The organism is Streptomyces sp. V4I2 (assembly GCF_030817655.1).
Classification (GTDB): Bacteria; Actinomycetota; Actinomycetes; order Streptomycetales; family Streptomycetaceae; genus Streptomyces; species Streptomyces plumbiresistens.
Genome location: NZ_JAUSZM010000003.1, coordinates 3,145,386 through 3,202,527, shown reverse-complemented (window position 1 = coordinate 3,202,527; position 57,142 = coordinate 3,145,386). Strand labels below are relative to the sequence as shown.

Sequence of the window (57,142 nt, the reverse complement as noted above, 5' to 3'; positions counted from 1 at the left end):
TGGGCCGCCTACCACGCGACCGTCATCGCACCTCGCCGCCGGATCCAGCTCGACGTCCTGCGTCGCGGACAGGAGAACGGCGAGCTGCGCGGGGACATCGACGTCGAGCTGATGAACGACATGTTCGCGGGCCCCATGCTCGTGCGCACCGTCATGCGCCCGGACGCCGATCTCCCCGCGGGCCTGTCCGAACAGATCGTCGACATGGTGCTGGAAGGGCTACGGCCCGTCAGTTCACCACCCGTCAGTTCGCCCTCCGCGTAGGGCTGTCCCGCCCGTGTGCGCGTTTCGTCACAGAGGGCGCTTTCCCCCGGCGTGACCGGAACTCGCGGCGCCGACTTGTACGTCCTCGTGCCCGTACGGCCGTCATGGGACGGCAGGAACAGCGGCGATCATCCCCTAGGGTCGTAGGACACGGGGGGCGAACGGTGTGCACGGCAGGCAGTGAGGCGACGGTATGGCGCAGCAGGCGTACATGACGGAGACGGACAACGGAGGCTCGGGACCCGAGCGCCGGGGAGCCCGATTCCGGCGCCTGACGGACCGCCTCCTGGCCGGCTGGCGCGGTGACAAGCGCATCTGGCGCCGCGGCCTCGTCGTCACGGCGCTCGCGGTGCTGATCGCCCTGATCATGTTGCTGCACGCGCAGATCCCCAACCGCTTCGGCAACCTCGGCAGCCTCATCGAGACCTTCCTGCCCTGGCTGGGTCTCGCCGTGCCAGTGCTGCTGGTTCTCGCCCTGGTACGGAAGTCCGCGACCGCCCTGGTCGCGGTGCTGCTCCTGTCGGCCGTCTGGTTCAACCTCTTCGGCAGCCTCCTCACCGACAAGGCCGCCACCGGCGGCGACCTCACCATGGCCACGCACAACGTCAACGCCGACAACCCCGACCCCGCCGGCACCGCCCGCGACGTCGCCGCGTCCGGCGCGGACGTGGTCGCCCTGGAGGAGCTGACGGAGACGGCGGTCCCGACGTACGAGAAGGCGCTGACGTCGACGTACAAGTACCACTCGGTGCAGGGCACCGTCGGTCTGTGGAGCAAGTACCCGCTCACCGGACTCAGGCCCGTGGACATCAAGCTGGGCTGGACGCGCGCCATGCGCGCCACGGTGACCACGCCCGCCGGGCAGGTCGCCGTGTACGTCGCCCATCTGCCGTCGGTGCGGGTGAAGGTGGAGGCCGGGTTCACGGCCCACCAGCGCGACAAGAGCGCCGACGCCCTCGGCGAGGCCATCGCCGACGAGAAGCTGACCAGGGTCGTACTGCTCGGTGACCTGAACGGCACCATGAACGACCGCTCGCTCAACGCCGTCACCTCCCAGATGCGTTCCACGCAGGGCGCGGCGGGCAGCGGCTTCGGGTTCAGCTGGCCGGCGTCGTTCCCGATGGCGCGGATCGACCAGATCATGGTGAAGGGCATCGAGCCGCTGAGCTCCTGGACGCTTCCGCGGACCGGGAGCGACCACCTTCCGGTGGCCGCGCGTGTGAACGTCGACACGTCATCCTGACGTCACCTGCCGGAATACCGGCCGAGGGAGTCTTTGTTCCGTACTTGAACATATGCTTCGTACGGAACTCCGCTCTCCCTCGAAAGGCAATGGTCTTTTCATGCCCCTGGCCCTGCTCGCCCTCGCCGTGGGCGCCTTCGGCATCGGTACGACCGAGTTCGTGATGATGGGCCTGCTGCCCGACGTCGCGGACGACCTGAACATCTCGCTCCCCGAGGCCGGCCATCTGGTCTCCGCGTACGCGCTGGGCGTGGTCGTCGGTGCCCCCTTGCTCGCCGCGGTCACCGCGCGCATGTCCCGCCGCACGGTCCTGATCGGCCTCATGGTCCTGTTCGTGGCCGGCAACGCGCTCTCCGCCTTCGCCCCCGACTACCACTGGCTCCTGGCGGCCCGCTTGCTCAGCGGCCTCCCGCACGGCGCCTTCTTCGGCGTGGGTGCCGTCGTCGCCACGACGATGGTGGCGCCGGAGCGCAAGGCCCGCTCGGTCTCCCTGATGTTCCTCGGCCTCACCGTCGCCAACATCGCGGGCGTGCCCGTCGCCACCCTCATGGGCCAGCAGCTGGGCTGGCGGGCGACCTTCCTCGGCGTCAGCACGATCGGCGTCGTGGCCATCGCGGCCCTGGCCAAGCTCATCGCCCACGACGACGCCCACGCCCCGCGCGTCGGCGTCCGCGGCGAACTCGCCGCGCTGCGCTCCCTCCCGGTCTGGCTCGCGCTCGGCACGACCGTCGCGGGCTTCGGCGCGCTGTTCGCCGCGTACAGCTACATCACGCCCATGCTCACCGACGCCGCCGGCTTCGCCGACTCCAGCGTGACGCTGCTGCTGGCGCTGTTCGGCGTCGGCGCGACCGCCGGCAACCTGCTGGGCGGACGCCTCGCCGACCACTCCCTGCGCGGCACGCTGTTCGGCGGACTGATCGCCCTGGTGGCCGTGTTGGCGCTGTTCCCGCTGCTCATGAGCGCGGAGTGGAGCGCGGGCCTTGCGGTCGTGCTGCTCGGCACGGCGGCGTTCGTGACCGGCTCGCCGTTGCAGCTGATGGTGATGGAGAAGGCCTCGGCCGCCCCGTCCCTGGCGTCCTCCGCGAACCAGGCGGCGTTCAACCTGGCCAACGCCGGGGGTGCGTGGATCGGGGGCGTCGCGCTGGCCGCGGGGTTCGGGGTGACGTCTCCGGCGCTGGCGGGTGCGGGCTTGGCCGTGCTGGGTCTGGCGGTCGCCGGTGCGGCGGCTGTAGTGGACCGGCGGCGGGTTGTCGCCCCTCAGGGGCGGCTGGTCGCGACCCACGTTCCGCGGGACGTCGAGGCGTTGCACCGCTGAGGTCCGAACAGCACACCCACAGCCTGCTGAATGAGAAATCATGAAGCATGCGACCGGATGACTGGCACCTCACCGAACCGGATGACTGGCACCTCACCGAAGACGTCGACGACTTCCTCGCCCGAGCCGGAGACTTCCTGCGCTCTCGACCCGGCCCGCACGTCATGCAGTTGACCTGGGCCGAGAGAGTGCGAGCGCGCGGGGCGGAGGCGTTCGGCGCCGAAGCTCCCGTCTTCGGCGTGCTGGAGCGGGCAGGCGAGGTCCACGCCACCTTCTACCGGCTCCCGCCCCGGGGTTTCGGCCTCTCCCCACTCACGCCCGAGCAGGCCGACTCCCTCGCCGCCCACCTGGCCGCCGCTGGACACTCCCTCCCCTCCGTCAGCGCGGACCACGGCACGGCCGCCGCTTTCGCCGAGGCCTGGCAGCGGCACACCGGCGCGACGCCGAGACGCCGCGACACGCGGCTCCGTCTGTACCGCCTCGGCACGCTCACCCCGCCGGAGCCGCTGCCGGCGGGCCGGGGTCGCGTCCTGGGTGAGCAGGATCTCGAGCAAGTCATGTTCTGGTGCGGCGAGTTCGCCAAGGCCGTCGGGGAAGACGTCTCGATAGACGCCCAGACGTGGGCCGACACCCGCTTCGCCGACAAGCGCTACACGCTGTGGGAAACCCCCGAGGGCACCCCCGTCTCCATCGCGGGCATGAACCCGATGATCGGCGGCCAGATCCAGGTGGACATCGTCTACACCCCGGCCCACCTGCGCGGTCGCGGCTACGCGGGCGCCGTGGCGGCGGAGGTGAGCCGGGCGGCGCTGGCCGCGGGCGCGAGGGATGTCGTCCTGTTCGCCGACCTGTCCAACCCCACCAGCAACGCCCTCTACCAGCGCCTCGGCTATCGCACGCTCACCGATTGGGCCGCGTACGACTTCGCGTATGCCGAACCGGAAGCCGGTCAGGGACGCTGAGCAGACGCTGCGGGGTCGACGGTCAACGACCGTTGACCCCGCGCGACGACTACACCGACTCCCGCCAGCCATTAGTGATCGGCAGCCGGCGGTCCTTGCCGAACCCCTTCGCCGAGATCTTCGTACCCGGCGGATACTGCCGCCGCTTGTACTCCGCCGTGTCGACCATCCGCAGCGTCTTCACGACCAGCTCCCGGTCGTACCCGGCGGCGACGATCGCGTCGGCGCCCTGGTCCCGGTCGACGTACAGTTCGAGGATCCCGTCCAGCACCGGATAGTCCGGCAGGGAGTCCGTGTCGACCTGCCCCGGCCGCAGCTCCGCGCTCGGCGGCTTGGTGATCGAGTTCTCCGGGATCGGCGGGGTTTGACCCCGCTCGGCCGCCGCCTTGTTGCGCCACTGGGCCAGGCGGAAGATCCACGTCTTGTAGACGTCCTTGATGGGCCCGTACGCGCCCACCGAGTCGCCGTACAGCGTCGAATACCCCACCGCCAGCTCCGACTTGTTGCCGGGCGCGAGGACGATGTGGCCCTCCTGGTTGGAGATCGCCATCAGCATCGTGCCGCGCAGTCGGGACTGGAGGTTCTCCTCCGCCAGCCCGGTCAGCCCCAGCGAGCCCATGTACGCGTCGAACATCGGCTCGATCGGCACCGTACGGAAGTTCAGCCCCGTCCGCCGGGCCATCTCCGCCGCGTCCCCCTTCGAGTGCTCGGAGGAGTACTTCGAGGGCATCGACACGCCGTACACGTTCTGTGCGCCCACCGCGTCGCACGCGATCGCCGCGACCAGCGCCGAGTCGATACCGCCGGACATGCCGATCAGGACCGAGCTGAAGCCGTTCTTCGCGACGTACGCCCGCAGGCCCACGACCAGCGCCGAGTAGACCTCCTCGGCGTCGTCGAGACGGTCCGCGTAGGCCCCGGTGAGTTCGGGCTGGTACGCGGGCAGCGGGTCCTCGGACAGGACGACCCGGTCGATGCGCAGACCGTCGTCGACACGTTGTCCATTAGCGACTCCGTCGCGGGCGGTCGGCGCGTCCACCGAGGCGGCCGGCAGGTCGAGGTCCAGCACCACGCAGCCCTCCGAGAACTGCGGCGCCCGCGCGACGACCTCGCCGTCCTTGTCGACGACGATCGAGTCGCCGTCGAAGACCAGCTCGTCCTGCCCGCCCATCATGGCGAGGTAGGCGGTGGTGCAGCCCGCCTCCTGGGCGCGCTTGCGGACCAGCTCCAGCCGGGTGTCGTCCTTGTCGCGCTCGTACGGCGAGGCGTTGATGGACAGCAGCAGCCCGGCCTCGGCGGAGCGCGCCGCCGGCACGCGGCCGCCGTCCTGCCACAGGTCCTCGCAGATGGCGAGGGCCACGTCGATGCCGTGCACGCGCACGACCGGCATGGTGTCGCCGGGCATGAAGTAGCGGAACTCGTCGAAGACGCCGTAGTTCGGCAGGTGGTGCTTGGCGTAGGTCAGGACCACCTCGCCGCGGTGCAGCACCGCTCCAGCGTTGCGGGGCGCGCCGGGCGGCTGGCCGAACTTCGGCTGCGCGGACTCGGACCGGTCGAGGTAGCCGACGACCACCGGAAGCTCCCCGAAGCCCTCCTCGGCGAGCCGTGCGGCGAGCTCGCGCAGGGCCGCGCGGGACGCCTCCACGAAGGACGAGCGCAGGGCGAGGTCCTCGACGGGATACCCGGTCAGCGCCATCTCCGGGAACGCCACCAGGTGCGCTCCCTGCTCGGCGGAGTGCCGGGTCCAGCGGAGGATCGTCTCGGTGTTCCCGGCGAGGTCACCGACGCGTGAGTCGATCTGGTTCAGGGCGAGACGTAGTTGAGGCACGGGCCCAGTGTAATCGTCAGTGCGACGCGATGGGGTGGTGTGAAGTGTGGGCCACTTCACGCCACCCCATCCCGTACCGCTGGATCAGAGAGATCCCGTACCGCTCACCGGATCAGCGACGCCGGTACGACTCCACATAGCCGCCCGCCGGCGTACCCACGCCGGTGACGTCGTCGTAGCCCTTCACGGCCTCGAGCGAGCTGTCCGCGCCGAGGGTGCGCACGGAGGTGAGCAGGCCCTGCGACGCGTCGTAGCTGTTGGTGTAGTCGACGCGGGCCACCGCGAGGCCGGAGCCCGTGGGGTCGTCCGTGACGTCGTGGTACGCCTTCGTCCCGTACCTGGCGTAGATCGACGGGTTGGCGAAACCGATCGCCTTGCCGCCGCGCGCCTGCTGGGCGAGGGCCTGTACGGCCGCGATGACCGGCGCGGCCAGCGAGGTGCCGCCGATGCGGTACTCGCTGTACTGCTGCGACCCGTCCGGGAAGGTCTGCGTCTGGCCGACCTTGAAGCCGGTGTTCGGGTCGGCGATCGCCGAGATGTCCGGGACCACGCGGTTGCCGGCGGCGCTGTTGGCCGTGGCGAGCGCGCCGGGGACGACACCCTGCTGGTAGAAGGGCTCGGCGACCGTCGCGCTGGTGCCGCCGCCCGCGCCCGAGGTGAACGCGCCGGGGAAGTCCGTCCAGCTCGTGCCGTCCGCGGACAGCATGGCCTTCTCGGTGCCCCAGCCGGTCTCCCACAGGTACTTGTCGCCCTTGCCGACCGCCAGCGAGGTGCCGCCGACCGCCGTCACCCACGCCGAGTTGGCCGGGGAGTCGACCTGCTTCGTCCCGGTGTTCGCGACCTCGTCGCCGTTGTCGCCGGAGGAGAAGTAGAAGCCGATGCCCTCGACCGCGCCGAACTGGAAGACCTGGTCGTAGGCGGCCTGGAGGTCGGGCGTCTGGGCGGACTCGATGCTGCCCCACGAGTTGGACACGATGTCCGCCAGGTGCCCGTCGACGACCTTGCTCAGCGAGTCGAGCAGATCGTCGTCGTAGCATGACGCGCCGCCGACGTACGTGATGTCCGCGGCGGGCGCGACCGCGTGCACGGCCTCGACGTCGAGGGTCTCCTCGCCGTACCAGCCGGCCGCCCCGCACTCGTCGGTGTGGGCGTACTTCTTGGGCAGGACCTGGCTCAGCTGTCCGCCCGTGTAGGCCGCGTCGCCGTGCTTCTTCGCGTAGGTGGCCGCGTCGTGGGCGATGGTCGGCGAGGCGTACGCGTCGGTGATGGCGACCCGCACCCCCTTGCCCGTGTAGCTGCCCGCGCCGTACGCGGCCCGCAACTGCTTGCCGGTGTAGCCCTCGACGGCGTACGGGATCTTCCCGCCGTACGCGTCCGGCAGCGTGCTCGCCACGGTGGAGCCGTAGTACGAGGAGAACGGCCCGGCGTTCTTGAACACCGCGTCCGGCGGCGGCAGCGTGTCGCTGTGGCTCGCCAGGTGCGGGGCGTTGTCCAGGCCGGTGACGGTCAGGACGGCACCGTTCAGACTGTCCGGCGCGGAGGCCGTCTTGGCGGGCGCGCGGTAGGTCTTGGCACCCTTGGCGTAGTTGTGGAGCTGGGTGCCGAAGGCCTGTTCGGCGGCGGACACGTCACCGGAGACGGACACGTAGTGCTGCGTGACGCCCGTGACCTTGAGACCGGCGGACGTCAGCCAGGACCTGACCGCCGCCACCTGGGCCTCGGTCGCGCCGTAGCGGTCCTGCGCCGCCCGTGTGCTCAGGTACGTGCCGTACGAGGCGGAGGACGGGTCGGACACGGCCTTCGCGTACGCGGCGAGGCCGGCGGCGTCCCGCCCGGCGAGATAGACGCGGGCGGACACCTTGGAACTGTCGGCGGTCGCGCCCTTGTCGGCCTTGGCCGTGGCCCACGCCGGCTTGGTCCCGGCCAGCGTGGCCCGGCCCGGGTTGTCCGCCGCGTGCGCCACGGGTATGCCGAGCGCCAGCGCGCCCGCGAGCATCGGCAGTGTCGCCGCCATGCTCACCCCGGCGCGCATCTTGGCGCGGTTGGATCTCATGGAACCCCCTGTGCGGTTCGTCGCGAGTGGATCACTCGACGGTGGCCACTCTCGCGACGAACCGTTCACGCCAGGGGAATACGCATGCCAAGAAGAGCCCAATTAACGCAATGACAAAGCCATTTGAGGGTTGCCGCGCTATGAACGGGGCTCGGCGCCCCGCTCCTTGAGCAGGTCCGTCATCAGGTCGATCTCCGACTCCTGCGCGTTGACCATGCCCTGTGCGAGCCGCTTCTCCACGCCGACCGTGCACTGGTCCACACAGCCCTCGGCCATGTGGACCCCGCCCTTGTGATGGTCCGTCATCAGCTGGAGATAGAAGACCTCGGCCTGCTTGCCGTTCAGCGTGCCCAGCTTCTTCAGCTCGGTGTTGGTCGCCATGCCCGGCATCAGTGCCCCGTCCTTGCCGGAGGCCATCCCGCCCATGCCCATCCAGGTCATCGGCGGGTCCGCCGACACCTTCGGCAGCCCCCACAGATCGAGCCAGCCCAGCATCATGCCGCGCTGGTTGGCCTGCGTCTGCGCGATGTCGTACGCGAGGCGCCGCACGTCCTCGTCGTCGGTGCGGTCACGCACGATGTACGACATCTCGACGGCCTGCTGATGGTGCACCGCCATGTCCCGCGCGAACCCGGCGTCCGCGGAGTCGGCGGCGGGCACCGTGCTCGAACCCTCGTCCTCGGCGACGGCGTAACTGATGGCGCCGGCCGCGACGAGCACGCCCGCCACGGCGACGGCCACGGACGCGGACCTCACTTCGACAGACCGCCCGTGCACGCCGCGCCCGGCTCGGGTGTCTGCTTGCCCTGCACGAACTTCTCGAAGAACTTGGCGACGTTCGGGTCGTCGGCACTCGTCACCGTGCGCTGGTTCCCCCACGCGGAGAGCATGATCGGGTCGGCCTGCTTCTCGTCCGGGCTCATCAGCGTGTACGGCGTGCTCTTCACCTTCGCCGCCAGCGCCTCCACGTCCGCCTTGGCGGCCTTGCTGGTGTACGTCACCCAGACCGCCCCGTGCTCCAGGGAGTGCACGGCGTTCATGTTGTTGATCGCCTCGGTGTACACGTCGCCGTTGCAGTTCATCCAGACCTGGTTGTGGTCACCGCCGACCGGCGGCTCCATCGGGTACTTCACTTCCTTGGTGACGTGGGTCTGGCTCAGCTTGGTGTCCCAGGTCTTCACCCCGTCCGCGCCGGTGACGAACTTCCCCGTGGTCTTCCCGTCGGCCGCCGTGCTGTCGTCGTCGGACTGCGAGTTCACCAGGACCACCCCGCCGACCACGAGGCCGGTGACGACCACCACACTGGCGGCGATGGTGAGGATCCGGTTGCGGCGGTCACGGGACTGCTCGGCGCGCCGCATCTCCTCTATCCGGGCCTTGCGGGCGGCGCTGCTGCTGTTCTTGGCGGAGCCCATGCGTGTGTGTCCTTCTGGGGAAAGGGAGCCGGTCGGGTCCGCTGATGGTAATCGGGGACGGGCGGACTCTCGTAGGGAGGGCACAGGAATGGCCGAAGATCGGGTACCCGGAGAAGATCGGATACCGGGGGTACCCGGCCCCGGGGAGGTTCCGGACCTCCCGGCATTACGTATACGGGTCCGAGCAGGCAAGATGGGCGGGAGAGCGGTACACCCGCCCTACGTGAGGCGTTCACTCCTGGGTCGGCCGGACGATCAAGGCGCGCAACGCGCACGAAATGGTGTTGTGGTGGGATGCTCGGGTGCCCGACCGCCTCCTGTGGTACGGGAGACAGGCGGCCTGACCAGCAAGGATGGGGAAGCGGAAGATGGACAAGCAGCAGGAGTTCGTGCTCCGGACGTTGGAGGAGCGTGACATCCGGTTCGTACGCCTGTGGTTCACGGACGTGCTGGGCTTCCTCAAGTCCGTGGCCGTGGCCCCGGCCGAACTGGAGCAGGCCTTCGACGAGGGCATCGGCTTCGACGGCTCCGCGATCGAGGGCTTCGCCCGGGTCTACGAGTCCGACATGATCGCCAAGCCCGACCCGTCGACCTTCCAGGTCCTGCCGTGGCGTGCGGAGGCCCCCGGCACGGCCCGCATGTTCTGCGACATCCTCATGCCGGACGGCTCCCCGTCCTTCGCGGACCCGCGGTACGTGCTCAAGCGCGCCCTGGCCCGCACCTCCGACCTGGGCTTCACCTTCTACACCCACCCGGAGATCGAGTTCTTCCTGCTGAAGGACAAGCCGCTCGACGGCACCCGGCCGACCCCGGCCGACAACTCCGGGTACTTCGACCACACCCCGCAGAACATCGGCATGGACTTCCGCCGCCAGGCGATCACCATGCTGGAGTCGATGGGCATCTCGGTCGAGTTCTCCCACCACGAGGGCGCCCCGGGCCAGCAGGAGATCGACCTGCGCTACGCCGACGCGCTCTCCACGGCGGACAACATCATGACGTTCCGCCTGGTCATGAAGCAGGTGGCGCTGGAGCAGGGCGTCCAGGCGACCTTCATGCCGAAGCCGTTCTCCGAGCACCCCGGCAGCGGGATGCACACGCACCTGTCCCTCTTCGAGGGCGACCGCAACGCCTTCTACGAGTCGGGCGCGGAGTACCAGCTCTCCAAGGTCGGCCGTTCCTTCATCGCGGGCCTGCTCAAGCACGCGGCGGAGATCGCGGCGGTCACCAACCAGTGGGTGAACTCCTACAAGCGCATCTGGGGCGGCTCGGAGCGCACGGCGGGCGCCGGCGGCGAGGCCCCCTCCTACATCTGCTGGGGCCACAACAACCGCTCGGCCCTGGTCCGCGTACCGATGTACAAGCCCGGCAAGACCGGCTCGGCCCGCATCGAGGTCCGCTCCATCGACTCCGGCGCCAACCCGTACCTGGCGTACGCGATGCTCCTGGCCGCCGGCCTCAAGGGCATCGAGGAGGGCTACGAGCTCCCGCCGGGCGCCGAGGACGACGTCTGGGCCCTCTCCGACGCCGAGCGCCGCGCGATGGGCATCGAGCCGCTCCCCCAGAACCTGGGCGAGGCGCTGACGCTGATGGAGCGCAGCGACCTGGTCGCCGAGACGCTGGGCGAGCACGTGTTCGACTTCTTCCTGCGCAACAAGCGGCAGGAGTGGGAGGAGTACCGCAGCGAGGTCACCGCGTTCGAGCTGCGGAAGAACCTGCCGGTGCTGTAGGGACTCGCCGTGGGGCGCGGGGTTGCCGCGCCCCTTGGCGGCGTTACTGTTCCGCCAGTTTCGCCAGTACCTGGTGCAGCGGCTCCGTCACCCGCCTCCGGTACTCCTGGACCGCCCAGCCGTTGCCGTCCGGGTCCTGGAAGTACATGAAGGTCGCGCCGTCGTCGGGGGCGTACTGGACCGGCTCGGAGACCTCCAGGCCGCGTTCGACCAGCTCGGGGCGTGGGCTGCCTTGATGTCGGTCACGCAGAGCTGGAGGCCCTGGTAGGAGCCGGGGGCGGGGCGTGGGCCCTGTGCCATCTCCCAGATGCTGTCGCCGAGGGCGATCGAGCAGCCGGAGCCCGGTGGGGTCAGCTGGACGATCCGCATGCCCGGCATGACCTCCTGGTCGATGTCCACGTGGAACCCGACCCGGTCCCGGTAGAAGTCCCTGGCCCGGTCGATGTCGGTCACGGGCAGCGGGATCACTTCCAGGGTGAACTCCATCACTGGTCCTCCATGTCGCCGTTGACGGGAGTGTCAGACGAACCGCCAGCGGGTCTGGCTGAACGGCTCCCCCTTACCGAAGCCGAAAACGGTGTGGGGCGCCACCGCGAAGACGACGGCGTGTCCAGGACCGTGGTGGAAATACCCCTCCTGTACCTCGAAGCGCCAGAATTCGCCGTACTTCGTCTCCCACGCGGCGGCCAGCTCGCGCAGCCTGCCGTCGTCGGACACGCGCACCGCCTCGCCCTCCACCACCAGGTCGTAGCCCTTGTCCCAGATGTTGGTGCCGGTGGTCAGCACGACGTGCGGATTGTGCGCGAGGTTCTTCGCTTTGCGTTCGTCGGGCCCGGTGCAGAAGTGCAGCGCGCCGTGCGCCCACACCGCGGGCAGCGGTGTCACATGCGGCCGCCCGTCCGGCCGTACCGTCGAGATCCAGAACAGCTCCGCCGCGGACAGCAGTGCCTCGGCGTCGGGCCAGGGGATCGCGGTGGCGGCCTCGTCGCTGTAGCGGGGGTCGAGCCGGGTCGTGGGTGCCTGCGCGGATTCGTTGTCGGTCATCAGCGGCCCTCCAGAGGTGTCTCTTCCCAGAGTGCCTCGGGGAACACCCGGGCCACAGCGGCGGTGCGGCTCGACACGCCCAGCCTGGCGAAGCTGTTCTCCAGGTGCTTGCGGACGGTGCCGGCGGAGACGACGAGCTGTTCGGCGATCTGCGGGGTGCTCAGTCCCCGGGCCACGCAGCGCAGGACGTCCAGCTCGCGGAGGGTCAGCTGTACGGGGGGCCGGCGCCGGCGGGCGGCCTCGGTGTAGATCGCGTACAGGTGCGGGGCCATCAGGCGCAGGGTGGTCATCTCGTGGTCGGTGAAGGGCTTCGGGTCCCTGCGCAGGAACTGGAAGACCCGGGTGCGGTTCGGCGCGGTGGGCAGGGCGACCGCCGCGATGCTCTTGAACGGGCGGAGGAACTCCGTGTAGATCGGCAGCTTCGTCAGCTCGCGCACCGACATGAAGTCGGTCATCTGCGTGACCTCGGGGCTCGTGTGCACCTGCGAGACCCGCAGGCACTGCAGGTGCTGGTGCCGCCAGCGCCAGTACCCGTCCATCGAGCCGCCGTCGCCCATGTCGCCCCAGTCGTCGTACGGCGTCTCCTGCTCGGCGAGATCGATCCGGGTCGGGATGTCCAGCTCCGAGAAGCAGGCGCAGTCGCAGGGGACCAGCCGCTGCAGGCCGAACAGCAGGGACTGCGGGGGCACGTCGTCCGAGCGGTCCTCCCGGGCCTCGTCCAGAATGTCCGCCATGCGCCGCAGCTGCGCCTCGGCCGTCGTCAGGGGTGGTGCCATCGCGGCCTCCCGGGGCCGGGGTTCTCGTCTGCGGCGAATCTACGCCCGGATCGCGCCCAGGGCGCCGGGGATTCGTCAAATGCCGAATGGGCTACGGCCGTTGACGCGAGCAGTGTCGACACCAGCGGCCGCCCCGGCCGCCGGACCGGACGGAGTCATCCCATGCGCTCCCACCTGCGTACCCATGACGGGCGCACCCATTCCCACCGCCCCGCGGCCCTCGCCGCGGGCGCCGCCGCCGTGGCCGCCGGACTGCTCGCCACCGGGTGCGGCGGAACGGCCCCCACCGCTTCGGCCGGAACGGACGACGACACGGTGTTCTCCACCGCGTCCTTCACGCTCGGCTCCCGCGGCGACGTCCAGCTCTCCGGCACCTCTCGTACGGCGGTCAGGCCGGCCGGGGCGTACCCGGTGACCGCCGGCCGTGCCCACGCCTTCCCCCGGCCCGCCGGGGCCCTGCTGGTGATCCTGCGGCACTGGCCGGAGGCGGTCACGGAGCGAGCCTCGCGCGGGCGGGCCCGCCTGATGCCGCCGCCCGAGGAGCCGGCGGTCGAAACGGGGTACCTCGTCGACACCGCGAACTGGGTGCGTGCCGACCTCGACGGGCACCCGTTGCAGTGGCTGCGACGGGACACGATCCGGATCGACACCACGAACGCCACCGGCGGGGACCGCGTCCGGCTCACCCTGTCCGGACCGCACGGGGGTCGGTCCGGACAGCCCACCCCGCCACCCGAGGACCGCGCGTGCGCGCGGCTCGACCGCTGGACCGACCGACGGGTGGTCCTCCCGGAGATGGTGGCGGGCACGCCCGTCGGGACCGCGCTGGCGCGGCTGCGGAAGCAGTGCCTCGACGTGCAGTACGCCTCGCTGCCCGGCGACGGCCGCGCCGGCACCGTACGACAGGTCCTGGTGCCGCTCGCCGGACCGCCGGACACCGCGGCCGTCCTGCCCCCGGACGAGGGCACGGACCGGCCGGGCGACAGCGTGCTCGTGGACCCGCGGCGACCGGCGACGCTGTCGGTGACCCGCTGAAACCTCTGAGGCGCCCCGGCGCTTCCCTCAGCTTCTCCGGTTAGGCTCGGCCCCGTACGACCTTGATCCGACAGGAGGCCGGATATGACGGCGCCGGGGCGCAGGAGCAGTACCTTCACGCGGCTGCTGCGGCACGGCTTCACCGATCCCTCCGGCGCCGAGCGGCTCCTGGACAGCGGGGAGCTCGCGCACCTGCGGGACGACCCGGTCCTGCTGGAGGCGCTGGGGGCGACCGCCGACCCGGACCTGGCCCTGCACGGTCTCGTACGGCTGCTGGAGGCGCAGCCGGCGCCCACCGCCCGCCGGGAACTGCTCGACACGGTGATAGCGGCCAAGCCGCTGCGCGACCGGCTGCTCGGGGTGCTCGGCGCCTCCGCCGCGCTCGCCGACCATCTCGCCCGGCACCCGAGCGACTGGCACGCCCTCGTCATGTACGAGCCGCGGGATCTGCATCCCGGGGTGGAGGAGTTCGAGCGGGGACTGGCCGAGGCGGCCGACCCGGTCGCCCTGCGCGTCGCCTACCGCCGCTGCCTGCTGTCCATCGCCGCCCGGGACGTGTGCGGCACCACCGACCTGGCTCAGACCGCCGCCGAACTCGCCGACCTCGCGACCGCCACCCTGCGCGCCGCCCTCGCCATCGCCCGCGCGGCGGCGCCCGACGACGCGGCGCTGTGCCGGCTCGCCGTCATCGCGATGGGCAAGTGCGGCGGGAACGAGCTGAACTACGTCTCGGACGTCGACGTCATCTTCGTCGGCGAGGCCGCCGAGGGCGCCGACGAGGGCAAGGCCGTCAGGGCCGCCACCAAGCTCGCCTCGCACCTGATGCGGATCTGCTCGGAGACCACCGTCGAGGGATCGATCTGGCCCGTGGACGCCAATCTGCGGCCCGAGGGCAGAAACGGTCCGCTGGTGCGCACGCTCTCCAGCCACCTCGCCTACTACCAGCGCTGGGCCAAGACGTGGGAGTTCCAGGCCCTGCTCAAGGCCCGCCCGGTGGCCGGCGACATCGAACTCGGCGAGGAGTACGTCGCCGCCCTCGAACCCCTCGTCTGGAAGGCCGCCGAGCGCGACAACTTCGTCGCCGACGTGCAGAAGATGCGCCGCCGCGTCGTCCAGAACATCCCGGTCGCCGAGATCGAACGCGAGCTGAAGCTCGGCCCCGGCGGCCTGAGGGACGTCGAATTCGCCGTCCAGCTCCTCCAGCTGGTGCACGGACGGGCCGACGTCTCGCTCCGCAGCGGCACCACGCTCAAGGCCCTGCAGGCCCTGGCCACCGGCGGCTATGTCGGCCGCGCGGACGCCGTCCAGCTCGACGACGCCTACCGCTTCCTGCGCTCCATGGAGCACCGCATCCAGCTGTACCGGCTGCGCCGCACCCACCTCGTCCCCGAGGACGAGGCCGACCTGCGGCGCCTGGGCCGTTCCCTCGGTCTGCGCGCCGACCCGGTCGCCGAGCTGACCCGCGAGTGGAAACGGCACACCAGTGTCGTACGGCGGCTGCACGAGAAGCTCTTCTACCGCCCCCTGCTCGACGCGGTCGCCCAACTCGCCCCCGGTGAGACCCGGTTGAGCCCCGAGGCGGCCCGCGAGCGGCTGGTCGCGCTGGGGTACGCGGACCCGGCGGCGGCGCTGCGGCACCTGGAGGCGCTGGCGTCCGGGGTCACCCGCAAGGCGGCCATCCAGCGCACGCTGCTGCCGGTCCTGCTCGGCTGGTTCGCCGACTCGGCCGACCCGGACGCCGGGCTGCTCAACTTCCGCAAGGTGTCGGACGCGCTCGGCAGGACCCCCTGGTACCTGCGGCTGCTGAGGGACGAGGGTGCCGCCGCCGAGAACCTCGCCCGGGTCCTGTCCGCCGGCCGCCTCGCCCCCGACCTGCTGATGCGCGCGCCCGAGGCGGTCGCGCTGCTCGGCGACGGCGCCGCGGGCGGCCTGGAGCCGCGCGACCGGGCGGCCCTGGAGCAGGAGATCCTCGCCGCGGTCGGCCGCGCGGACGGCGCCGTGCAGGCGGTCACCTTCGCGCGCGGTGTCCGCCGCCGCGAGCTGTTCCGGACGGCCGCCGCGGACATCGTCGGCTCCTACGGCACCGAGTCCCAGCCGGTCGAGGCCGACCAGGGCGCCCTCGTGGACCGGGTCGGCGGCGCGGTCTCCGACCTGACGGCGGCCACCCTCTCGGGGACGCTGCGCGCGGTGGTCGGGGACGGCTGGGGGGACACCCTGCCCACCCGGTTCGCCGTCATAGGCATGGGGCGCTTCGGCGGCCACGAACTCGGCTACGGCTCCGACGCCGACGTCCTCTTCGTGCACGAGCCGCGCGACGGCGTCGACGAACGCGAGGCGTCCCAGGCGGCCAACAAGGTCGTCTCCGAGATGCGCCGCCTCCTCCAGATCTCCAGCGCCGACCCGCCCCTGCTGATCGACGCCGACCTGCGACCGGAGGGCAAGTCCGGCCCGCTCGTACGGACGTTGAACTCCTACGAGGCCTACTACCGCCGCTGGTCCCTCGGCTGGGAGTCGCAGGCCCTGCTGCGGGCCGAACCGGTCGCCGGGGACGAGGAGTTGGGCAGCCGTTTCATCGAGCTGATCGATCCGCTGCGCTATCCGGCGGCCGGCCTCGGTGACGACGCCGTACGCGAGATCCGGCGCCTGAAGGCCCGGATGGAGTCCGAGCGGATGCCGCGCGGCGCCGACCCGAAGCTGCACACCAAGCTCGGGCCCGGCGGCCTGTCCGACGTCGAGTGGACGGTGCAGCTCATCCAGATGCGGCACGGCGCGCGGGTCGCGGGCCTGCGCACGACCCGCACCCGCGCCGCCCTCGCCGCCGCCCGCACGGCCGGCCTCCTCTCCGACGAGGACGCCGGCACCCTCGACGAGGCCTGGGTCCTGGCCACCCGCGTACGCAACGCCGTGATGCTCGTACGCGGCCGCGCCGGCGACACCTTCCCCTCGGACGCCCGCGAACTGGGCGCGGTGGGGCGGTACCTGGGCTACGGCCCCGGGCACGTCGGCGACATGCTCGACGACTACCGGCGTACGGCACGACGGGCGCGGGGCGTCGTGGACGAACTGTTCTACGGGGCGTAGGCCTTCGGGGCCGGGACACTCACCACTGTCCCGGCCGCCCGCCGCCCGCGGGTGAGCGCCACCCCCACCAGCACCACCGCCATCCCGGCGAGCACCCGCGGCCCCACGTTCTCGTCCAGGAGCAGCGCGCCCAGCGACACCGACACGACGGGCAGCAGATAGCCGACCGTCGCGGCCGCCGTCGGACCCTCGTCCGCGATCAGCCGGTAGTTGAGGTAGAAGGTGACGCCCGTGCCGAGGACCCCGAGTGCGGTGATCGCGAGCAGTCCGGTGAGGTCGGTGTCGAGAGGGCCCGCGGCCGGGAGGGCCAGGGCGCTCCAGGCCGTCGCCGTGAGGAGTTGGGCCGCGGAGACGGCGAGCGGATCCCGGCCGGCGGTGAGCTTGCGGGCCATGTACGCGAACGCCACGGCGTAGCTCACGGCGGCGGCCAGCAGCGCCAGGGCGCCCCAGCTCAGCAGCCCGGACCGGTGCCAGGGCGCGAAGATCAGCAGCGTCCCGGCGAACCCGAGGACCAGGCCGGTCAGACGTACGGGGCGCAGGGCCCGGTCGGTGCCGAGGAGCAGGCCGATCAGGAGTGCCCACAGCGGTGTGGTGGCGTTCAGGACGCCCGCGACACCGGAGTCGACGGTCTGCTCGCCGACGCTGAACAGGGCGAAGGGCAGCGCGTTGCAGAAGAAGGCGGCGACGACCAGGTGCTTCCAGGTGGAGCGGGACCGCGGCAGGCGCTGGCCCGCCGAGCGGGCGAGCAGGAGCAGGACCGCCGCACCGAGGGCGCACCGGGCGATGGTGATCTGGGCGGGGGACAGGCCGTGGTTCAGGGCGACTTTGATCCACAGGAAGCCGGAGCCCCACAGGAGGGCGAGCACGGCCATGCGGACGGTGGAGGAGCGCTGCATGCCCCCACGGTCCGCCAACGGGAGCGTAAGGACAAGTGAAGTATTATGCATGCACCGTTAAGCTGTCCTGCATGCTGGACGTGAGGCGTATGCAGGTGCTGCGGTCCGTCGTGGCCTGTGGATCGGTGACCGCGGCGGCCGCGCGGCTCGGCTACACGCCGTCCGCGGTCAGTCAGCAGGTCGCCGCGCTGGAGAAGGAGGCCGGGGCCGAGCTCCTCGAACGGGTCGGGCGCGGGGTGCGGCCCACGGCGGCCGGGCTGCTGCTCACGGAGTACGCGGACACGATCGGCCGGCAGGTCGCCGAGGCGGAGACCGCCCTCGCCGACCTGCTGGCGGGGCGCACCGGACGGCTGTCGGTGCGGTACTTCGCGACCGCCGGTGCCTCGCTGGTCGCCCCGGCGGTGGCGCGGCTGCGGGCCGACCACCCCGGCGTACAGGTCGAGCTGAGACTGACCGACCCCGAGGACCCGCTGCCGGACGTGCGGGAGGGGCGGGCGGACCTGGCGCTCGTGGTGGGGGAGGGGACCGGGAGCGACGGCGTACGGCTGCTGCACCTGCTGGACGACCCCTACCTCGCCGTCCTCCCCAGGGGGCACCGGCTCGCGGCGCGGCGGTCGGTGGCGCTCACCGAGCTGGCCGAGGAGCCCTGGGTCGGCAGCGAGTGGCCCGGACCGTGCCTGGACGCACAGCTCCACGCCTGCGAGGTCGCCGGGTTCCGGCCGCGGTTCGTGGTCGAGAGCGAGGACTACGTGACCGCGCAGGGCTTCGTGGCGGCGGGCCTGGGCGTCAGCCTGATCCCACGGCTGGGGCTGGGCGGCCGCCATCCCGACGTGGTCGTACGCCCGGTGCGGCGCCCGGAGCCGGTGCGCAGCATCCACGCGGCGGTACGGGAGACGGCCCCGCCGCAGCCGGCCCTGGAGGCGTTCATCGGGGCGCTGCGGGAGGCGGCGGGCTAAGAGCCTGCCCAGGCCTTCTTCGGCGGCAAGGGCCCGCCGCGGGCCGGCACCAGCTTCGGCAGCGTGTACGGCAGTGCCCCGTACCAGACCCGCGCCACCGTGAAGCCGAAGGCGAGGCACGCCATGCCGCCCACCGCGTCGAGCCAGAAGTGGTTGGCGGTGGCGACGATGACCACCAGCGTGGCCGTCGGGTAGAGCAGGCCCAGCACCCGCACCCACGGCACCGACGCCAGCGCGAAGATCGTCAGACCGCACCACAGGGACCAGCCGATGTGCATCGACGGCATCGCGGCGTACTGGTTCGACATGTTCTTCAGGTCGCCCGAGGCCATCGAGCCCCAGGTCTGGTGGACCATGACGGTGTCGACGAAGTCGCCGCCGTTCATCAGCCGCGGCGGGGCGAGCGGATACAGGTAGTAACCGACCAGGGCGACGCCGGTGGTCGCGAAGAGCACGAGACGGGTCGCCGCGTAGCGGCCGGGATGACTGCGGTAGAGCCACACGAGCACACCCAGCGTCACCACGAAGTGCAAGGTCGCGTAGTAGTAGTTCATCCCGACGATGAGCCAAGTCACCGAGTTCACGCCATGGTTGACGGACTCCTCGACGGCGATGCCGAGCTGGTGCTCGACCTTCCAGATCCAGTCGGCGTTCCGCAGCGCCTCGGACCGCTGCTCCGGGACCGCGTTGCGGACGAGTGAGTACGTCCAGTAACTCAGGGCGATCAGAAGGATCTCGAACCAGAGGCGGGGCCGGCGCGGGGCGCGCAGCCGGTGCAGGAGACCCGGCCCGGTCCCGGCCGTGACGGGCTGCGGAACGGCCTCGTCGGGCCCTTCCTGCGTCGTCACGGTCGTCTCAGTCATAGGCACAGAGTCTGCCAGAAAAGGCTTCTTCCGCCGATCATCCCCCGGTTGGGTCCGGGTCGCACGTTCTACGCCCGGAAGACCCCTGGAACCTCCTACCAGCGCACTGCGGAAAGGTCGATTTATCCACCCTGAGAACGAGCCGCGCCCCGAGCCTCACGAGCCGTGCGACCTCAGTGGCGTCCGCGTTCCCCGGGAGCCGAGGCGGTCGAGCCGCGCACCACCAGTTCCGGCATGAACACGAACTCGCTGTGGGGCGCGGGCGTCCCGCCGATCTCCTCCAACAGCGTGCGGACCGCTGCCTGTCCCATCGCCGGGACCGGCTTGCGGATCGTCGTCAGCGGCGGGTCGGTGAAGGCGATCAGGGGGGAGTCGTCGAAGCCGACGACCGAGATGTCCTTGGGGACGTCCAGGCCGCGCTGCCGGGCCGCCCGTATCGCGCCCAGCGCCATCATGTCGCTGGCGCACACCACCGCCGTACAGTCCCGCTCCATGAGCGCGGTGGCCGCGGCCTGGCCGCCCTCCAGGGTGTAGAGGGAGTGCTGGACGAACTCCGTCTCGATGGCCTCCGTACCCAGACCCAGCAGGTCCTGCATGGTGCGGACGAAGCCCTCGATCTTGCGCTGCACCGGCACGAACCGCTTGGGGCCGAGCGCGAGGCCGATCCGTGTGTGCCCCAGCGACACCAGGTGCGTGACCGCCAGGGTCATCGCCGCCCGGTCGTCGGGGGAGATGAACGGCGCCTGCACCTTCGGCGAGAAGCCGTCCACCAGCACGTACGGCACGCCCTGCGCGCGCAGCTGCTCGTAGCGCTGCATGTCGGCGGAGGTGTCCGCGTGCAGACCGGAGACGAAGATGATGCCGGCCACGCCCCGGTCGACGAGCATCTCCGTCAGCTCGTCCTCCGTGGAACCGCCCGGGGTCTGGGTCGCGAGCACCGGCGTGTAGCCCTGCCGGGTCAGTGCCTGGCCGATGACCTGGGCCAGTGCCGGGAATATCGGGTTCTCCAGCTCCGGGGTTATGAGGCCCACGAGGCCTTCGCTGCGCTGCCGCAGACGCACCGGGCGTTCGTAGCCCAGTACGTCGAGGGCGGCCAGCACGGACTGGCGGGTGGTGGCGGCGACGCCCGGCTTGCCGTTGAGGACGCGGCTGACGGTCGCTTCGCTCACCCCCGCCTGAGCAGCGATGTCGGCAAGCCGTGTGGTCACAGGGGTGGACTGTACCGGCCAGGTCTCACCTTGCACACCAATCCGGCGCCGCGTGCGACGTGTTGGCCGGCCCGGCCCGGGCTGCTGGGTCATCGCGCTCCCTCGTGAAAGTGATGGCAAGAGCTTGCAGAGTCTTGCACAACCCGTCCCATCTGCTCGACGGCCGCAAATAAGCGTCTCACGATGGTCGCTCTGGGGTCACGCACGGATAACTTCGGAGCTCTCTTGCACTTTTTTGCTGCAAGCTCTTTCGTGGCGCTTACATCGCTGTTACGTTCGGCGACGCCCGGCGGCCGCAACGGCGCAGTCGGCAAGTCGACAGGGGCGGCAGACGGGGCCGTCTTCTGTGAGCACACGGGCTTTCACCCTCAAGGAGAACTCATGCGGCGTGGCATAGCGGCCACCGCGCTGGTGGCGTCTTTCGCCCTCGCGGCGACGGCCTGCGGCGGAAGCGACGGCGGCGACTCGGCCGACGGTCCGGTCACCATCACCTGGTGGGACACCTCCAACGCCACCAACGAGGCGCCGACGTACCAGGCCCTGATCAAGGAGTTCGAGGCCGCCAACAAGGACGTCAAGGTCAAGTACGTCAACGTGCCCTTCGACCAGGCACAGAACAAGTTCGACACCGCCGCCGGTTCCAAGGGCGCCCCGGACATCCTGCGCTCCGAGGTCGGCTGGACCCCCGCCTTCGCGAAGAAGGGCTACTTCCTGCCGCTGGACGGCACCGAGGCCCTCGCGGACGAGAGCAAGTTCCAGCCCAACCTGATCGAGCAGGCCAAGTACGACGGCAAGACCTACGGCGTGCCGCTGGTCACCGACACCCTCGCGCTGGTCTACAACAAGGAGCTCTTCGCGAAGGCCGGTGTCGAGGCCCCGAAGACCTGGGACGACCTGAAGAAGGCCGCCGCCACGCTCAAGGCCAAGACCGGCGTCGACGGCTACTGGGGCTCCACCCAGGCCTACTACGCGCAGACCTTCCTCTACGGCGAGGGCACCGACACCGTCGACGCCGCCGCCAAGAAGGTCACCGTCAACTCGGCGCCCGCCAAGAAGGGCTACGAGACCTGGCTGAGCCTGTTCGACGGCAAGGGCCTGCACAAGGCCGACACCACCGCCGACGCCTACGCCCACATCCAGGAGGCGTTCGTCAGCGGCAAGGTCGCCTCGATCATCCAGGGCCCGTGGGAGATCACCAACTTCTACAAGGGCACCGCCTTCAAGGACAAGAACAACCTCGGCATCGCCACCGTCCCGGCCGGCTCCACCGGCAAGGCGGGCGCCCCGACCGGCGGCCACAACCTCTCGGTGTACGCCGGCTCGGACTCGGCCCACCAGAAGGCGGCCCTGAAGTTCGTCAACTTCATGACCTCCGCGAAGTCCCAGGCGAGCATCGCGCTGAAGAACTCCACGCTGCCGACCCGCGACGACGCCTACACCGCCGAGGTCAAGGCCGACCCGGGCATCGCCGGCTTCCAGGGCGTCCTGCCCGCCGCCCAGCCGCGCCCGGCGCTGCCCGAGTACAGCTCCCTGTGGGGCCCGCTGGACACCGAGCTGCCGCAGATCGCCGGGGGCAAGACGTCCCTCGACAAGGGCCTGGGCACCGCCGAGACCGCGATCGCCAAGCTGGTCCCGGACTTCAGCAAGTGACCCCGAGTGGCCGCCGGATCCCCCGCGAACCGGGGGAGGGATCCGGCGGCCACCGGCCTGTGACCGGGCCGTGCGGGCCGGGCAGGCCGAAGATCTTCCAGAAGGTGTCGGAGAAGGTGTCGAAGAAGGTGTCGAACCAATGACAGTCGCCATCGACCGCGCGACCGGCAAGCGCCGCGGTGACCGCGAGCCGAAGTCCGGGCTGGGCCGGCGCCTGCGGCGCGGCTATCAGAAGCACTGGTACGCGTACGCGATGATCGCCCCCGTGGTAGTCGTCCTCGGCGTCCTCGTGCTGTACCCCCTGGCGTACGGCCTGTACCTCACGCTCACCGACGCCAACAGCCTCAACACCGCCCGCACGATCGGCGTCAACCACATCGACGCCACCTACGAGTTCATCGGCCTCGACAACTACGCCGACATCCTGTGGGGCGACACGGCCTACGACCGCTTCTGGTCGCACTTCATCTGGACGATCGTCTGGACCGCGCTCTGCGTCACCCTGCACTACACGATCGGCCTGGGCCTCGCCCTGCTGCTCAACCTGAAGCTGCGCGGGCGCACCTTCTACCGGCTGGTCCTGATCCTGCCGTGGGCCGTGCCGACCTTCGTCACCGTCTTCGGCTGGCGGTTCATGCTCGCCGACGGCGGGATCATCAACTCCTTCCTGGAGACCCTCCACCTGCCGACACCGCTGTGGCTGGAGGACACCTTCTGGCAGCGGTTCTCCGCGATCATGGTCAACACCTGGTGCGGGGTGCCCTTCATGATGCTGTCGCTGCTCGGCGGCCTGCAGTCCATCGACACCTCGCTGTACGAGGCCGCCGAGATGGACGGGGCCAGCGCCTGGCAGAAGTTCCGGTACGTCACCCTGCCGGGCCTGAGGTCCGTCAGCTCCACCGTCGTCCTCCTCGGCATCATCTGGACCTTCAACCAGTTCGCGATCATCTTCCTGCTGTTCGGCAACACCGCCCCCGACGCGCAGATCCTCGTCACCTGGGCCTGGTACCTCGGCTTCGGACAGCAGCCGCGTGACTTCGCGCAGTCGGCGGCCTACGGCATCCTGCTGCTGGCCATCCTGATCGTCTTCACCTCCTTCTACCGCCGCTGGCTGAACCGCAATGACCAGCAGCTCGCGATCTGAGGCAGGAGTCCCCATGAGTACGACCACCGCCGAGACCTCCGCCGCGGCGAACAAGGAGGACTCCATGGCGCCCGCGCCGCGCAAGGCCACCAAGCGCGGCGAGAGCACCCCCGCCGTCCGCCTCGCCTCCCACGGCATCCTGATCACCGCGAGCCTCATCGCGCTCTTCCCGGTCGCCTGGCTGGTGTTCCTGTCCCTCGGCCCGGACAAGGACGACTACCTGCATCCCGGACGCATCTGGGGGAAGATGACGTTCGACAACTACACGTTCGTGCTCCAGGAGACGAAGTTCTTCGACTGGCTGCAGACCACGATGATCGTCACCCTCGGCACCACACTCATCGGTGTGGTCATCTCCGCGACCACCGGTTACGCGGTCTCGCGCATGCGCTTCCCGGGCTACCGGAAGTTCATGTGGGTGCTCCTGGTCACGCAGATGTTCCCGGTGGCCGTACTCATGGTGCCGATGTACCAGATCCTCTCGGAACTGCAGCTCATCGACAGCTACCTTGGACTCATCCTGGTGTACTGCACGACCACCGTTCCGTACTGCGCATGGCTGATGAAGGGCTATTTCGACACCATCCCGTTCGAGATCGACGAGGCGGGACGGGTCGACGGGCTGACCCCCTTCGGCACGTTCGCGCGACTGATCCTGCCGCTCGCCAAGCCGGGCCTGGCGGTCGCCGCCTTCTACAGCTTCCTCACCGCCTTCGGGGAGGTCGCGTTCGCCGCGACGTTCATGCTGTCCGACACGAAGTACACCTTCGCCGTCGGACTGCAGACCTTCGTCAGCGAACACGACGCGCAGCGCAATCTCATGGCCGCCACCGCGGTGCTGATCGCGATACCCGTCTCCGCGTTCTTCTACTTCGTGCAGAAGAACCTGGTGACCGGCCTCACCGCGGGCGGCACGAAGGGCTGACCCCTTCCGACCCGACTCCCGCGCGCCTGACCGCGCGGGTGGCGGCCGCGGTGACCATCCGACCCCGCTGTCACCGCGGCCGCCTCGTCACCCGCCCTGCCCTACGCACGTAAGCCTCCATGACCGAAACTCCTTTACGTATCAAGGACGCCATGAGCCAGCACTCCGCCGACCCGGCCGAAAACTCCGCCGTCGCCACCGTCGCCAAGCGCCGCGACTGGTGGCGGGACGCGGTGATCTACCAGGTCTATCCGCGCAGCTTCGCCGACAGCAACGGCGACGGCATGGGCGACCTGGAGGGCATCCGCTCCCGACTGCCGTACCTGCGCGACCTCGGCGTGGACGCCGTGTGGCTCAGCCCCTTCTACGCCTCCCCGCAGGCCGACGCCGGCTACGACGTCGCCGACTACCGGGCCGTGGACCCCATGTTCGGCAACCTCCTCGACGCCGACGCGCTGATCCGCTCCGCCCGCGAACTGGACCTCAGGATCATCGTCGACCTGGTCCCCAACCACTCCTCCGACCAGCACGAGTGGTTCAAGCGGGCCGTCGCGGACGGCCCCGGCTCGCCGCTGCGGGACCGCTACCACTTCCGGCCCGGCAAGGGGAAGAACGGCGCACTCCCGCCCAACGACTGGGAGTCGATCTTCGGCGGCCCGGCGTGGACCCGCGTCACCGAACCGGACGGCTCGCCCGGTGAGTGGTATCTCCACCTCTTCGCCCCCGAGCAGCCCGACTTCAACTGGGATCACCCGGCCGTCGGCGACGAGTTCCGCTCCATCCTGCGCTTCTGGCTCGACATGGGCGTCGACGGCTTCCGCATCGACGTGGCCCACGGCCTGGTGAAGGCGGAGGGCCTCCCCGACCTCGGATCCCACGAGCAACTCAAGCTGCTGGGCAACGATGTCATGCCGTTCTTCGACCAGGACGGCGTGCACGCCATCTACCGCCAGTGGCGCACGATCCTCGACGAGTACGCGGGCGAGCGGATCTTCGTCGCCGAGGCGTGGACCCCGACGGTCGAGCGCACCGCGAACTACGTCCGCCCGGACGAGCTCCACCAGGCCTTCAACTTCCAGTACCTGAGCACCGAGTGGGACGCCGAAGAACTGCGGACGGTCATCGACCGCACCCTGGAGGCGATGCGCCCGGTCGGCGCCCCCGCCACCTGGGTCCTGTCCAACCACGACGTGACCCGCCACGCCACCCGCTTCGCCAACCCGCCCGGCCTCGGCACCCAGATCCGCACGGCGGGCGACCGCGAACTCGGCCTGCGCCGGGCGCGGGCCGCGACCCTCCTCATGCTGGCGCTGCCCGGCTCGGCGTACGTCTACCAGGGCGAGGAACTCGGCCTGCCGGACGTCGTCGACCTGCCCGACGAGGTGCGCCAGGACCCGGCGTACTTCCGGGGCGCCGGCCAGGACGGCTTCCGCGACGGCTGCCGGGTGCCGATCCCGTGGACGCGCGAGGGATCGTCGTACGGCTTCGGCAGCGGCGGCAGCTGGCTCCCGCAGCCGGAGGGCTGGGGCGAACTGAGCATCGAGGCCCAGAGCGGCGTCCCCGGCTCCACCCTGGAGCTGTACCGCGCCGCCTTCGCCGCCCGCCGCGAACAGCCCGACCTCGGCGCGGGCGACTCCGTGGAGTGGCTGAAGGCTCCCGAGGGCGTCCTCGCCTTCCGCCGCGGCGAGTTCGTGTGTGTCGCCAACACCGGCGGTGAGTCGGTCACGACTCCGGCGTACGGCCGTGTGCTCCTCGCCAGCGGCGAGATCGCCGAGACGGACGGCGAGGCGAAGCTGCCGGCGGACACGACCGTGTGGTGGACGGCCAACTGACAGCGGCCGACTGACAGCGGTCAACTGACCGACCCTGCAAGAAGTTTCAGGAATCTTCGAGGCCCGCCTTCCGCTTGGGGAGGCGGGCCTCTACGCTCTGCGACACCGCACGGCTTTGCAAGCTTTCAGCAAGAACCTTCAACGGAGAAGGGGCCCTCACATGGCCAGAAGAGCCCTCGCCGGAGCATGCGCCCTCATGGCGGGCGCCGCCGCGTTCGTCGCCCCCGCCGGCACCGCACAGGCCGCGCCGCCCGGCACCAAGGACGTCACTGCCGTCCTCTTCGAGTGGAACTTCGCCTCGGTGGCGAAGGAGTGCACCAGCACCCTCGGCCCGGCCGGGTACGGCTACGTCCAGGTCTCCCCGCCCGCCGAGCACATACAGGGCTCCCAGTGGTGGACGTCGTACCAGCCGGTCAGCTACCGGATCGCCGGCCGGCTCGGTGACGCCACCGCCTTCAAGAGCATGGTCGACACGTGTCACGCGGCCGGTGTGAAGGTCGTCGTCGACGCGGTCGTCAACCACATGTCGGCGGGCAACGGCACCGGCACGGGCGGCTCGTCGTACTCGAAGTACACCTACCCCGGCCTGTACTCCTCCTACGACTTCGACGACTGCACGGCCACGATCAGCGACTACGGCAACCGCACCAACGTCCAGAACTGCGAACTCGTCGGCCTCGCCGACCTGGACACGGGCGAGAGCTACGTCCGCTCGGCGATCGCCGGCTACCTGAACTCCCTGCTCGGGTACGGCGTCGACGGCTTCCGCATCGACGCGGCCAAGCACATCCCGGCGGCCGACCTGGCGGACATCAAGTCGCGCCTCAGCAACCCGTCCGTGTACTGGAAGCAGGAGGTCATTCACGGCAGCGGAGAGGCCGTCCAGCCCACCGAGTACACCGGCAACGGCGACGTCCAGGAGTTCCGCTACGCCTACGACCTCAAGCGGGTCTTCAACAACGAGAACCTCGCCTACCTGAAGAACTACGGCGAGGGCTGGGGCTACATGAACAGCTCGGTCTCCGGTGTCTTCGTCGACAACCACGACACCGAGCGCAACGGCTCCACGCTCAGCTACAAGGACGGCGCCACCTACACGCTGGCCAACGTCTTCATGCTCGCCCACCCGTACGGCGCCCCGGACATCAACTCCGGCTACGAGTTCTCCGACGCCGACGCCGGGCCGCCCAACGGCGGCGCCGTGAACGCCTGTTGGCAGGACGGCTGGAAGTGCCAGCACGCCTGGCCGGAGCTCCGGCGCATGGTCGCCTTCCGCAACGCGGTGCGCGGCGAGTCGCTCACCAACTGGTGGGACAACGGGGGCGACGCCATCGCCTTCGGGCGGGGAGCGAAAGGCTATGTCGCCATCAACCACGAGTCGGGCAGCCTGAGCCGCACCTACCAGACCTCGCTGCCCGCGGGGACGTACTGCAACGTGCAGAACAACACGACGGTGACGGTCAGTTCGAGCGGCCAGTTCACCGCGACGCTGGGCGCCAACACGGCCCTGGCGATCTATGCGGGCAAGTCGAGCTGCTGAAAGTTCTTACCAGAAGTTTCAGGACTCTTGCTGTAAGCCTTTCCTCGGCGATACGGTCGCGCGGGGTCGGACCCAAGAGAGCCGTCATCGCAAGGAGTCCACGTCCGTGATACCGAGATGGACGGCGCCCAGGCGCCGTACTGCCCAGGCCGGCCGGGTCGCCGCGGTCACCGTGACCGCGTTGGCCGCGGCGCTCGTCCAGCCCCTGGCCGCCCGGGCGGACACCCCGCCGCCACCGCCGTCCGACGCGAAGCTCGCCGCCGAGCCCGCCCGGCACGACGCCACCCGTGAGCAGTTCTACTTCGTCCTGCCGGACCGCTTCGCCAACGGCGACACCGGCAACGACCGGGGCGGCCTGACCGGTTCCCGCCTCAGCACCGGCTACGACCCCACCGACAAGGGCTTCTACCAGGGCGGTGACCTCAAGGGCCTGACCAAGAGGCTCGACTACATCAAGGGCCTCGGCACCACCGCCCTGTGGATGGCCCCCATCTTCAAGAACCGACCCGTGCAGGGCGAGGGCGCTGGGGGAGCCTCCGCCGGCTACCACGGGTACTGGATCACCGACTTCACCCAGGTCGACCCGCACTTCGGCACCAACAAGGACCTCGAGACCCTCATCTCCAAGGCGCACGCCAAGGGCATGAAGGTCTTCTTCGACGTCATCACCAACCACACCGCCGACGTCGTCGACTACGAGGAGAAGTCCTACGACTACCTCTCCAAGGGCGCCTTCCCGTACCTGACCAAGGACGGGAAGCCCTTCGACGACGCCGACTACGCGGACGGCACCGAGGACTTCCCCCCGGTCGACGCCGACTCCTTCCCGCGCACGCCGAAGGCCACGAGCAGCGCCAAGGTCCCGTCCTGGCTCAACGACCCGACGATGTACCACAACCGCGGCGACTCCACCTTCGCCGGTGAGAGCTCCACGAACGGCGACTTCTCCGGCCTCGACGACCTGTGGACCGAGCGGCCCGAGGTCGTCAGCGGGATGGAGAAGATCTACCAGCGCTGGGTGCGGGACTTCGACATCGACGGCTTCCGCGTCGACACCGTGAAGCACGTCAACACGGAGTTCTGGACCCAGTGGGCCACCGCCCTCGACGCCTACGCCGCCAAGCAGGGCCGCGACGACTTCTTCATGTTCGGCGAGGTGTACTCCGCCGACACGTCGATCACCTCGCCGTATGTCACCGAGGGCCGCCTCGACGCCACGCTCGACTTCCCCTTCCAGGAGGCGGCCCGGCAGTACGCCTCCCAGGGCGGCAGCGCGCAAAACCTCGCCGCGGTCTTCGGCGACGACTACAAGTACACGACCGACAAGGCCAACGCGTACGAGCAGGTCACCTTCCTCGGCAACCACGACATGGGACGCATCGGGTACTTCCTGAAGCAGGACAACCCGAAGGCCACCGACGCCGAGCTGCTCGCCAAGGACAGGCTCGCCAACGAGCTGATGTTCCTCAGCCGCGGCAACCCCGTCGTCTACTACGGCGACGAACAGGGCTTCACCGGCGCGGGCGGCGACAAGGACGCCCGCCAGACGCTGTTCGCCTCGAAGACCGAGGACTACCTCGACGACGACCGGCTCGGCACCGACCGTACGCACGCGGACGACGCGTACGACACGACGGCACCGCTCTACCGGCAGCTCGCCGCCCTCTCGAAGCTTCGCAAGAACAATCCGGCGCTGGCGGACGGCGTGCAGACGGAGCGGTACGCGGCCGACGGCTCCGGTGTCTACGCCTTCTCCCGCACGGACGCGAAGACGGGCGTCGAGTACGTCGTGGCCGTCAACAACGCGGACGAGGCGAAGCAGGCGACGTTCGCGACCGGTTCGGCGGACATGGCGTTCCGCGGGATCCACGGCACCGACAGCACGGCCAGGTCGGACGCCGACAAGAAGATCACCGTCACCGTCCCGGCCGGCTCGGCGATCGTCCTCAAGGCGGCCGGCAGGCTCGCCCGGCCCGCCACCGAGCCGACGATCACCCTCAAGGCCCCCGCCACCGGCGCCACCGGCACGGTCGGGGTCACCGCCGACGACGGGGGAGGCGGTCAGCTCAACCGGGTCGTCTTCGCCGCGCAGGTCGGCAACGGGAAGTGGCAGACCCTCGGCTCCGCCGACCACGCTCCGTTCAAGGTCACGCAGACCCTCGGCAAGGACGTCCCGGCCGGAACCGCCCTGCGCTACAAGGCGGTTGTCGTCGACTCGGCCGGCCGCACGGCGAGCGCCACCGCCGCCAGCGTCACCGGCACCCCGCCCGCCGAGGAGATCCCCTCCGCCTCCTCCCGTGACTCCGCGGTCGTCCACTACAAGCGCACCGACGGCGACTACGCCGACTGGGGCCTGTACGCCTGGGGCGACCTCGCCGACGGCGAGTCGACCGACTGGCCCGACAGTCATCCCTTCATCGGCCGGGACGCGTACGGCGCCTTCGCCTACGTCAAGCTGAAGCCCGGCGCCTCGAACGTCGGCTTCCTCGTCATCGACAAGGACGGCACCAAAGACGTCTCCGCCGACCGCACGATCGACGTCACCAAGACCGGCGAGATCTGGATCGAGCAGGGCAAGGAGGCCGTACGGACCGAGCGGCCCGACTACCCGGCGCAGGACAAGACGAAGGCCGTCCTGCACTACCACCGCGCCGACGGGAACTACGACGGCTGGGGCCTGCACGTCTGGACGGGCGCCGCGAACCCCACCGACTGGTCGAACCCCCTGAAGCCGGTGAAGACCGACCCCTATGGCGCGGTCTTCGAGGTACCGCTCAACGAGGGTGCCGGCAGCCTCAGTTACATCATCCACAAGGGCGACGAGAAGGACCTGCCCACCGACCGGTCCCTCGACCTCACGGCCGACGGCCACGAGGTGTGGCTGGTGAGCGGCCAGGAGAAGTACCTGCTCCCGCAGCCGGCCGGCTCCGCCGCCGCGCTCGACCTGACCACCTCCAAGGCGGTCTGGATCGACCGGAACACGGTCGCCTGGAACGGCTCCGAGGCGGCCGCCTCCACACAGCTGCTGTACTCCCGCGACGGCTCGATCGCCGTCGACAAGGGCACGCTGACCTCGGACGCCAAGTGGCTGCGCCTCTCCAGGACCGTCCTCACCGACGCCCAGAAGACCAGGTTCCCGCACCTCAAGGACTACACCGCCTGGTCCGTCGACCCGCGCGACCGCGACCGGGTGCGCGGTGCGCTGAGCGGCCAGGTCGTCGCCTCCCAGCGGGCCGCCAACGGAGCGGTGCTCGCCGCGACGGGCGTCCAGATCGCCGGCGTACTCGACGATCTGTACCCCGCGGCGACGAAGGCGGAGCTCGGACCGACGTTCCGCAACGGCCGCCCCACACTGGCGGTCTGGGCGCCGACCGCGCACAAGGTCTCCTTGGAACTCGACGGCTCCACGGTCGCCATGAAGCGCGACGCCACCACCGGAGTCTGGTCCGTCACCGGCCCCAAGTCCTGGAAGAACAAGGCCTACCGGTACGCCGTGACCGTCTGGGCGCCCAGTGTCCGCAAGGTCGTCACCAACAAGGTCACCGACCCCTACTCCCTCGCCCTGACCACCGACTCGGAGCGCAGCCTGGTCGTCGACCTCGACGACGGCTCCCTCGCCCCCAAGGGATGGTCCTCGCCGGCCAAGCCCAAGGCCGTGCCCCTCAAGGACGCCCAGATCCAGGAGCTGCACATCCGGGACTTCTCCGTCGCGGACAGGACGGCGGCCGACCCGGGCACCTACCTCGCCTTCACCGACAAGGACAGCGACGGCTCCGAGCACCTGCGTGAGCTGGCGAAGTCGGGCACCTCGTACGTGCACCTCCTGCCCGCCTTCGACATCGCCAGCATCCCCGAGAAGAAGTCCGACCAGGCGAGTGTCGACTGCGACCTGGCTTCCTACGGGGCCGACTCGGACCGACAGCAGGAATGCGTCTCCGCGGTCGCCGCGAAGGACGCCTACAACTGGGGCTACGACCCCTACCACTACACGGTCCCCGAGGGCTCGTACGCGACGGACCCCGAGGGCAGCGGCCGTACCGTCGAGTTCCGGAAGATGGTCAAGGCACTGAACGAGGACGGCCTCAGGGTCGTCATGGACGTCGTCTACAACCACACGGCCGCGAGCGGCCAGGCGGACACCAGCGTCCTCGACCGGATCGTCCCCGGCTACTACCAGCGGCTGCTCGCCGACGGCTCGGTCGCCAACAGCACCTGCTGTGCCAACACGGCCACCGAGAACGCCATGATGGGCAAACTCGTCGTCGACTCGATCGTCACCTGGGCCAAGGAGTACAAGGTCGACGGCTTCCGCTTCGACCTGATGGGCCACCACCCGAAGGCCAACATCCTGGCCGTCAGGAAGGCCCTCGACGCGCTCACCGTCGCCGAGGACGGCGTCGACGGCAAGAAGATCATCCTGTACGGCGAGGGCTGGAACTTCGGCGAGGTCGCCGACGACGCCCGCTTCGTGCAGGCCACGCAGAAGAACATGGCCGGCACCGGAGTCGCGACCTTCTCCGACCGCGCCCGTGACGCCGTGCGCGGCGGCGGCCCCTTCGACGAGGACCCGGGCGTCCAGGGCTTCGCGTCCGGCCTGTACACCGACCCCAACGGGTCCACAGGCAACGGGACGCCCGCGGAGCAGAAGGCCCGCCTCCTGCACTACCAGGACCTGATCAAGGTCGGGCTCTCCGGCAACCTCAAGGGCTTCACCTTCACCGACACCGACGGCAAGGAGGTCACCGGCGCCGAGGTCGACTACAACGGCGCCCCCGCCGGCTACGCGGACGCGCCCGGCGACGCCCTCGCCTACGCGGACGCGCATGACAACGAGACGCTGTTCGACGCGCTGGCCTTCAAGCTGCCGGCGGGCACGTCCGCGGCCGACCGGGCCCGCATGCAGGTCCTCGCCATGGCGACGGCCACCCTCTCGCAGGGCCCGGCCCTCTCCCAGGCGGGCACCGACCTGCTGCGGTCCAAGTCCCTCGACCGCAACTCCTACGACAGCGGCGACTGGTTCAACGCCGTCCACTGGAACTGCCAGGACGGCAACGGCTTCGGGCGCGGACTGCCGATGGCCGCCGACAACGCGTCCAAGTGGCCGTACGCCAAACCCCTGTTGGGCGCGATCAAGGTCGGCTGCCCGCAGATCGAGGGCGCCTCGGCGGCGTACCGGGATCTCCTGAAGATCCGGACGACGGAGCGGGACTTCTCCCTCGACACGGCCGGCCAGGTGCAGTCGAAGCTCTCCTTCCCGCTGTCCGGGAAGGAGGAGACGCCCGGCGTGATCACCATGGAGCTCGGTGACCTGGTCGTCGTCTTCAACGCGACGCCGACAGCGCAGGAGCAGCGGGTCGGTCCGCTCGCCGGGACCGGCTACCGGCTGCACCCGGTGCAGGCGTCGGGTGCCGACTCCGTCGTCAAGTCCTCGTCCTACGAGCGGATATCGGGCACCTTCACGGTTCCTGGGCGGACCGTGGCGGTATTCTCCCCGGTTTCCTGACAAGGGCATTACCTTGGTGGGGCAGACCCCGAACCCAGGTCTGCCCCACCGGTGTGTCCGAGGGGCTGGCAGATGGACGTCAACGGCAAGCAGACAGGCACGACCGTGCTGGTCGTGGACGACGTGGCGGACAGTCGGTACGCCCTGGCCGCCGTACTGAGCCGCGCCGGTCACCGGGTCGTCCAGGTCGCCACCGGCCACGAGGCGCTCACCGAGATCGACACCCGGCTGCGCAAGGGGAACCTGCCCGACGTGGCCCTGATCGACGTGAACCTGCCGGACATGAGCGGCTTCGAACTGTGCCGCCGGCTCAAGGAACGGCCGCGCATGGCCGGCCTGCCCGTCGTGCACTGCTCGGCCGTCGCCGTGGTCCCGGGCGACCGCTGCCAGGCGCTGGACGAGGGCGCCGAGGCGTTCCTGGCGATGCCCGCCGAGCCCGAGGCGATCGAGGCGGCGGTCCGGGCCGCGGTGCGCGCCGCCCGGCTGCGGGCCGACGGCCAGGCGCAGGTCCGGCGGCTGACCATGCTCTCCGAGACGATCGTCACCATCCAGGCGGCGCGCTCCCTGCAGGAGCTCGCCGACGCCGCCGCCGACGGCACCGCGCGGCTCACCGGCTCTCCGGCCGCCGTCTTCGTCCTCGGCCAGGATGACGAGCTGTTCCGCGGCCTCTCCCGGGACCGCACCTCGATCGCGCTGCCGGACGAGAGCGCCCACCGGACCGTGGCCGGCCTGCTGCGGCGGCTCACCCGCGGACAGGCCGGAGTGCAGATCACCACCGTGCCCGCACCGCTGTGGCCCGCCGGGTTCTTCCGGCCCGGCGTGCAGCACGACGCCCGCCTGGCGCTGGTCGTCACCCAGGACGGCAGGGCCCCGGTGTGCCTGGCCGCGCCCACCCGCGGGCTGCGCCGAGCGGGCCCCGAGGCCGAGGCCCTGCTGGCCCGGCTCGCCCAGGCCACCGCGCTCGCCGCCGAGCCGCTGCTCATGTACCAGGTCGAGCGGCACGTCGCCCTCACCCTCCAGCACAGCTTCCTGCCCCTGCCGCACCGGCTGCCCGAGCTGCCGGGTATGGACGTCGTGGTCCGCTATGTGCCCGCGTCCCGGGAGACCGAGATCGGCGGCGACTTCTACGCCGTACTGCGCACCGGCGACGGCGTGCTCGCCGCGGTCGGTGACGTCGTCGGGCACTCGCTGGAGGCGGCGACCGTCATGGTCGAGATCCGGCACGCGCTGCGCGCCTACTGCCTCGAGGAGAGCGACCCGGCCGTGCTCGCCGAGCGCCTCGACCGGATGCTCCAGGTCTACCACCCCGACGTCACGGCCACCGTCTGCCTGGCCCTGATCGACCCCGGCACCGGCCGCACCCGCATCGCCAACGCGGGGCACATCCCGCCGCTGATCATCCGGGACACCGGCAGCGCCGACTACACCAAGGTCAACGGTCCGCTGCTCGGCGTGGGCCTGCCGCATCCGCCGCCCACCGAGCTGTTCCTGGAGCCCTCCGACCGGCTCCTCATGGTCACCGACGGCCTGATCGAGAACCGGGGCACCGACCTCGAGGTCTCGATGGAGCACCTCCGCGCGGCCGCCACCGGCTCCCTGCCGGGCCTGGACGCCCTGTGCGACACACTCCTCGCCTGCTTCGGCCACGAGCGCGAGGACGACATCGCGATGCTGGCGCTGCAACTGAAGAACTAGGGTGGGTCCTGTTGCCCAGAACAGGAGTCCCCATGCCGCAGATCACCGTCGACTACTCCACGCCCCTCGCCGAGGGCTTCGACCGGCGCGGCTTCGCGCTCGCCCTGCACGACGCGGTGGTGGAGATCGCGGCCGCGAAGCACGAGGCGTGCAAGACCCGGTTCCGGGCGACCGAGGACACAACCGTGGGCCGGGACGGGAACGGTCACGCCATCGTCCATGTCTCCCTCGCCTTGCTGGCCGGCCGCACCGACGAGACGAAGGCGCAACTGACCGAAGCGGTACTGGAGTTGCTCCGCACGTATGTGAAGCCCGCCGACGGGCTGGCGCTGCACGCCTCGGCCGAGGTGCGCGAACTGGACGCGTCCTACCGTAAGTTCGAGAGCTGAGCGCCCGCGCGGAGCCGCATACCGACATCGCCCCGCGCCCCTTCACGGCTGTCCGGGCCTAGGAGCCCAGCGCGATCAGCCGGCCGACCAGGTCGGTGAACGGCCCGTCGGTCGGCTCGTCCTTGAACATGTGCCGGATCAGCGCGGCCATCTCCTCGTCGTACGCGGCGCTCACGGCTGCCAGTGCGGCGAAGTCGTGCACGAGCTGTGCCTCCAGCTCGCGGCGCGGGATGCGCCGGCCGTCCAGCCAGATCAGTGCGGTCGACTCGGCGAGCGAGATCCAGGAACGGACGACCAGTTCCAGTCGCGCGGGCGGGTTCTCCACGCGCAGATGCGAAAGAATCTGGTCATACGCGGCCTGCCGTACGGCGTCGATGAGCGCGTTGGTCGTCGAGGAGCCGACGGCCGGGCCGCCGCGCATCAACGCCGAGAAACCGGGCCCGTGATCGTCGACGAAGTCGAAGAACCGGTGCATCACGCGCAGCAGCCGGGCCCCCAGCGGACCCTCCCGCGGTTCGACGAACCGGCTGGCCAGATCCTCCGACGCGCGCTTCAACGCGGCCTCGTACAGGCTGAGTTTGCCGGGGAAGTAGTGGTACACCAGCGGGCGGGAGATGCCGGCGGCCGCGGCTATCTCGTCGATGGAGACCTCGTCGGGCGAGCGACGGCTGAACAGTTCGAGGGCGACGCCGATCAACTGCTGCCGCCGCTCCTCGACACCCATTCTGCGGCGCACCCCGATAGTCATGCGAACACCTTACCGATCGGATCCGGCCCCGAACGGACCGGACCGGCCAGCGGCGTTCACATATCCGACACAAGATGATCACGTCCTCGGCCCGGGCGGCGGCAGGACGCCGGTGCCCGGCTACCGCAGGGCGTTGATCGACCGTCCGTTCTCCAACTCGCCCTGCAGGCCCGCCTGAGCTCCCGCCTTCGTCTTCACGGCCAGCAGGTTGCCCTGCGCGGAACCGTCGACCCCGCCCGTCGCCGTGATCGACGCGGTGCCCCGGCCGCCCGCCGCCAGCAGGTACCAGGACCCCGCCTCCGACTTCCACAGCACGCCGGCCAGCACATGCGGGTCGCGCGGACCGCACGCCGGCACGTTCTCGGCCTTCGCCGCGACCGCCCCGTACGCCCCGCCCGGCGTGTGGAACTGCGCCAGCACGCGCGTCCCGCCGCCCCGCCAGGTCTCGGCGCGGGTGCACACCCACGAGGCCGACCCGCTCGCGTCGGGCAGCGACTGGGTGGCGTACTCCCAGGAGTTCACGGACCGCACTCCCTGTGAGCGCACGGCGGACAGCGAGCAGGCGAACGGTGCCCAGGCGCGCAGCGCCGCCGCGCCGGTCGCGTCGCGCTCCGAGCCCGGGCGGCCGGTGGTGAGGCGGGCCGGGACCAGTTCGCCGAGGTCGGTCGACAGGCGGGTGCCGGAGCCGTCCGTCAGCTGGAGCACGTTCCACGAGGTGCACGCGCCGGTCTGCAGGGCGGCGCTGGCCAGCGGTGAGGTGACACCGTCGGTCAGTGTGAGGTCCATCGCGCCGGTGCCCGGCTTCAGCAGGTCTCGCTCGGCCGCCTTCTTCACCCAAGGCGCCGTCAGGTAACGGACGTTGCCGTCGGCCCGGCCCAGCACCACCGCGTTCGACTCGGCGCCGGTCGCCCCGTCGACCCGCGCGAAGTCGAGCGCGGCGCCCCTGGTGCTGCCCTTCGGTTCGGCGTACCGGGCGATGCGCAGACCGTCGTAGAAGATCACCACCCGCGCGTTGTCGACGTCCCCGGCGTACAGCAGCTGCGGCGGGCCGGCCGGGCCGCCCGAGGGGGTGCCCGGGGTGGCGGAGACCTGGACGGTCTCGCCGGGGCGGGCCCAGACGGCGAGCGCGCGGCGCAGCAGTGCCCTGTCGCCGGTGAGTTCGCCGCGGGCGGGCCAGACGGAGAAGTCGGTGCGCGAGGCGGACTGCCACGCGGTGTCCGGGACCTTGGTCAGGTTGGCCGGGTCGAGAGCCGCCTGGGCCGACGGGTTCTGCGCGTAGGACGGGGCGGCGGCGCCGTCGGGTGCCCAGCCGTCACCGGGCAGGCCGAGCAACGCCCCGCACACCGCGACGGCCGCCGCGGCGGCGAGCGCCGCCTTCAGGTGCTGGCGGCGCCGCATCAGGTCGGTGGGCCGGGCCTGCAGCGAACAGGGGTCGAACTCGGGGGAGTCGAGCAGCGCGTACTGCGCGGGGACCTCGTCGGCCTCGTCCAGCGCGGCGTCCACGTCGTCGACGCCCGCCGTGGTGAGCACCTCGCGTACGTCGCCGTCCGGGAGTTTCTCCAGGCCGCGCAGCACGTATGCGGCGCGGGCCGGTCCGGACAGGGCGGACAGCCGCTGGTCCAGGGCGAGTTCGTCGGCGCCGCCCGAGCGCGGGAAGAGACGCAGGCCCCACACCTGGGGCAGCAGCGGCGGCAGCTGGGACTGCTTGGGCCATGCCCTGAGCGTCAGCGGCAGGCCCGCCTCCAGTGCCGTACGCAGCACCTGGAGTCGGACGAAGGCGTAGCCCGGGTCACCCTCGCGGCCGGTCGACTGGGCCGGGATCACAGGTGCCGGCGTCCGGCGCCGGGGCAGGGCGCGCTGGGTGAGCGCGTGTGCGGTCACCACGCGCCGGTTGCGGCCGAGGCCCGGTGGCAGCACCAGATAGGCGAGCCGGACGAGCCGGGGGTAGTGCTCGACGAGCGCCGCTTCTGCCTGCTCGACGTCGACGAGCGGGTCGGACGACGAGGAAGCGGCGGCGGAGCCGGAGCCGGGTGCGGGGCGCGGGGCGACATCCTGTGACTGCACGTTCAGCAGAACGAGCGAATCGGTGGTTGGTCACCGCCACCCGGGTGACTCACTCCTGAGGATCGACGAGAGCCCGCGCGTAGTTCGCCATCGAGCGCTGGTAACGCGGCAGATGGGGCGCGAGGGCGCCCAGGACGAGGGAGAGGCCCTCGCGGTCGCGGCCGAGGCTGGACAGGCACAGGGCGAGTGTCGCGCGTACCGCGTCGTCCAACTCGTCCGAAGGGGCGTCCAGTTCGGGTGTCAGCAGCTTGACGCCCTCCTCGGCCTGTCCGGTGTTCCGCAGGGAACTGGACAGCTGGATCCTGGCGCGCCGCCCCTTGTATCCGTCGAGGCCGCGGGCGAGGGCCTCCCGGTACAGCGGAACGGCCTTGTCCGAGTGGCCCGTCGAGTCCCAGGCGCAGGCCCCCTCGAAGGGGCCGAGCGGACTGCCCGGAGGCAGCTCGGCGACCAGCGTGTCGATCAGCGCACGGAAGTCGGCCGCCGCCTCCTCGGCGTAGTCGTCGAAGGTCGCCCAAGCGGCGGTCACGCGGTCTTCCCAGTCCTGGTTCACCGGGACACTTTCGCACGGGTGTGCCCCGTCATGGCAGCGGATTTGAGCGCGGCGGGCCCGGGAGCCGTATCGAAGGGGACGGGCCCCTTGCCGGGGCCGACCGAGGCATGGTCCGATGCAGGCGACCGGAGGAACAGATGAGGGTGACCCGACCGATGCTCGCGCTGAGCGGCGCGGCGCTGGTGCTTGCGCTGGCGGGCTGCGGATCCGACGGGGACGGCGAGGCGGCCGTTCCCAAGACGGCGACCGGCAGCCTCGAACACCTGGCCGCCGAGGCGAAGTGCAAGCCGAACATGCAGACGGACGCGGACACGATCCGGCAGGCCATCTGCAAGAACGGCGACGAGAAGTACGTCCTCGCCACCTTCGCCACCGACCGCGGTCAGCGCGAGTGGCTGAACGGGGCGAAGGACTACGGCGGCTACTACCTCGTGGGCCGCAAGTGGGTCGCCGTCGGCGAGGAGAAGACGGTCACCGAGCTGCGGACCACGCTCGGCGGGACCATGGAGGAAGGGTCCGCTCACATGAACGGCGGCCACGGTGGTACGGGGGGCGAGGCCACCCACTCCGGCTCCGGTCACAGCGGCTGACCGCGCTGGTCTTTCCGCGCGGGTCATATCGGGGGCGGGCAAACGAAAGCCGGCGGTGGGGAATCCCACCGCCGGCTTCCTACTGGGTCAGGACTACTGGCAGTCCTCGCCGCTGTTGATGCAGTCGACCATCTGGTTCATCACGTTCTCGTCGAAGAAGTTGATGAAGTCGTTGTGGTCGGTGATCGGCTTGTGCAACTGCTCCGGGAAGGAGTCCACCGCGAACGGGTTCACGACCTGCCCGTTCTCGATCTGCGGGGCCGGCACGTCGTAGACCAGCTTGACCTGCAGCTGGGGGATGGCCTGGAAGCCGTTGGCACAGGTGCCGTCGGCCTGGACGAACGCCACGTGGGTACGGTGGTTGGCGCTGTCGATGTTCTGGCCGTCCCAGCAGCTCTGGAAGGCGGACGTGCGCACCACGGAGCTGCCCTCGGGGCAGATCGGGTACTTGTCCGTCACCTGCCGGTCCTCGAAGCCGGTGCAGCTCCAAGCGGTGTTGGCGTTCGCGAGACCGTTGGTGAAGGCCTTGGCGTCACCGGTGATGATGCGCAGGGCGGTGGGCATCGCGACGACATCGCTCGTCTTGTTGCCGACGAACTTCAGCTCCGCCTGGGCGGTCTGCTGGATGGTGCCGACGTTGCTGTCCTGACCGCCACCGGGCGCGTCCGCGTCGATGTCGTTCTGGCCGTCCTGCACCCGCAGTACCGGCCAGAAGTAGGACGACTTGTCGCCCTGGTTCTGGCAGGTCGTCTCGCCGTTCGCCAGGTCCTCGTCGCTCGCGAAAGCGTCGTTGGCCTGGTTGCCGACGTAGTCGTGCTGGTGCTGCGCACCGTTGCTGACACCGGGAGCGACGATCACGTTGTCCGAGTTGCGGTTCTCGTTCTCGTTGGTGCCGCAGTTCGTGGTGAAGCTGCCCGTCGAACCGGTGTCCCCGTTCGCGGCCAGCCCGTTCGGCAGGTTGCGGGAGTTGGGCTGGACGTCCTCGATGTTGACGAAGTCGTCGGCCACCGGGCCGTTGCCGGCCTGACCGCCGTTGCCCTGGTCCTGACCGTCACCCTGGTCCTGACCCTGGTCCTGGCCCTGGTCCTGACCGTCACCCTGGTCCTGGCCCTGGTCCTGGCCCTGGTCCTGACCGTCGTTGTTCTGGTCCCCGCCCTGACCGTCGTTGGTCTCCGGCTGTTCGGCCGGGACGCCCTGACACTCGGCGAGCTGGTCGATCCCCTGCGGAGCCTTACCGCCCACGCGGTTGATGTTGATGCCGATCCGGTCGATGGTGGCGACCCGCTTGGACTTCAGCGGGCCCAGGATGGCGTTGTTGACGTAGCCGGCGTCTCCTGCCTGGGCCTGGCGCGTGTCGGCGAGACGCGTGTAGGCGTCCGTGATCTGCCTGTCGAGCAGCGCCAGCTCCTTGGCGACGCCTTGGCGCGCGCCCTCTGGCACGTCCGTCAGCTTCTGGCCGACGTCCGGGCAGTTGATCGTCGCGACCTGAGCGCCCGTGGCCTTGGTCTGATTCTGCCCCGAGCCTGTCTCATGAGCCGAGGCGTAGAAGTTTGCCCAGATCAGCCCGCCCCCACCGAGCGCTAGGGCTGCCGAAGCGGCAACGGCCTTGGTGGCCAGTGGCATACGGCGTTTTCTTGTGTTGCGTCCCATGGAACTCCTCTGACTTCCTTGCGGGGCTATCGAGGCGCCCGACAGGAGTGAAGCGGCTCCCCTGAATACGCAAGCGGTCCCAGTGGTGTTCAGCCGTCTCAGAAATTGATGAGAGGTTCGCGAGACAATTCGGTTTCAACTGCCCATGGAATACGAGGAGTTGTTGATCCCTCACAGGAGGTGCCCGGGCGGGGTCCCGATTTCAGCGGCCGTGGTCGAGATACGCGAGAACCGCCAGGACGCGACGGTTGTCGTCGTCCGACACTTCCAGCCCCAGTTTGGCGAAGATATTGGCGGTGTGTTTCGCGATCGCCCGTTCCGTGACCACCAGCTTGGCGGCGATCGCCGCGTTGGTGCGGCCCTGCGCCATCAGTTCCAGCACCTCGCGTTCCCGGGGCGTGAGCCGGCCGAGCGGCTGGTCGTCGGCCGCCCGGCGGGACAGCAGCTGCTGGATCACCTGCGGGTCCATCGCCGTACCGCCCGCCGCGACCCGCCGTACGGCGTCCACGAACTGCTCCGCGTCGAACACCCGGTCCTTCAGCAGATAGCCGACCCCGCCGCTGCCGTCGGCGAGCAGCTCACGCGCGTACAGCTGCTCCACGTGCTGCGAGAGCACCAGCACCGGCAGGCCGGGTCTGTCCCGGCGGGCGTTCAGCGCGCACTGCAGGCCCTCGTCGGTGTGCGTCGGCGGCAGTCGTACGTCGACCACCGCGACGTCCGGCTCCAGTTCGGCCAGCGCGGCGGCCAGCTCCGGCCCGCTCTCGACGGCCGCCGCGATCTCGAAGTCGTAGGCCTCCAGAAGTCGGACGAGTCCGTCCCGCAGCAGGAACAGGTCTTCGGCTAGGACAACGCGCAAGGGATCTCCATGGTGACCATGGTGGGACCGCCCGCGGGACTGCTGACGGCCAGGACGCCGTCGAATGTACCCAGTCGACGCTCCACCCCGGCCAGACCCGAACCGGCCCCGGTCGCCGCGCCGCCCCTGCCGTTGTCGGTGACCGAGATCCGCAGCAGGCCGGCGCCCTCCGCGACGTGATGCAGGTCGACCCAGATCCGGTCGGCGTCCGCGTGCTTGACCGCGTTGGTGAGCACCTCGCTGACCGCGAAGTACGCCGCCGACTCCACGGGCGCGTCCGCCCGGCCGGGCAGGTCCACCTCCACCTCGGTGGTCACCGGCAGCCGCAGTGCCAACGCCCGTACGGCGTCGCCCAGTCCGCGCTCGGCGAGCACCGGCGGGTGGATGCCGCGCACCAGGTCGCGCAGCTCGGTGAGGGCGTCCACGGACGACTGGCGGGCCTGCGCGAGCAGCTTCCTCGCCTGCTCGGGGTTCTTGTCCAGCAGCACCTCGATGGTGCCGAGATCCATGCCCATCGCGACCAGCCGGGCCTGCGCCCCGTCGTGCAGGTCCCGCTCGATGCGCCGCAGTTCGGCGGCGGAGGTGTCGACGGCGTCGCGCCGGGTCTCGGTCAGCACCCGCACCCGCTCGGCCAGTTCGCCCTGGTTGGAGGCGAGCACCGCCCGGGTCAGCCGGAAGTGGGCCTCCAGCAGCCGCGGGGTGAGGAAGTGGGCGAAGAACAGGATGACGAGGCCCAGTGCGGCGGCGCCGAAGGCGGAGGCCTGGCCGGAGACGGGCACGAACCCGTACCAGTACCCGTCCGGGAAGACCCGCCACAGCCCGGCCGCCAGCGCGAACCCCTCCAGCGGGTAGAAGAGCAGCACGGCCGGCAGCAGCGCGGTGAGGAAGCCCGCGGTCATGTCGACGGGCAGCCACCTCAGGTCCCGCCAGGTCGCCGGATCGCGGAGCATCGCGAAGGTACGCGTCCAGGGGTTGGCGTCCTCCGGGACCGGCCGGTACGCCGACGGGATCTGCACCCCGCACCACTGGGCGGCCAGGACCCGCCGCCAGTCGGCGAACGCCCGCACCCCCGTGAGCACCCACGGCGTGGTGACGATCCCGATCCCGATCGGTATCAGCGCCAGGGACACCAGGGTGAGCGTGAAACAGAGCACCGCCCCCGGCAGCGTCACCAGCGCCAGCCCGAGCCCCCGTACCGCCGCCCGCCCCACGCCTCGCGTCCCGGTGCGGCCGGTGCCGCTCTTCGTCTCGATGGTCGTCATGGCGTCAGTCTGGCCGAGCGGGAGGCGGCGGTCACTGGGGCTGGGCGGCCGGTCAGGAGGTGGTGCCAGGTACACCTCCGGTCGCGGCGAGGACCTTCGCCTCCAGCTCCGGGTCCAGTCCCACCGCCGGCCGGTCCGGGCGCTGCGGCGCCACTCCGCCGATGCCCCGCAACCAGTTCCAGGTGTCGGCGACGGTCTCGGTGACCGGTCGGCAGCGCAGGCCCGCCCCGAGCGCCCGGGAGACGTCCGCGCTGTGCAGGGCCGCATGTCCCTCGCTGCCCGGCGGCAGCCACACCGGCAGCTGCTGCCACGGCTCGATGCCCGCGTCGAGGACGACGTCCGGGTCGGTCCAGCGCAGCTCGGCGGAGCCACCGGTGACGTCCACGCAGGCGTCGAGGAACGTGCCCATGGTGGCGTGCCCCGAGGGCCCGACGAGGTTGTACGGTCCGCTCGCCTTCCGCTCCGCCGAGTCGAGGATCCATTCCGCGAGGTCACGGACGTCGACGTACTGGAGGGGCAGGTCGTACGGCCCGGGCGCGAGGACGGGGCCGCCTCGGGCGATCCGGTTCAGCCACCAGGGCAGCCGGCCGATGTTCTCGTACGGCCCGAGGATCAGCCCGGCCCGCACCAGCAGCGAGCGGTCCGCGCCGAAGGCCTCGACGGCGGCCAGCTCGCCGCCCCGCTTGTCCCGGGCGTAGTCGGTCTGGTCGGCGTCGGCCGAGGCTCCCTCGACCAGGGGCGAGTCCTCGGTGCACCCGGCGCCCGGCGGCCACGCGTACACCGAGCGGCTCGACACGTACACATACCGGTCGGCGCGGCCCCGCAGCAGCCGCGCCGCCTCGAGCACCGCCCGGGGCGCCGCCGACCAGGTGTCGACGACCACGTCCCAGTCGCCGTCCGCCGCGGCCAGGGCGGCGAGCCCGTCGGGCGCGGTGCGGTCGCCGTGCAGGGACCGCACGCCGGCCGGAGGTTCGTGGCGTCCCCGGTGGAAGACGGTCACCTCCCAGCCGCGCCCGAGGGCCGCCTCGACGACGGCCCGCCCCGCGAACTCCGTACCGCCCAGCATCAGAAGTCTCATGCCGGTGACTGTGCCCGGTGGAGCCGCGGGACGGAACGCGTATCTGCCGTCAGCAGAGGCTCAGGGGATCAACGTCCGGTCGGGGGTGCGTACTTGTAGCCGACCCGGCGCACCGTCTGGATCGCCCGGCGGTGCTCGGAGCCGAGCTTGCGGCGCAGGCGGGCGATGTGGACGTCGACCGTACGGCCGTCGCCGACATGGCCGTATCCCCACACCGTCGTCACCAGCTGGTCGCGGGTGTGCACCCGGTGGGGGTGGGTGACCAGATGCGCGAGCAGCTCGAACTCCAGGTAGGTGAGGTCGAGTTCGCGTCCGTCCACGGCGGCCGTGCGCTGCACGGTGTCGACGCGGACGAGCGGGTCGGCGGCGGTCTCGCCGCCCTCCGGCGCCGCGTCGGGCACCGCCACCGGCGCGAACGGCGGCTGCTGGTCGGCCGGGACGAGCACCAGGTAGCCGATCATCGGCGGCTGCCCCGGCAGGGTCGGGAGGGTGTGCGGGGGAGCGGGCAGCCAGGTGGCGCCCGGCGGCAGGAACTCCGCTACATCGATCACCTCGTCCCGGTCGACGGCCCGCAGTCGATGACGCGAACCGTTGGGGGAGGAGGGAACGGCGGTGGACAGGGAACGAGTGGTCGCCATGAGAGGTCAGCTCTTTCGCGCGAGAGGTCCGACGGGAACGTACGTCGTGCGCGCTGGCCGAAGGCCGGGGTGTACGGCTTTAGAGGGCCGGCGCGTTCGTCGCGCGGCAACACACCCGGTCGAAGTCGTGGTGCTGACGGGAAGGCCAGAACGGCTCGAGGTCATGGCGACCCGTCGCGGCGTGGTTCTGGAAGCTGGCCATGGGCCCATTGAAGCAGACACGACCCCGCAACAGGAGCCTGCTCTCACTGCTTGGACGCCTGCCCGGCGTGAACTCGCTCTCGTCCGGCACGCGGAAGGGGCGCCCGCCGAGATGGCGGGCGCCCCTTCCGGGAAGTGCGCGGTGATCAGACCTGGCCGGCCTTCTCCAGGGCGGAGCAGCAGGTGTCGACGATCAGGCGGGTCACCAGGTACGGGTCGACGTTCGCGTTCGGACGGCGGTCCTCGATGTAGCCCTTGCCGTCCTTCTCGACCTGCCACGGGATGCGGACCGAGGCGCCACGGTTGGAGACACCGTAGGAGTACTCGTTCCACGGGGCGGTCTCGTGCAGACCGGTCAGGCGGTCGTCGATGCCGGCGCCGTAGTGCTTGACGTGGTCGAGCGGCTTCGAGCCCTCGCCGAGCGACTCGCACGCGGTGATGATCGCGTCGTAGCCCTCGCGCATCGACTTGGTGGAGAAGTTGGTGTGCGCACCGGCGCCGTTCCAGTCGCCCTTCACCGGCTTCGGGTCCAGCGTCGCGGCGACGCCGAAGTCCTCGGCGGTGCGGTAGAGCAGCCAGCGGGCCACCCACAGGTGGTCGGAGACCTCCAGCGGGGAGACCGGGCCGACCTGGAACTCCCACTGGCCGGGCATGACCTCGGCGTTGATGCCGGAGATCGCGAGGCCCGCCTTCAGACAGTTCTCCAGGTGCGCCTCGACGACGTCACGGCCGAAGATCTCGTCGGCGCCGACACCGCAGTAGTAGCCGCCCTGGGGGGCCGGGAAGCCGCCCTTGGGGAAGCCCAGCGGGTAGCCGTCCTGGAAGAAGGTGTACTCCTGCTCGATGCCGAAGATCGGCTCCTGGGAGGCGAACTTCTCGGCGACCTCGACCAGCGCGGCACGGGTGTTGGACTCGTGCGGCGTCATGTCGATGTTGAGGACCTCGCACAGGACGAGGATGTCGTCGCCGCCGCGGATCGGGTCGGGGCAGGAGAAGACCGGCTTGAGGACACGGTCCGAGGAGTGGCCCTCGGCCTGGTTCGTGGAAGACCCGTCGAAGCCCCAGATCCCCAGCTCGGCACCCTTGGCGTCGTCGGCCAGTATCTTCGTCTTGGAACGGAGCTTCGCCGTCGGCTGGGTGCCGTCGATCCAGATGTACTCAGCCTTGAAGGTCACGGGCCACTTCCTTCGGGGGTGTGTCTAGACGCACTTGCGGGTGCTGCGGCGCTGCGGCACTGGGGCACCGCTTTCGATGCCAGGCAGCCTGTCAACAGGCGATTTCCCGGTCATTGCTCGAATGTGAACCCCGTGTTACCTGGTGGTGCTGTGGCGCGATTCACGCTGTGAGGGCAGGCGCTGCGCGGGGAGTGGTGCGCGGAGCGACACGGAAAGGCGCCCCGAACGGGGCGCGGGGGGCGGCTCGTATGCGATGGGGTTGCGGGCGGGGCCCGGGGGCATGCAAGGTCACGGACATGCCGGTCCCGCCACCCCTGGCCGGGGGCGGCGGGACCGGTGACACGTACGGTCACGGACGTCGTGGCATCACCCCACCTTCTCGATCACGGCCCGGCGGATCAGAAACTTGCCGGGCTCCCGTACGTCTTCGAAGGCCGCGTTGTTGAGCAGGACACAGCTGCCGGAGACCGAGGTGACCTCCACCGTCGTGGACTTGTTGTTGTCCAGGTTGGTGACCTTCAGCCTCGTGCCGGCCGGGAACTGGTTGCTGGACGCGGCCGGGGCGCCGTCCTCGCCGGACAGGGTGACGGTCGAGCCGTTGCACACCTGCTGACCGGAGGCGGGCGGCGCGGCCTGCGCCGGCGGCGCGGTCTGCGTGGGTGGTGCGGCCTGCGCCGGGGGCGTGGTCTGGGCCGGCTGGGTCGCCTGGGGGTCCTGAGCCGACTCCCCGACGACGCACCCGGACGCCTCCTGCTGCACCCTGATCTGCGCGATGACGGCCTCGCGGTTGGCGATCCGGGCCTCGGACTGCGCGTCCGGGGCGGCCCGCTGGCCGTCGATGAACCGCTGGTTGTTGCCGAGGGCGGTGGCCAGCCCCTGGCAGACGGTCGACTCGGCGGCCGTCTGCGGGGACTGCGCGGCGTTCGAGGTGGCCGCCATGACGAAGGCGCCGCCTCCCGCCACCGTCGCGGCACTCGCCAGCAGCGCGAGCTTCTTTTTCGTGCTGAGCGTTCTCCTACGCGACATGCGCGGCTCCTGAGAGGTAGGGGAGCGTACGCCGCTATGTACGAGATACCGAACGAAGTTACTCAGCGGTTACAGGAGTCACCAAAGTGGTGCGCGTCACACCGGTGTCAGCTCTGGTCCTGTTCGTACGCCGCCACGGTGTCGTTGACGTGCTGGAGCAACCCCTCGGTACGGACGGTGAGTTCGGCCTCCCCGGTCTCCGCCCCGTCCCCCCACTGCCCACTGGCGAACACCACCGAGCGCACGGTCATCAGCCGCCGGAAGACCCCCGCCGAACCGGGCGGCACGGTCGGCAGCCCCGCCTCGGGCGGCGGGTCGAGCGCGACCACCTGATACGTCACCGGGTCCATCGAGGCCATCGTGAACACCGCCGAGGCGTCCTCGACGCGCCGGAAACTCAGCACGCTCACCGTCACCTGCGAACGCCGCTCGGTGTCCGTGAAGAGCGCCGCCGTCAACCGGACACATCCCTCGCCCTGTTCGAGCAGCGCGGCCAGCTCGGGAGACATGGCGCGAGCGCAGTCGGTGGTGGTGGCGAGGTCGACGCGATGGTGCCGGGAACCGTCCTTCAGGCGCACGTTCTGCTGCGGGAAGGCCTGCTCGGGCCGGATGACGGGCCGCGCGAGCAGGGAGGACAGGGCGGTCGGGGCGTCGGAGGGGAGGGAGACGTCGACGGACGGAACGGCGGTGCCGGAGCCCGTGGTGGCCGAGGCCAGCGGGGTCGCCGTCGTCCGGTCGTCCTCCTCCCCGCCGCTCACGTACATCACGGCGCCCAGGGCGATCGCCGCCACGAGGACGACCGCCGTGCCGGCGGCGGCCGCGCGCCGGGCGCGGCGTCTTCTGCGTATGCGCTCCTGCTCGGCCACCCATCGGGTGTACGGGTCAGGTGTGTACGGGCCAGGTGTGTACGGGTCGGGGCTGTGCGGGGGCATTCCTTGATCACCGAAGGTCATGGCGGCGGAGGGTAACAGCGCGGACCCTCCGAACTCCCGCCGCCCGACAAACCGTTGGCTATCGTGACAGAGCGTCCCGTACGGCCTCGTCGGTGCGGGCCACCACCGCCGTACCGTCGTCCGCGGTGATGATCGGACGCTGGATCAGCTTGGGATGTTCGGCGAGGGCGGTGATCCAGCGGTCGCGCGAAGTGTCGTCCCGGGCCCAGCCCTTGAGGCCGAGCTCCTTCGCGGCGGCCTCCTGGGTGCGGGTGATGTCCCAGGGTTCGAGGCCGAGGCGGTTCAGGACGTCCCGGATCTCGTCCTCGCTCGGCACGTCCTCCAGATAGCGGCGGACGGTGTAGTCCGCGCCCTCCGCGTCGAGCAGGGTGAGCGCGCTGCGGCACTTCGAACAGGCCGGATTGATCCAGATCTCCATACGGCCCACGGTACGCGAAAACCCGTCCTTCACCCGTGTCACAGCACCCCCGAAAGCCCTTGTGGCCAGGGCCTTTTGTCAGTGGCGGGCAGTAGAATAGAAGCAGTGTTCGAGGGTGTCGCCGGGGTGTCGAGATCTCCGGGGCCGATGCCCTGACCGCGACAGGAGGATGCCTGTGCCCGCTGCCGCACTGAAGCCGAAGCCGTTGCCCACCCAGTCCACCGCGAAGCGTTCCGTGCTGCTCGACATGCCCTACGCGCCGGTGGAGAAGCGCCCGCTGCCGCCGGGGCGTCCGCGCGAGTGGTACGTCAGCCACAACCGCCGCCTCAAGGCGATGCGCCTCGCGATCGCCCTGCTCGACTCGGGCGTCTACATGCCCAACCAGGCCCGCAACGAGACGATACGGAGCACAGCGGAGACGATCGGCGTCCACCCGCCGTCGGACACGACGTGCCACATGGTGCGGGCGCTGATGAGGTACTCGCGGTAAGCCTCGGAGCCCCTGGGGGCTCCGTCCCCAGCCCCTGAACCTGTGCCTCTCGACCGACCGAGACGGGCGGTGGGTAGGCACAGGCCGGGGGTCCAGGGGGCGGAGCCCTCTGGTACACCCCCTACGCCGCCAACTCCTTCTCCACCGGCGTCCGGAACCGCGGTGTCACCCTCGCCGCCCCCACCCACCCCCGCACCCGCTCCGCCTCCACCGCGATCGCCGCCTCCGCATCGCGCCCCACCCCCTCCGTGTCCAGCAACCGCCACACGATCTCCCCGTCCGCCCGCTGGGCCCATGCGCCCACCACCCGGCCGTTCCACCACACCGTCGGCCCCACATTGCCGCTGTAGTCGAACAACGCGGGCCGCAAGGCCGGCGCCAGATACCAGTCCCGCTGCTGCCAGCCCATCGCCGTCGGATCGAGCGCCGGCAGCAGCGCGGCCCACGGCTCGGCCGGCTCCGCCACCGGGCCGACGTCGCCGTCGACGACGTACCCCACCCCCTCGTCCAGGGACACCGGCCGCGCCCCGATCGCCGCCAACGCCCGGCGGACGTCGGTGACTTTCCACCCCGTCCACCACTTGAGGTCGGCCTCCGTCGCCGGGCCGCACGCGGCGAGCCAGCGCCCCAGCAGGGATGCCTGGGCCTGCGCCACGTCCAGTTCGGGGTGGGCGGGGGACACCGCCCAGCGGAACTGGCTGGACGTCCAGGAGCCGAGCGGCCGGCCCCGCACGACCTTGCCCTCGACGCCCAGCACCTTCAGCAGCCGGGTCGAGACGGTGTGGACGCCCTGGTAGCTCTTCCCGGCCGCGTACACGAACTGCTCCCGCAGCCGCGGCTCGTCCGCGGTGAGCTCCGCCGCCGTCGCCTGCCCGCGCCGCGCCAGCGCGGCCAGCGCCGACTCCTCGACCTCCTTCAGCCAGGCCGCGTCCGGCGCCCCGGCCTTCGCCATGGCCTTCAGCAGCGCGGCCCGCTCCCGGGCGGCGACCGTGAGGCCGGTCGAGGCGTGCACGACCGCGGTCAGCTCCGTCGGGAACACGAAGACCGTGTGCCGCATGCCGTGCATACGGACCAGCGCACGGTCCTCGTACAGCGCCCGCCCGGTCTCCGGCACGGTCCCGGCCGGGTCCGCGAGCCGCGCGCCCACCGCCAGGTACACCGTCGCCGGGTCCGATCCGTGCAGGGCGACCAGGGAGCCGGCCACCTCCTCGGGACTCGCCGCCCGTGCCGCCCCGGCCAGCCGGTGCCGCAGCGCGAGCCGCGCCCGCCGCTCCGCCACGCCGATGTACCGCTCCTCGTCACCCATGCCGGCCTCCACCTGTCACACCCACCGTGAGGGCATCCTCCCGGACACCACTGACAATCGGGCCGCGCCGAGGCCCGGGTGCCGTCACCCGATGGAAACCAGGGCACCCGAGGAGGCGTGATGCGGAGACAGCCCCAGATGAGCACCCCCGCCGACCCCGCCCACCGGGCCCAGCCGGCCCACCGCTCCGACCTCGCGGCGTACGCCCGGCCCGGCTGTGCGGCACGGCGTTGGCCCGCGCGGACACCTTCGAACGGGCCGTCGCCGACTTCGCCCTCGCCTACGCCGACCAGACCACCCACGACCACGCGACCCTGTGCGCGGCCGTCGCGGCGGGCGTGGTGACGGCCGCACCCGGGGTCTGAGAACCGGTCGGCGCAGGCTTGCCTCAGCCGGTCAGGCGTACGCCTCCACCAGCCGGGCCACATACGTCTCCAGCCGCCCGCCCAGCACCTTTGCCGTCAGCTCGGTCCGGCCCAGCTCGCGCCAGGGACCCGCGAGCTTCGCCGCGTCGGGGGCGTAGCCGAGGGCGTCCAGCAGCCGCCAGTACAGGTGGTCGGGTCCGTCGGCGAGGCGCCGGCCGCCGTGCGCCTCGTAGCGTGCGCGGAAGCCGAGGCCGTGCTCCGGGCCGTGCAGCAGGGCCAGGGCCGTCGAGCAGTGGGCGACGTCCAGGTCGGCGGGGCCCCACGACGTCTCGACCCAGTCGACGACTCCGCTGATCCGCAGGTCGTCGCCGCTGCCGTCGAAGAGGACGTTCCCCGGGTGGAAGTCCCGGTGCAGGAAGCAACCGTCGTAGGACGGGGGTTCGCGGCGGATCACGTCGACCGCCCGTTCCCACAGCGGTCCCGGCGGGGCGATCACCCGCTCCGGCGACGTCCACGCCTGGTACGGGCGCGGGCGTTCGGCCGGTACGACCTCGTGGATCCGGACGAGTTGCGCCGCGAGCAGGTCCAGGCGCCGCTCCAGTTCGTCCTCGTCGACCCGCACCGTGCCCGGGAGCAGGGACATCAGCAGCGAGGGGTGGTCGCAGAGTTCGCCGGAGGCGTCGACGGCGACCGGCCGCGCCGCCGGGATGCCGTCCTGCCCGGCGAGGAGCGCGAGGACGGACGCCTCGCGGGCCAGCAGCCCCGGGGCGTGTCGGCGGAAGAAGGGTTTCACGAAGGTCCGCAGCACCAGCCCGGTGCCGTCGTCGAGGGTCAGGCGGCGCATCTGGGAGGTCCAGCCGCCGGACAGCGGACGGTTGTCGAGGACCGTCCGCCCCTCCGGGAGTTGCTTGGCCAGCCATGACCGGGTCGCCGCCCACCCCTGGGTGAGTACGGCCGACACGAACTCCCGCCGGTCCTCGGCGTGATCGCGCAGCCACAGCCCCAACTGGTGGTCGGCCTCAGGCAGTTCGAAGCGCGTGAACTGCGCACGGGTGCAGAGCGCGTCCTGCACGGCCTCCGTCACCTCCGGCGGGATCACCGCGTCCGTACCCGGCACGGCGAGCACCGCGCGGCCCTCGTACGCCCGCAGCACGTCGAGCGCGGGCGAGGCCCGCCAGCTCCCGGGCGTCCGGATGATCGCGCTGAAGGAACCGTCGCCCGCCCCGAACGGCACGTCCCACGCCTCGCCCGCGTACACGGCGGGCGCACACAGCCCCAGCGCCGTGACCCGGTCGCCGTAGTGCGCGGCGAGGTCCGCCACCGTCTGCCCGCTCATGCTGAACCCGACCAGGATCAGCGGCCCGTTGGCCGGAGCGAACGCGTCGATGACCGAGACCGCCTGCTCGAAGCGGCGGCGCAGGCTCAACTCCCGCAGTGTGCCCGTGCTTTCGCCGTGCCCGGAGAAGTCGAGGGCGAGACCGCGGTAGCCGTGTGCCACGAACTCAGCCAGCAGCGGGAGCAATCGCTCCTTGCCGCCGTTGCCCGCTCCGTGCAGCACAACGGCGGTGGCCCGGTCCGGACCACCGCCGTCACCGCCGTACCTCACACTGAGATGTTCCCCGGCGTGCTCGTGTGTGAAGGAGATCAGCTCACTCATCTCCCCATTCACTCATGGCGCCTGCGGCAGCGTTCACTCATGGCGCCTACGCCGCCGCGCCGCGCGGGAAAAAGGGGATGCACGTCAAGTGACCGCCTCCCTACGCTGGACAAGCGTCGAGGAACTGCCCACCACCGCGTCCCGCAGGACAGGCATCACCCCGCGGACTCGGGGCTACTCTCTACGCACCGACGGACGGCCGCCCACCCCCGGCGCCCCGTCGGGAACGGATCACCGCTCGGATCAACCCACGCCCACGGAGGCCCGTCATGGGCACCATCGTCATATCCGGGACCGTCGTCCTGGTCGTTCTGGGATTCGACAACCATCTCTACTGGCTCGCCGCCGTCGCCGTGCTCTTCCTGTACGTGCAGTACGGACGCGGCGGGTCCTCGCCCTCGTCGCCGACGGGGGGATCCTCGGCGGGGCCCACGCCCGCGAGCTACCGCGCGTATCGCGACCGCCGTGACAAGCAGGCCAGGTGGGAGCGTCGCTACCGCCGCGAGCGCCCCTTCGAGTCCCGCCGTCAGGAGCGCGAGAAGAGCAAGTGAGACCAGTGAGACCACTGGTGATCCCGGTGATCCCGGTGATCCAGGCGCCCCCGGTCGTCGTCACAGACCGGGGGCGCCCCACACCGGGAACCAGCGGCTCAGGTCGGGCTCGATCCGCAGATCGCCCTCCAGTGCCGCCTTCACCCGCAGCTCCAGTGCGTTGTCGCGCCGCTGTCCCTCGCCGGGCAGCGGCGCGAACGGGTAGAAGCTGCCGCGCTTGTAGAGGTAGACCAGCGCCAGCGACCGGCCCTCCGGATCCTGGAACCCGGCCAGGGAACACAGCAGTTGCGGCCCGAAGCCGTTGACCTCCATCGAACTGTTCACCGCGTGCAGGTCGTTGACCAGGAGCGGCAGCTGGTCGGGAGCGCGCTCCGACACCAGCCACGAATACCCGTAGCCGTCCCGCCGCAGCTCCACCGGCGGCCCGTCTCGGTCGGTGTCCGCGTCGAGCAGGGCCTGCACCTCGCGGTGGGTCTGCTCGAAGGCAGCGCCCTCCACCGTGGCGAAGCACACCGCACCCCGCCCGGTCGGCGTGAAGGAGGCGGCCGCCTCCAGCGTCACCGCCGCCGACGGCAGCGCGAAGAGCTGGTCGAGATCGGGTGCGACCGGCTTCGTACGGCCGAGCAGGATGTCCAGCAGCCCCATCCTCAGCCCGCCCTTCCCGGCGTCGCCGCCTCGCCCAGCTCACCGGAGATCCGCCCCAGCTGCTCCAGCCGCTGCTCCAGGCTCGGGTGGGTCGAGAAGATCCGCGCCACGCCCGGCTCGGCGCCCAGCGCGGGGGTGAAATAGAAGGCGTTGAACGCCTGGGCCGTGCGCAGGTCCTTGCTGGGGATCCGGGCGATGTCGCCGGTGACCTTGGTGAGCGCGGACGCCAGCGCCGAGGGCCGGCCGGTGAGCAGGGCCGCGGCCCGGTCCGCCGCCAGCTCCCGGTACCGGGACAGCGCCCGGATCAGCAGGAAGCTGATCGCGTACACGGCCGCCGACACCCCCATCACGGCGGCGAAGACGACGGCGGTGTTCTGATCCCTGCGCCCGCCGCCGAACAGCTGCGAGTAGAAGGCGAACCGCACGATCAGCCCCGCGATCACCCCGAGGAAGGACGCGATGGTGATCACGGCGACGTCCTTGTGCGCCACGTGCGACAGCTCGTGCGCGAGGACGCCCTCCAGCTCCGCGGGTTCCAGCCGCCGCAGCAGCCCGGTGGTCACGCAGACGACGGCGTTGTCGGGGTTCCGCCCGGTCGCGAACGCGTTCGGCATGTCCATCTCCGACACGGCGACCACCGGCTTGGGCATGTCCGCGAGGGCACACAGCCGGTCGATCACGGCGTGCAGTTCGGGATACTCCTCCCGCTCCACGACCCGCCCGCGCATCGCGAACAGCGCGATCCGGTCGGAGAACCAGTACTGCGCGCCGAGCATCCCCGCCGCGACCACCACGACCAGCACCCACGACTTCAACAGCACGACCAAGGCCGCGACGAAGGCCACGTACAGCAGCCCAAGTAGAAACATCGTGACCGTCATCCGCACGGTCAACCGCCGGTCGCTCCGAAAGCGGCTCTGCATCTGGCATCACCCTCAGCAGTCAGGCACTCGCCCCACAGCCCAGTGTGCACCCGCCCCTGCCCATGAAGCGGTCGCGATCACCTCTAGGACCAGCAAAGGCTCAGCCCCCGGTCCCGGCCTCGCACAGCGCCTCGCTAGTACGGCGCCCGGAAGTTCGCGTACCCCAGCAGCAGGATGATCGCCGCCACACTCCCGAGCACGATGACCGTCGATATCCACGACGACCGGCGCGGCCCCGCCGGGTCGGGGTCGGCGCGGAACGGCTGCGGCTCGGGCGGGTTCTCCTTCCAGCGCGCGGCCAGCATCCTGGCCCGCGCGGAGGGCTCCTTGTGCTGGGCGTTGTCGGCCCACTTGAGGTCGAACTCCCGCTCCGCGTCGTCCTGTTCGGGCATCCCCGTAACCCCCGGTCGTCTCCGTCTCGAACAGTTGTACAGAACACGATACGACGACGCCCCCGCCCTGAGAAATCAGGAACGGGGGCGCAGCCGAAGGGCCTACTGGCCGATCACACGTCGAAGTAGAGCTCGAACTCGTGCGGGTGCGGACGCAGCTGCAGCGGCGCGATCTCGTTGGCGCGCTTGTAGTCGATCCACGTCTCGATCAGGTCGGACGTGAAGACGTCGCCCGCGAGCAGGAACTCGTGGTCGGCCTCGAGGCGGTCGAGGACGGCCGGGAGCGAGGTCGGGACCTGCGCGACGCCCGCGTGCTCCTCGGGAGCCAGCTCGTACAGGTCCTTGTCGATCGGCTCGGCCGGCTCGATCTTGTTCTTGATGCCGTCCAGGCCCGCGAGCAGCAGCGCGGAGAACGCCAGGTACGGGTTGCCGGAGGAGTCGGGCGCCCGGAACTCGACGCGCTTGGCCTTCGGGTTCGAGCCGGTGATCGGGATACGCATGGCCGCGGAGCGGTTGCGCTGCGAGTACACCAGGTTGACCGGCGCCTCGAAGCCCGGCACCAGACGGTGGTACGAGTTCACCGTCGGGTTGGTGAAGGCCAGCAGCGACGGGGCGTGCTTGAGGATGCCGCCGATGTAGAAGCGGGCCATGTCCGACAGGCCCGCGTAACCGGCCTCGTCGTAGAACAGCGGGTCGCCGTTGGCCCACAGCGACTGGTGGACGTGCATGCCCGAGCCGTTGTCACCGAAGATCGGCTTCGGCATGAAGGTCGCGGTCTTGCCGTTGCGCCAGGCCACGTTCTTCACGATGTACTTGAAGAGCTGGAGGTCGTCGGCCGCGGCGAGCAGCGTGTTGAACTTGTAGTTGATCTCCGCCTGGCCGGCGGTGCCCACCTCGTGGTGCTGGCGCTCGACCTGGAGGCCGGCGTTGGCCAGCTCCAGGGAGATCTCGGCACGCAGGTCGGCGAAGTGGTCGACCGGCGGGACCGGGAAGTAGCCGCCCTTGTAGCGGACCTTGTACCCACGGTTGTCCTCGAGGGCGCCGGTGTTCCAGGCGCCCGCCTCGGAGTCGATGTGATAGAAGGACTCGTTCGCGGTGGTCGCGAAGCGGACGCTGTCGAACACGTAGAACTCGGCCTCGGGGCCGAAGTACGCGGTGTCGGCGATCCCGGTGGAGGCGAGGTAGGCCTCCGCCTTCTTGGCCACGTTGCGCGGGTCACGGCTGTACTGCTCGCCGGTGATCGGGTCGTGGATGAAGAAGTTGATGTTCAGCGTCTTGTCACGGCGGAAGGCGTCGACCCGGGCGGTCGACAGGTCCGCGCGCAGCGCCATGTCGGACTCGTGAATGGCCTGGAAGCCACGGATCGACGATCCGTCGAAGGCCAGCTCCTCGTCCGGGTCGAACGCCTCAACGGGCACCGTGAAGTGCTGCATGACGCCCGGCAGGTCGCAGAAGCGGACGTCGATGAACTTGACGCCCTTGTCCGCGATGAACTTCTTGGTCTCGTCGGCGTTCTGGAACATCCAGCTCCTCCTACCCCCGACCGTTCCGTGCCGGGGTGGTAGTTCGTTCGTGCGGCCAGTGCGGTGGCACACGCTGACCTCGACCCTAGGGACGGGTGATTTCTCAGACGTGACCCATTTGTTTCGCACAAGTTAACCGGACATCGCTACGCCTACCCCACCTGTCCGTATCGCGAAACGGGCGCAGTACCGTGGACGGGTGGACAACAGGCAGGCAATCGGATCGTGGCTTTCCGGACCGCGCACGGCCGCGGAGGAAGCCGGTGTCGACTTCGGATACCGCGGTGAGCAACTCGGTCTGCCGGAAGAGGGGCCGGGCTCGATCGCCCGCCCCGGCCGGCGCCTCGGCGCCATCGCCGTCGACTGGGGCCTGAGCCTCTTGATCGCATACGGCCTCATCACACAGGGCTACGACCAGGCGACCAGCAACTGGGCGCTCCTCGTCTTCTTCCTGCTCGGCGCCCTGACCGTGGGCACCGTCGGCTTCACCCCGGGTAAGCGCCTCTTCGGCCTGCGCGTGGTCACCGTCGACACCGGCCGCGTCAGCCCCGCCCGCGCCCTGCTCCGCACGGCCCTGCTCTGCCTCGCCGTCCCGGCCCTGATCTGGGACCGCGACGGCCGCGGCCTGCACGACCGGCTGGCCCGCACGGTCGAGGTCCGCATCTGACCCGGCTGTGATCCTGACCACGGGGCACCCTCAACTCCCTTGTGAATTCAGCGGTGTTGCAAGGCCA

47 protein-coding genes and 2 pseudogenes (1 of these 49 running past the window's edge) are annotated in these 57,142 nt (G+C 70.7%); 21 read left to right on the top strand and 28 right to left on the bottom strand.

What is annotated here, in order from left to right:
• The 4 genes from QFZ76_RS15580 to QFZ76_RS15565 all read left to right on the top strand — a co-directional run.
• Nucleotides 1-264 carry the final stretch of a TetR/AcrR family transcriptional regulator gene (locus QFZ76_RS15580; RefSeq protein WP_307674300.1) on the top strand. Its footprint begins 384 nt before the window's first position, so the window shows 264 of its 648 coding nt (coding positions 385-648); its start codon lies beyond the left edge, outside the window; it ends in the stop codon at nt 262-264.
• 193 nt (nt 265-457) lie between these two features.
• Nucleotides 458-1,507: an endonuclease/exonuclease/phosphatase family protein gene (locus tag QFZ76_RS15575; protein WP_307674299.1), complete on the top strand. Its 1,050-nt coding sequence runs from the start codon at nt 458-460 to the stop codon at nt 1,505-1,507.
• 100 nt (nt 1,508-1,607) lie between these two features.
• Complete coding sequence (locus tag QFZ76_RS15570) at nt 1,608-2,822, top strand: MFS transporter (protein ID WP_307674298.1); 1,215 nt, start codon at nt 1,608-1,610, stop codon at nt 2,820-2,822.
• 47 nt (nt 2,823-2,869) lie between these two features.
• Nucleotides 2,870-3,784, top strand: coding sequence for a GNAT family N-acetyltransferase (locus tag QFZ76_RS15565; protein ID WP_307674297.1), 915 nt, complete (start codon nt 2,870-2,872; stop codon nt 3,782-3,784).
• Between the two features lie 49 nt (nt 3,785-3,833).
• Here QFZ76_RS15565 and QFZ76_RS15560 read toward each other — a convergent pair whose 3' ends face one another.
• The 4 genes from QFZ76_RS15560 to QFZ76_RS15545 form a co-directional block, all read right to left on the bottom strand.
• Nucleotides 3,834-5,612 carry an NAD+ synthase gene (locus QFZ76_RS15560; protein WP_307674296.1) on the bottom strand — a complete coding sequence of 593 codons (1,779 nt, stop codon included), beginning with the start codon at nt 5,610-5,612 and terminating at the stop codon, nt 3,834-3,836.
• Nucleotides 5,613-5,724: 112 nt separating this feature from the next.
• A complete protein-coding gene (locus QFZ76_RS15555; protein ID WP_307674295.1) occupies nt 5,725-7,665 on the bottom strand; it encodes a protease pro-enzyme activation domain-containing protein in 1,941 nt (646 codons plus the stop codon).
• A 138-nt stretch (nt 7,666-7,803) separates the two neighbouring features.
• On the bottom strand, nt 7,804-8,406 hold the full coding sequence (locus QFZ76_RS15550) for a DUF305 domain-containing protein (protein WP_307674294.1): 603 nt from the start codon (nt 8,404-8,406) through the stop codon (nt 7,804-7,806).
• Nucleotides 8,407-8,417: 11 nt separating this feature from the next.
• Nucleotides 8,418-9,080, bottom strand: a complete 663-nt coding sequence (locus QFZ76_RS15545) for a DUF3105 domain-containing protein (RefSeq protein ID WP_307674293.1) — start codon at nt 9,078-9,080, stop codon at nt 8,418-8,420.
• A 368-nt stretch (nt 9,081-9,448) separates the two neighbouring features.
• On the opposite strand from QFZ76_RS15545, the gene QFZ76_RS15540 reads away from it, so the two are divergent.
• Entirely contained in the window at nt 9,449-10,810 is a 1,362-nt protein-coding gene (locus tag QFZ76_RS15540; protein WP_266440534.1) for a glutamine synthetase family protein, read from the top strand.
• 43 nt (nt 10,811-10,853) lie between these two features.
• Here the strand turns inward: QFZ76_RS15540 and QFZ76_RS15535 are convergent.
• The 3 genes and pseudogenes from QFZ76_RS15535 to QFZ76_RS15525 form a co-directional block, all read right to left on the bottom strand.
• A pseudogene (locus QFZ76_RS15535) lies at nt 10,854-11,296 on the bottom strand (VOC family protein).
• A 33-nt stretch (nt 11,297-11,329) separates the two neighbouring features.
• On the bottom strand, nt 11,330-11,854 hold the full coding sequence (locus tag QFZ76_RS15530) for a pyridoxamine 5'-phosphate oxidase family protein (RefSeq protein WP_307674292.1): 525 nt from the start codon (nt 11,852-11,854) through the stop codon (nt 11,330-11,332).
• Entirely contained in the window at nt 11,854-12,630 is a 777-nt protein-coding gene (locus QFZ76_RS15525) for a helix-turn-helix transcriptional regulator (RefSeq protein ID WP_307674291.1), read from the bottom strand. The genes QFZ76_RS15530 and QFZ76_RS15525 overlap by 1 nt, the downstream gene beginning before the upstream one ends.
• 162 nt (nt 12,631-12,792) lie before the next feature.
• Between QFZ76_RS15525 and QFZ76_RS15520 the strand changes: the two genes are divergently transcribed.
• Together QFZ76_RS15520 and QFZ76_RS15515 are read left to right on the top strand one after the other, a co-directional pair.
• Nucleotides 12,793-13,665: a hypothetical protein gene (locus QFZ76_RS15520; RefSeq protein WP_307674290.1), complete on the top strand. Its 873-nt coding sequence runs from the start codon at nt 12,793-12,795 to the stop codon at nt 13,663-13,665.
• Between the two features lie 84 nt (nt 13,666-13,749).
• Entirely contained in the window at nt 13,750-16,746 is a 2,997-nt protein-coding gene (locus QFZ76_RS15515; RefSeq protein WP_307674289.1) for a bifunctional [glutamine synthetase] adenylyltransferase/[glutamine synthetase]-adenylyl-L-tyrosine phosphorylase, read from the top strand.
• Here the strand turns inward: QFZ76_RS15515 and QFZ76_RS15510 are convergent.
• Nucleotides 16,734-17,642, bottom strand: coding sequence for a DMT family transporter (locus QFZ76_RS15510; RefSeq protein WP_307674288.1), 909 nt, complete (start codon nt 17,640-17,642; stop codon nt 16,734-16,736). The two genes, QFZ76_RS15515 and QFZ76_RS15510, sit on opposite strands and share 13 nt — an antisense overlap.
• A 71-nt stretch (nt 17,643-17,713) precedes the next feature.
• Here QFZ76_RS15510 and QFZ76_RS15505 point away from each other — a divergent pair, with 71 nt between their 5' ends.
• A complete protein-coding gene (locus QFZ76_RS15505) occupies nt 17,714-18,598 on the top strand; it encodes a LysR family transcriptional regulator (RefSeq protein ID WP_307674287.1) in 885 nt (294 codons plus the stop codon).
• On the opposite strand, the gene QFZ76_RS15500 is transcribed toward QFZ76_RS15505, so the two are convergent.
• A complete protein-coding gene (locus tag QFZ76_RS15500) occupies nt 18,595-19,461 on the bottom strand; it encodes a phosphatase PAP2 family protein (protein WP_307674286.1) in 867 nt (288 codons plus the stop codon). The genes QFZ76_RS15505 and QFZ76_RS15500 overlap by 4 nt on opposite strands.
• A 173-nt stretch (nt 19,462-19,634) precedes the next feature.
• The gene (locus tag QFZ76_RS15495; RefSeq protein ID WP_266440557.1) at nt 19,635-20,669 is read right to left on the bottom strand and encodes a LacI family DNA-binding transcriptional regulator; all 1,035 of its coding nucleotides are present in this window, start codon (nt 20,667-20,669) and stop codon (nt 19,635-19,637) included.
• Nucleotides 20,670-21,050: 381 nt separating this feature from the next.
• On the opposite strand from QFZ76_RS15495, the gene QFZ76_RS15490 reads away from it, so the two are divergent.
• The 8 genes from QFZ76_RS15490 to QFZ76_RS15455 all read left to right on the top strand — a co-directional run bounded on the left by QFZ76_RS15490 (nt 21,051) and on the right by QFZ76_RS15455 (nt 35,347).
• On the top strand, nt 21,051-22,319 hold the full coding sequence (locus tag QFZ76_RS15490; RefSeq protein ID WP_307674285.1) for an extracellular solute-binding protein: 1,269 nt from the start codon (nt 21,051-21,053) through the stop codon (nt 22,317-22,319).
• A gap of 139 nt (nt 22,320-22,458) precedes the next feature.
• Complete coding sequence (locus QFZ76_RS15485; RefSeq protein ID WP_307674284.1) at nt 22,459-23,463, top strand: carbohydrate ABC transporter permease; 1,005 nt, start codon at nt 22,459-22,461, stop codon at nt 23,461-23,463.
• Nucleotides 23,464-23,476: 13 nt separating this feature from the next.
• Entirely contained in the window at nt 23,477-24,388 is a 912-nt protein-coding gene (locus tag QFZ76_RS15480) for a sugar ABC transporter permease (RefSeq protein WP_307674283.1), read from the top strand.
• 152 nt (nt 24,389-24,540) lie between these two features.
• On the top strand, nt 24,541-26,220 hold the full coding sequence (locus QFZ76_RS15475) for a glycoside hydrolase family 13 protein (RefSeq protein WP_307674282.1): 1,680 nt from the start codon (nt 24,541-24,543) through the stop codon (nt 26,218-26,220).
• 160 nt (nt 26,221-26,380) lie between these two features.
• Nucleotides 26,381-27,760: an alpha-amylase family protein gene (locus tag QFZ76_RS15470; RefSeq protein WP_307674281.1), complete on the top strand. Its 1,380-nt coding sequence runs from the start codon at nt 26,381-26,383 to the stop codon at nt 27,758-27,760.
• Between the two features lie 106 nt (nt 27,761-27,866).
• On the top strand, nt 27,867-33,263 hold the full coding sequence (pulA, locus tag QFZ76_RS15465; protein WP_307674280.1) for a pullulanase-type alpha-1,6-glucosidase: 5,397 nt from the start codon (nt 27,867-27,869) through the stop codon (nt 33,261-33,263).
• A gap of 72 nt (nt 33,264-33,335) precedes the next feature.
• Nucleotides 33,336-34,958: a fused response regulator/phosphatase gene (locus QFZ76_RS15460; RefSeq protein WP_307674279.1), complete on the top strand. Its 1,623-nt coding sequence runs from the start codon at nt 33,336-33,338 to the stop codon at nt 34,956-34,958.
• Nucleotides 34,959-34,990: 32 nt separating this feature from the next.
• The gene (locus QFZ76_RS15455) at nt 34,991-35,347 is read left to right on the top strand and encodes a 5-carboxymethyl-2-hydroxymuconate Delta-isomerase (protein WP_307674278.1); all 357 of its coding nucleotides are present in this window, start codon (nt 34,991-34,993) and stop codon (nt 35,345-35,347) included.
• Between the two features lie 58 nt (nt 35,348-35,405).
• Here the strand turns inward: QFZ76_RS15455 and QFZ76_RS15450 are convergent, their stop codons facing one another.
• From QFZ76_RS15450 to QFZ76_RS15440, 3 genes are all read right to left on the bottom strand, one after another.
• Nucleotides 35,406-36,095, bottom strand: a complete 690-nt coding sequence (locus QFZ76_RS15450) for a TetR/AcrR family transcriptional regulator (RefSeq protein ID WP_307674277.1) — start codon at nt 36,093-36,095, stop codon at nt 35,406-35,408.
• Nucleotides 36,096-36,215: 120 nt separating this feature from the next.
• Nucleotides 36,216-38,159 carry a hypothetical protein gene (locus QFZ76_RS15445; RefSeq protein WP_307674276.1) on the bottom strand — a complete coding sequence of 648 codons (1,944 nt, stop codon included), beginning with the start codon at nt 38,157-38,159 and terminating at the stop codon, nt 36,216-36,218.
• Between the two features lie 49 nt (nt 38,160-38,208).
• Nucleotides 38,209-38,709, bottom strand: coding sequence for a tetratricopeptide repeat protein (locus tag QFZ76_RS15440; RefSeq protein ID WP_307674275.1), 501 nt, complete (start codon nt 38,707-38,709; stop codon nt 38,209-38,211).
• Nucleotides 38,710-38,846: 137 nt separating this feature from the next.
• Between QFZ76_RS15440 and QFZ76_RS15435 the strand changes: the two genes are divergently transcribed.
• Nucleotides 38,847-39,299 carry a hypothetical protein gene (locus tag QFZ76_RS15435; RefSeq protein ID WP_307674274.1) on the top strand — a complete coding sequence of 151 codons (453 nt, stop codon included), beginning with the start codon at nt 38,847-38,849 and terminating at the stop codon, nt 39,297-39,299.
• Between the two features lie 93 nt (nt 39,300-39,392).
• Here the strand turns inward: QFZ76_RS15435 and QFZ76_RS15430 are convergent, their stop codons facing one another.
• The 9 genes from QFZ76_RS15430 to QFZ76_RS15390 form a co-directional block, all read right to left on the bottom strand.
• On the bottom strand, nt 39,393-40,949 hold the full coding sequence (locus QFZ76_RS15430; protein ID WP_307674273.1) for a DUF1996 domain-containing protein: 1,557 nt from the start codon (nt 40,947-40,949) through the stop codon (nt 39,393-39,395).
• A 202-nt stretch (nt 40,950-41,151) separates the two neighbouring features.
• Nucleotides 41,152-41,805 carry a response regulator transcription factor gene (locus QFZ76_RS15425; RefSeq protein WP_053755370.1) on the bottom strand — a complete coding sequence of 218 codons (654 nt, stop codon included), beginning with the start codon at nt 41,803-41,805 and terminating at the stop codon, nt 41,152-41,154.
• Complete coding sequence (locus QFZ76_RS15420; RefSeq protein ID WP_307674272.1) at nt 41,790-43,067, bottom strand: sensor domain-containing protein; 1,278 nt, start codon at nt 43,065-43,067, stop codon at nt 41,790-41,792. The genes QFZ76_RS15425 and QFZ76_RS15420 overlap by 16 nt, the downstream gene beginning before the upstream one ends.
• Nucleotides 43,068-43,119: 52 nt before the next feature.
• Nucleotides 43,120-44,145: an NAD-dependent epimerase/dehydratase family protein gene (locus QFZ76_RS15415; protein WP_307674271.1), complete on the bottom strand. Its 1,026-nt coding sequence runs from the start codon at nt 44,143-44,145 to the stop codon at nt 43,120-43,122.
• A 68-nt stretch (nt 44,146-44,213) separates the two neighbouring features.
• A complete protein-coding gene (locus QFZ76_RS15410) occupies nt 44,214-44,783 on the bottom strand; it encodes a winged helix-turn-helix domain-containing protein (RefSeq protein ID WP_307674270.1) in 570 nt (189 codons plus the stop codon).
• 347 nt (nt 44,784-45,130) lie between these two features.
• Nucleotides 45,131-46,159: a glutamine synthetase gene (glnII, locus tag QFZ76_RS15405; protein ID WP_307674269.1), complete on the bottom strand. Its 1,029-nt coding sequence runs from the start codon at nt 46,157-46,159 to the stop codon at nt 45,131-45,133.
• A 366-nt stretch (nt 46,160-46,525) separates the two neighbouring features.
• Nucleotides 46,526-47,185 (bottom strand): hypothetical protein, encoded by a 660-nt coding sequence (locus QFZ76_RS15400; protein ID WP_307674268.1) that lies wholly within the window; start codon nt 47,183-47,185, stop codon nt 46,526-46,528.
• Between the two features lie 107 nt (nt 47,186-47,292).
• Nucleotides 47,293-48,138, bottom strand: coding sequence for a hypothetical protein (locus QFZ76_RS15395; protein ID WP_307674267.1), 846 nt, complete (start codon nt 48,136-48,138; stop codon nt 47,293-47,295).
• Between the two features lie 58 nt (nt 48,139-48,196).
• Nucleotides 48,197-48,556 (bottom strand): arsenate reductase family protein, encoded by a 360-nt coding sequence (locus QFZ76_RS15390; RefSeq protein WP_266440624.1) that lies wholly within the window; start codon nt 48,554-48,556, stop codon nt 48,197-48,199.
• Between the two features lie 175 nt (nt 48,557-48,731).
• Here QFZ76_RS15390 and QFZ76_RS15385 point away from each other — a divergent pair, with 175 nt between their 5' ends.
• A complete protein-coding gene (locus tag QFZ76_RS15385) occupies nt 48,732-49,046 on the top strand; it encodes a hypothetical protein (protein ID WP_307674266.1) in 315 nt (104 codons plus the stop codon).
• Between the two features lie 121 nt (nt 49,047-49,167).
• Here QFZ76_RS15385 and QFZ76_RS15380 read toward each other — a convergent pair whose 3' ends face one another.
• Nucleotides 49,168-50,352, bottom strand: a complete 1,185-nt coding sequence (locus tag QFZ76_RS15380; protein WP_307674265.1) for a winged helix DNA-binding domain-containing protein — start codon at nt 50,350-50,352, stop codon at nt 49,168-49,170.
• A 209-nt stretch (nt 50,353-50,561) separates the two neighbouring features.
• On the opposite strand from QFZ76_RS15380, the pseudogene QFZ76_RS15375 reads away from it, so the two are divergent.
• Nucleotides 50,562-50,717 (top strand): annotated as a pseudogene (locus QFZ76_RS15375) (DUF2252 family protein); the annotation flags it as partial.
• Between the two features lie 31 nt (nt 50,718-50,748).
• Here the strand turns inward: QFZ76_RS15375 and QFZ76_RS15370 are convergent.
• Complete coding sequence (locus QFZ76_RS15370) at nt 50,749-52,374, bottom strand: alpha/beta fold hydrolase (RefSeq protein WP_307674264.1); 1,626 nt, start codon at nt 52,372-52,374, stop codon at nt 50,749-50,751.
• 269 nt (nt 52,375-52,643) lie between these two features.
• Here QFZ76_RS15370 and QFZ76_RS15365 point away from each other — a divergent pair, with 269 nt between their 5' ends.
• Nucleotides 52,644-52,925: a hypothetical protein gene (locus QFZ76_RS15365; protein ID WP_266440639.1), complete on the top strand. Its 282-nt coding sequence runs from the start codon at nt 52,644-52,646 to the stop codon at nt 52,923-52,925.
• A 60-nt stretch (nt 52,926-52,985) separates the two neighbouring features.
• Here QFZ76_RS15365 and QFZ76_RS15360 read toward each other — a convergent pair whose 3' ends face one another.
• From QFZ76_RS15360 to glnA, 4 genes are all read right to left on the bottom strand, one after another.
• Nucleotides 52,986-53,570 (bottom strand): hypothetical protein, encoded by a 585-nt coding sequence (locus QFZ76_RS15360; RefSeq protein WP_266440641.1) that lies wholly within the window; start codon nt 53,568-53,570, stop codon nt 52,986-52,988.
• Between the two features lie 2 nt (nt 53,571-53,572).
• Nucleotides 53,573-54,493 (bottom strand): zinc metalloprotease HtpX, encoded by a 921-nt coding sequence (gene htpX / locus QFZ76_RS15355; RefSeq protein ID WP_266440644.1) that lies wholly within the window; start codon nt 54,491-54,493, stop codon nt 53,573-53,575.
• 134 nt (nt 54,494-54,627) lie between these two features.
• Complete coding sequence (locus QFZ76_RS15350) at nt 54,628-54,885, bottom strand: hypothetical protein (protein WP_307674263.1); 258 nt, start codon at nt 54,883-54,885, stop codon at nt 54,628-54,630.
• A gap of 113 nt (nt 54,886-54,998) precedes the next feature.
• A complete protein-coding gene (gene glnA / locus QFZ76_RS15345; protein WP_307674262.1) occupies nt 54,999-56,408 on the bottom strand; it encodes a type I glutamate--ammonia ligase in 1,410 nt (469 codons plus the stop codon).
• 199 nt (nt 56,409-56,607) lie between these two features.
• Here glnA and QFZ76_RS15340 point away from each other — a divergent pair, with 199 nt between their 5' ends.
• Nucleotides 56,608-57,075 carry an RDD family protein gene (locus QFZ76_RS15340; RefSeq protein ID WP_307674261.1) on the top strand — a complete coding sequence of 156 codons (468 nt, stop codon included), beginning with the start codon at nt 56,608-56,610 and terminating at the stop codon, nt 57,073-57,075.
• The last annotated feature ends 67 nt before the right edge of the window (nt 57,076-57,142 follow it).

What these genes read in the sequence shown, in the direction of transcription:
- QFZ76_RS15470 (WP_307674281.1), top strand. Translation starts at nt 26,381, where the DNA reads ATGGCCAGAAGAGCCCTCGCCGGAGCATGCGCCCTCATGGCGGGCGCC.
- htpX (WP_266440644.1), bottom strand. Translation starts at nt 54,493, where the DNA reads ATGCAGAGCCGCTTTCGGAGCGACCGGCGGTTGACCGTGCGGATGACG.
- QFZ76_RS15565 (WP_307674297.1), top strand. Translation starts at nt 2,870, where the DNA reads ATGCGACCGGATGACTGGCACCTCACCGAACCGGATGACTGGCACCTC.
- QFZ76_RS15460 (WP_307674279.1), top strand. Translation starts at nt 33,336, where the DNA reads ATGGACGTCAACGGCAAGCAGACAGGCACGACCGTGCTGGTCGTGGAC.
- QFZ76_RS15500 (WP_307674286.1), bottom strand. Translation starts at nt 19,461, where the DNA reads ATGACTGAGACGACCGTGACGACGCAGGAAGGGCCCGACGAGGCCGTT.
- QFZ76_RS15505 (WP_307674287.1), top strand. Translation starts at nt 17,714, where the DNA reads ATGCTGGACGTGAGGCGTATGCAGGTGCTGCGGTCCGTCGTGGCCTGT.
- QFZ76_RS15430 (WP_307674273.1), bottom strand. Translation starts at nt 40,949, where the DNA reads ATGGGACGCAACACAAGAAAACGCCGTATGCCACTGGCCACCAAGGCC.
- QFZ76_RS15415 (WP_307674271.1), bottom strand. Translation starts at nt 44,145, where the DNA reads ATGAGACTTCTGATGCTGGGCGGTACGGAGTTCGCGGGGCGGGCCGTC.
- QFZ76_RS15395 (WP_307674267.1), bottom strand. Translation starts at nt 48,138, where the DNA reads ATGACCTTCGGTGATCAAGGAATGCCCCCGCACAGCCCCGACCCGTAC.
- QFZ76_RS15570 (WP_307674298.1), top strand. Translation starts at nt 1,608, where the DNA reads ATGCCCCTGGCCCTGCTCGCCCTCGCCGTGGGCGCCTTCGGCATCGGT.
- QFZ76_RS15520 (WP_307674290.1), top strand. Translation starts at nt 12,793, where the DNA reads ATGCGCTCCCACCTGCGTACCCATGACGGGCGCACCCATTCCCACCGC.
- QFZ76_RS15530 (WP_307674292.1), bottom strand. Translation starts at nt 11,854, where the DNA reads ATGACCGACAACGAATCCGCGCAGGCACCCACGACCCGGCTCGACCCC.
- QFZ76_RS15400 (WP_307674268.1), bottom strand. Translation starts at nt 47,185, where the DNA reads ATGTCGCGTAGGAGAACGCTCAGCACGAAAAAGAAGCTCGCGCTGCTG.
- QFZ76_RS15555 (WP_307674295.1), bottom strand. Translation starts at nt 7,665, where the DNA reads ATGAGATCCAACCGCGCCAAGATGCGCGCCGGGGTGAGCATGGCGGCG.
- QFZ76_RS15455 (WP_307674278.1), top strand. Translation starts at nt 34,991, where the DNA reads ATGCCGCAGATCACCGTCGACTACTCCACGCCCCTCGCCGAGGGCTTC.
- QFZ76_RS15575 (WP_307674299.1), top strand. Translation starts at nt 458, where the DNA reads ATGGCGCAGCAGGCGTACATGACGGAGACGGACAACGGAGGCTCGGGA.
- QFZ76_RS15360 (WP_266440641.1), bottom strand. Translation starts at nt 53,570, where the DNA reads ATGGGGCTGCTGGACATCCTGCTCGGCCGTACGAAGCCGGTCGCACCC.
- QFZ76_RS15540 (WP_266440534.1), top strand. Translation starts at nt 9,449, where the DNA reads ATGGACAAGCAGCAGGAGTTCGTGCTCCGGACGTTGGAGGAGCGTGAC.
- QFZ76_RS15510 (WP_307674288.1), bottom strand. Translation starts at nt 17,642, where the DNA reads ATGCAGCGCTCCTCCACCGTCCGCATGGCCGTGCTCGCCCTCCTGTGG.
- QFZ76_RS15350 (WP_307674263.1), bottom strand. Translation starts at nt 54,885, where the DNA reads ATGCCCGAACAGGACGACGCGGAGCGGGAGTTCGACCTCAAGTGGGCC.
- QFZ76_RS15475 (WP_307674282.1), top strand. Translation starts at nt 24,541, where the DNA reads ATGAGCCAGCACTCCGCCGACCCGGCCGAAAACTCCGCCGTCGCCACC.
- QFZ76_RS15485 (WP_307674284.1), top strand. Translation starts at nt 22,459, where the DNA reads ATGACAGTCGCCATCGACCGCGCGACCGGCAAGCGCCGCGGTGACCGC.
- QFZ76_RS15525 (WP_307674291.1), bottom strand. Translation starts at nt 12,630, where the DNA reads ATGGCACCACCCCTGACGACGGCCGAGGCGCAGCTGCGGCGCATGGCG.
- QFZ76_RS15515 (WP_307674289.1), top strand. Translation starts at nt 13,750, where the DNA reads ATGACGGCGCCGGGGCGCAGGAGCAGTACCTTCACGCGGCTGCTGCGG.
- QFZ76_RS15365 (WP_266440639.1), top strand. Translation starts at nt 52,644, where the DNA reads ATGGGCACCATCGTCATATCCGGGACCGTCGTCCTGGTCGTTCTGGGA.
- QFZ76_RS15420 (WP_307674272.1), bottom strand. Translation starts at nt 43,067, where the DNA reads ATGACGACCATCGAGACGAAGAGCGGCACCGGCCGCACCGGGACGCGA.
- glnA (WP_307674262.1), bottom strand. Translation starts at nt 56,408, where the DNA reads ATGTTCCAGAACGCCGACGAGACCAAGAAGTTCATCGCGGACAAGGGC.
- QFZ76_RS15450 (WP_307674277.1), bottom strand. Translation starts at nt 36,095, where the DNA reads ATGACTATCGGGGTGCGCCGCAGAATGGGTGTCGAGGAGCGGCGGCAG.
- QFZ76_RS15380 (WP_307674265.1), bottom strand. Translation starts at nt 50,352, where the DNA reads ATGGGTGACGAGGAGCGGTACATCGGCGTGGCGGAGCGGCGGGCGCGG.
- QFZ76_RS15370 (WP_307674264.1), bottom strand. Translation starts at nt 52,374, where the DNA reads ATGAGTGAGCTGATCTCCTTCACACACGAGCACGCCGGGGAACATCTC.
- QFZ76_RS15410 (WP_307674270.1), bottom strand. Translation starts at nt 44,783, where the DNA reads ATGGCGACCACTCGTTCCCTGTCCACCGCCGTTCCCTCCTCCCCCAAC.
- QFZ76_RS15480 (WP_307674283.1), top strand. Translation starts at nt 23,477, where the DNA reads ATGAGTACGACCACCGCCGAGACCTCCGCCGCGGCGAACAAGGAGGAC.
- QFZ76_RS15390 (WP_266440624.1), bottom strand. Translation starts at nt 48,556, where the DNA reads ATGGAGATCTGGATCAATCCGGCCTGTTCGAAGTGCCGCAGCGCGCTC.
- QFZ76_RS15435 (WP_307674274.1), top strand. Translation starts at nt 38,847, where the DNA reads ATGAGGGTGACCCGACCGATGCTCGCGCTGAGCGGCGCGGCGCTGGTG.
- QFZ76_RS15490 (WP_307674285.1), top strand. Translation starts at nt 21,051, where the DNA reads ATGCGGCGTGGCATAGCGGCCACCGCGCTGGTGGCGTCTTTCGCCCTC.
- QFZ76_RS15545 (WP_307674293.1), bottom strand. Translation starts at nt 9,080, where the DNA reads ATGGGCTCCGCCAAGAACAGCAGCAGCGCCGCCCGCAAGGCCCGGATA.